Here is a 57671-nt window from a genome sequence, read left to right as displayed (position 1 = left end):
CGCACCCCACGCCCCAGCGACTTGACAAATCACCTTACCTGGATTTCCCACATTCTGGGAAAACTCGGTTTTAATGTTTTCTGTATTTGCCCGCGCACAAAAACCTTGCAACATTTCCAAACCTTCTTCTTTATAGGCTTCCAATTTCTTCAAATAAATTCCCATGCTTTCATCAGTCCAAGCTGGATAGTAATCAATCTGAGAAAACATCATGGTATCCGGAATGCCATCTTCCTCTGGTGATAGGACATGTATTAGCATTAACTCAGCCGATGTCAATTTTGCTAAGTTGAGTGCTTGTTGAAATACTTCCTCACCTGTGCTAGAAAGGTCTAACCCCACCAAAATTTTACTAAGCATTGATGTCTCCTTTATAACTTATCAACCATTACAAAGTACCTCTTTATGTCATTCCAGTTCCTATTTGTAAGAAGATGTAGGTTTCCTTTATAATTCTTAGCATTTATCTTTACAATTCGTTAATTTTTAACTCCTAGCTTGGGATCTAGGTCTACACTTATGGTTGTAGCTAAAGAATGTGAGGAACTTGTGAGGAAATTATGGTTAAGGGAATAAACATTTTAACTATCCATGACTGTCCATGACTGTAAATGTTCCAAGACCTAGATCAAGCCATTTGGTGATGATTCTACCTTTTCTGTACTTCTTAGTTATTATGCCCATTTTTAGTCAGTTTGCTCTATATCTAAAAGTTGATATCTTTCCTTTATTTCTTGTCCAGCTTTAATAATTAAGTTAAGAATTTTCACATGTTTAACTCTATAGCTATACATAGCTTAAAATTTTGTACTGAATTTTGACTATTAACTCTGTCGTAGGTAAATTTATTCTGATTATTTCTAATTACAATGTTTAAAGGAGGTTTTTAACATGAAGATTTTAGTAGTTGAGGATGATGAACTAATTGCATATACCCTGACTAATTTTCTCACAGAACAGAATTATGCTGTAGAATTAGCAAATGATGGTAAGACTGCTTGGGATTTAGTAGAAACTTATGAGTATGACCTGATACTACTAGACATTGTTTTACCAAAACTCGATGGAATTAGCTTATGTAAAAAAATTCGTTCTAGTGGTCGGCGAGTGCCAATTTTATTATTGACAGGGCGTGATAGTTCTCACGATAAAGCTATTGGTTTAGATGCTGGTGCGGATGATTATGTAGTCAAACCCTGTGATGAAGAAGAATTGGTAGCTCGTGTAAGAGCATTATTAAGACGTGGCGGTGTTAATTCCCAGCCTGTATTAGAGTGGAGAGGTTTGCGATTAGACCCTAGTAGTTGTGAAGTTACATATCAACAAGACCAACTTTCACTCACCCCAAAAGAATATGCTCTACTAGAACTTCTGATGCGAAATAATCGTCGAGTATTTAGCTGTGGAATGATTTTAGATCATCTTTGGTCTTATGAAGACACACCGGGGGAAGACGCTGTGCGGACTCATATTAAGGGTTTAAGAATGAAGTTAAAAGCAGTGGGCGCACCTCATGATTTAGTAGAAACAGTTTATGGTATTGGATATCGTCTAAAGCCACAAGAAAATGACCATAATCACCATGAGGAACTAAAAGAAAGTAGATCCAACCATGAATTAAATCATCAATCAAAAAATGAGCGGACAATTGAGAAACTTGAAGAAATTTGGCAACGATTTCGCGGTAGGATAGAAGAGCAAATTTCCCTTATAGAAACAGCTGCACAAAATATTGCCCGTACCCAAGGAACTTTTAATTTAGAGCTATTAATACGAGCAACTAGAGAAGCACACACTTTAGCAGGTTCTCTGGGTACATTTGGCTTACCTTATGCTTCAGAATTGGCAAAAAAAATTGAGAATTTCTTCCAATCTTCTGCTAATTTAACAGTAGCAGAAATGATTAATCTACAACCTAAATTACAAAGTTGGGTCAAATCACTAAGGCGAGAAATTGATAAGAAAAATCAGCAAATTACCGCTCCTGATAATAGTCAAAAACAACCGGAATTATTCCCTGAAAGAAACATCGATAATGAAATCACACCAACAGTGAACAAAACTAAAATATTAGTGGTAGATGATGATTTAAAAACTTTAGATTTATTACAGTTACTGTTGACTCCTTGGGGACTAGAAATAATTACCCTTAATCATCCTGGAAAGTTTTGGGAAACTTGGGAAAAAATTCAGCCTGACATGTTAATATTAGACATTGAAATGCCTAGTATGAGCGGTATTGAATTATGTAAAATGATTCGCAATCATGATCAAGGTAGGGAAGTACCGATTTTGTTTTTGACAGTTCATAGCGATGCAGAAATTGTCAATCAGGTATTTAGTGTAGGAGCTGATGATTTTGTTAATAAACCAATTATTGTGTCCGAGCTAGTCAATCGTATTCTGAATCGCTTGGAAAGAGTGAGATTGCTGAAAATTATGGAGTGTAATCGATATGAAAAGACCAATCAAATTAACGAGAATAACAAATTTATTGTTGAAACCTATCATAACTTAGTAGAAGTTTATCCAGAGGCAATTCTCATTGTTAGTCAAGATGACTTAGTTTTCGTTAACAGTGCTGCAGTGAGACTACTGCGAGTTAATTCAGTAGAGGAACTATTAGGTAAGAAATTTCTAGAATTTGTCCATCCACAACACAGGGAAGAAATTGAAGAAAATCTCAAATCTCTGAAAACAAGTCAAACATTGATTCCCTTGCATGAAGTTAAATTTTTACAAGCGGATGGGAAAATAATTTACGTAGAAATGGTTGGTGCATTTCTCAACTACCAAAATCAACCAGCAGCACAAATTGTCGCCCGTGATATTACCAGACGTAAGCAGACAGAATTAGCATTGCACAAAACTAAAGATGAACTAGAACTGAGGGTTAATGAACGTACAGCTGAGTTAATTAATGTCAATCGCCAATTGCAATCACAACTGGATGAACAAAAACGTACTCAAGACGCTTTGAGGATTTCAGAAAATCGGTTTGAAGCCATTTTAAGTATTGCCGATGATGCAATTATTTCCATTGATAGTAATCAACAGATTACCTTATTTAATCAAGGTGCAGAAAAAATTTTTGGTTACTCTGCTGGGGAAGTTTTAGGACAAAAACTAGATTTATTATTACCCACACGCTTTGCTCAGGAACATCATAATCACGTATATAAATTTGGCAAATCTTCTGCTCACGCTCGCAGAATGGGAGAAAGACAAGAAATATTTGGTTGTCGTAAAGATGGGTCAGAATTTCCTGCAGAAGCTTCAATTTCTAAATTAGATCTTGGTCAAGAATCTGTGTACACCGTCATCTTGCGAGATATAACTGAGCGCAAGCAGGTGGAAAAAATGAAGGATGAATTTGTCTCTGTTGTGAGTCATGAGTTGCGGACTCCTTTGACATCTATTCATGGTTCTTTAGGAATGTTGACCAGTGGGTTACTCTCTACTACTTCAGAACAGGGTAAACGGTTGCTGCAAATTGCCACCGATAGTACGGAGCGATTAGTTAGATTAATTAATGATATTCTGGATATTGAACGCATTGAGTCGGGTAAGGTCAAAATGGAACGGGAAAATTGTGATTTGCGAGATTTGATCAACTCAGCTATCAATATCATGCAACCTTTAGCGGATAAAGCAGGTGTAAGTTTATCTATTCATAACTCTAATAGTTCATCTAATATTTCATCTATTCAATTATGGGCAGATCCAGATCGGATAATTCAAACTTTAACTAATTTGTTCAGTAATGCCATTAAGTTTTCAGAACCAGGATCCACGGTTTATTTGATGACCGAATTACAAAAAGACCAGGTGTTGGTAACTGTGCAAGATACTGGAAGAGGTATACCAGAAGATAAATTAGAAAGTATTTTTGAGCGGTTTCAACAGGTGGACTCTTCTGATTCTCGCAATCATGATGGTACTGGCTTGGGTCTGGCAATTTGTAAGAGTATTGTTCAACAACATGGGGGCAAAATTTGGGTCAAAAGTGTTTTGGGCGAAGGTAGCAGTTTTTATTTTACTCTACCAATTTTAACTGTTTATGATAGAGCTAATTTACAGGGTTTGGTCACCGATCAATTAGACTATGAAACATCCATAATTACTGATGCTAATTCTCCTTTAGTCTTGGTTTGTGATGATGATGCAATCACTCGCCAGGAATTAGAAAATCTCCTACTACAAGGGGGATATCGGGTACTTACAGTAGCTAGTGGTGACCAGGCGATCGCTCAAGCAGTTATTCAACATCCAGATGTGATTTTACTAGATTTAGTTATGCCAGGAATGAATGGTTGGGAAACCATGGCTGGATTGAAAAAGTGTTCGGACACTAAAGATATACCAATTGTCATTTGTAGTGTTTATAAATCGAGTCAAAATAATTCCAACTATCAACAAGATAGTAATTCAGAAGGTGTCAAGTTTGCTGATTGGTTAAGTAAACCAGTGGAAGAAACTGACCTGTTCAACTCTTTAAGGAAAGTTGTATTTGAACCCTCAAGAAAGCTGAAGATATTAATTATTGAAGATGATCATGACCTCGCAGATCTTTTGGCAACCTTGTTCGGTAGACATGACATTGAAACCTTCATTGCCAAAACTGGTAGGGAAGCAATTCATCTGAGTCAAAAGGTTAATCCTGACCTACTAATTCTGGATTTGATCCTCCCGGAAGCTGATGGTTTTACGGTTGTTGATTGGTTGAAACAACATGATCAACTGTTTAGTGTCCCCGTGGTTGTCTATTCTGCAAAAGACCTGGACGATTCAGAACGTCATCGGTTAAAATTGGGACATACGGAGTTTTTTACCAAGGGGAGGGTCACCACTCAGGAGTTTGAGCAAAGAGTTATGGACCTGTTACAGAGAATTACAACTAAGCAATAACCAGGGTTAGGTCATAGATTATGAAAAGGCGCATCTTAGTGGTTGATAATGAGCAGTATATTCAAGAAGTGGCTAAGATTTGTTTAGAAACCGTTGCAGGTTGGGAGGTGCTAACAGCTAGTTCGGGTAAGGAGGGAATCTTGCAAGCTGAGAATCATCAACCAGATGCAATTCTATTAGATGTGATGATGCCTGATATGGACGGATTATCTGCTTTTAAAAAATTACAAGCCAATCCAGCAACCCAAACAATTCCGGTCATTTTGTTAACCGCAAAAATCCAAGCTGCTGATCGTCGTCGTTATTCCCAGTTAGGTATTAAAAGTGCGATCGCTAAACCCTTTAATCCTTTAGAATTAGCTCACCAAGTTGCAGCGGAGTTAGACTGGAATTTGGAATGTAACAAGACTAAATGAATTGTGAGGACTACTAATGGGGACTATTAAGTATGATTGCTAATCGTAACACTTATATTACTTCAGAATCATATCTAAAACTAGAAGAACATAGTCAGGTTAAACATGAGTATATTGATGGAAACATTTACGCCATGGCGGGTGCCCTAGATGTTCATGTTACCATTGCTCTTAATCTTGCATCTATTCTTCGAAATCATCTTAGGGGTTCTGGTTGTCGAGTATATATTACGGATATGAAAGCTAGAATCGAATCGTTAAACAGATTTTACTATCCTGATATTATGGTGACTTGCGATTCTCGTGACCAAGAAACAGCAGCTTATAAAAGATTCCCATGTTTAATTATTGAAGTTTTATCTGACTCTACGGAATTATTTGATAGAGGTGACAAATTTGCTGACTATCAAACTTTACCCACTTTACAAGAATACATTTTAATTAGTTCTAAAAAACCGCGAGTTGAGTGTTTCCGCAGGAATGATCAAGGACTTTGGACTTTACAATACTATACAGGTGAAGAAACATCATTTTTCTTCCCTACTATTCAATTCCAGGCAAAAATGACTGAACTTTATGAAGATGTCAACTTTCAGTAAAACTATAAAAAACTATAATTAGGGGAGCTATTAATTATGATTGCTAATCGTAACACTTATATTACTCCAGAAGCATATCTAAAACTAGAAGAAAATAGTCAGGTTAAACATGAGTATATTAATGGAAATATTTACGTTATGGCCGGTGCCCTGGATGTTCATGTAACCATAGCTGGAAATATATTCATTCTGCTGCGTAATCATCTTAGGGGTTCTGGTTGTCGAGTATATATTACGGATATGAAAGCTAGAATCGAATCGTTAAACAGATTTTACTATCCTGATATTATGGTGACTTGCGATTCTCGTGACCAAGAAACAGCAGCTTATAAAAGATTCCCATGTTTAATTATTGAAGTTTTATCTGACTCTACGGAATTATTTGATAGAGGTGACAAATTTGCCGACTATCAAACTTTACCCACTTTACAAGAATACATTTTAATTAGTCCTAAAAAACCGCGAGTTGAGTGTTTCCGCAGGAATGATCAAGGACTTTGGACTTTACAATACTATACAGGTGAAGAAACATCATTTTTCTTCCCTACTATTCAATTCCAGGCAAAAATGACTGAACTTTATGAAGATGTCAACTTTCATTAAGTAGGGAGGTACAATTATTTGTAGAATGGATTAACCCATGGGGGTGTTGGGTTTCATACTTCAACCCAACCTACGTTGATCTTAATATTTAATTCCACTCACCCACTTAATCTAAATATAATAGCCTAAAATTTCACAAACTTCCTGGTCACTAGTTTGAGAAAAATCCTCATACCACAATCCAATTGCTGAAAAAAACTCAGGAGTCTGTAAACACACTACCTCATCTACCTCCGACTCCAATTCCCTATAGGTACTTGCTGATGCTACAGGAATTGCTACCACAATTTTGCTGGGCTTTTGCTGTTTGAGAACAGCAATAGCTGCTCTTATAGTCGCACCGGTAGCAATACCATCATCTACTAAAATGACTGTTTTGTTTTCAACCTTAATTGGTGGAGCATTTCCTCGATAGGTTTGTTCCCGTCGCTTTAGCTCTTCCAACTCCTGAGACACAACCTTTTCAATCACATCTCTATCTATCCCCAAGGTAGCAATTATATCATGATTGAATACCCTAACCCCCCCAGCACCAATAGCACCCATAGCTAATTCTTTTTGTCCGGGCACACCAATCTTTCTGACGATACAAACATCTAGGGGAGCATTCACAGCTTTGGCAATTTCCCAACCTACGGGCACACCACCACGGGGTAGTGCTAATACTAGTAGATTTTCGTGGTTGGCGTAATCTATTAGACTTTCCCCTAACATCTTTCCAGCTTGAATACGATTATGAAATTTCATCAGCATCAACTCCTACTACTAGGTATATCTGGGGGGTATATCTGGGAGTCTATGTGGGTCTGACAATTTCCCACCCTTGAAAGTTGTGGAAAGTTGTTGTTTCCCTCAAAAATGATTAGTATGGCTAATATATCTCTAACCTTCTCACATAAAAACCACAGGGAGTGTAGATTTTAGATCTATCCCAAGGAGTAATTACTATGTTGCATAAAATTTTAGTTGCTTTAGAAAATCCGGATCAAAGCCAAAATATATTTGAGCAAGCTCTATTTTTGGCTCAAGTGAGCAGTTCTGAAATCATGCTACTTCATGTTCTGTCTCCCCTAGAAGATCCCTACCTCAACCCCATATTTCTTCAACCGGAAACCATCTACCCCTCCCTGTATGGAGAAACTATGAACAAGTATATGCAGGCCTGGGATGAACATAAGCAAGAACGACTAAAATGGATCCAATCCCTAATGGAAACTGCTATTAGTAGGGGGGTAAAGGCTGAAATGCTCCAAACCGTTGGGGATCCAGGTCGTGTCATCTGTGAACAAGCTATAAGCTGGTCTGCTGACCTAATTATTGTGGGACGTAGGGGAAGAAGGGGAATCAGTGAGGTGGTTTTGGGTAGTGTGAGCAACTATGTTCTACATCATGCTCCCTGCTCAGTCCTCACTATCCAAGGTGCAATTCCCGGTTAATTTTTTGACTCTCCTATTTTTTTAATTTTTTTTTAATTTTTCCCACCCCATCAATGTGATAAGTGAACAATTGGGCCATATCTACTGGGGAGGAAAATTTTATAAAAACTTTAGTTAAAGTAAGCAACAAAAATTAGCCTAAAGGTTTGGTTTGGATAATATTGAAATAAAGACCCCCCTGATTTATGAGTGCTAACTACCAAAATATCACATAACAAACTACCAAACATCCCAATTTAAAACTAGAGGTATCAATGAGTTTCGCAAATAACAAAAAAACAAACGAATATAAGGAATTAAAAGAAAAACCACATTGGCAAGGGACAACGGTCACACCAGCTACAAAAACTACCACCAGGGTTAGGGATACTAAATCCCAGGAAACATCTCAGGGAGCAGACATGAGTGATGATCTCAATCGTGGTAGGGTGGCTATTTTTATCGACGGTCTCAATCTATTTCATGCTGCTCTTCAAATAGGCATTGAAATCGACTATGTTAAATTATTATGTCGTTTAACTCAAACTTCTAGACTATTAAGAGCTTTCTTTTATACTGGAGTTGATACTAGCAAGGAGAAACAACAAGGTTTTCTGTTGTGGATGCGTCGTAATGGTTATCGAGTGGTAACTAAGGATATAATTGCACTTACGGAAAGTGGTAAAAAACCCAATCTCAATGTGGAAATTGCTGTGGATATGATTACCTTAGCTCCTTATTATGATACTGCTGTACTAGTTAGTGGGGATGGGGATTTAGCCTACGCTGTTAATGCTGTCACCAGTTTAGGATCGCGGGTAGAAGTTATAGGTCTGCAAACTATGACTAGCGATAGTCTCATTGATGTGGCAGATTATTTTATTGATTTTGATAGCATTAAACAATACATCCAGAAAGACTCCCAATTTGGTTACAATTATCGTTCTTCGCCCACTTCTCATCTTTGATGGAGATTTCAACACCCGATATTAGTCCAGGTCTCTTGACTGTGTCCAAATATAGTGTATAATATTGTAGGTGGGCTTATATGTTCGCGACTTTAGTAAACTAGGCGTGGAGCGGTGCATAAAAGCTATAGCCACCTGCAGCAACCTGGCCTTTTACCCATTAAACCTGTGTTTACAACGTTTTGGCTCAAGCTATATAAGTACAATACATGGAGACTGTGATACACGACTTGACCAATCAATTACAATTAACATTAGTAATTACCTACACCCTAATGGGTGGCTATTTTTTTGCCAATTGGTTTACATTCTCTCACCGTCACCCCGCATCAACTCCGGAAGAGAAGTTCTTATCACTAATTATATCCTTAGTGACCACTGTTTTCTGGCCTATGATTATTCCCATATCTTGTGTAAAAATTTTCAAAACCCGTCAACTGCGATCAGATACGGTTATTCCTCTACTTTTAGTACTGTTGGGTTTGACGATCTCTTATATCAGTTGTCAGTTGTTGAAATTAATATATTTACCTACTTAGCGCCGGATCGGTAAGCAACAGACTAAACTACTCCACAAATAAATCCGTAGAGTAGTTTGTTGATCTATTGCATGCCAGTGGGAAAAATTCCCGGTTTGACTGCAATATTGATAGTTTGTCCATTACGACGCAAGTCCAGACGTAAATTTCCTCCCACTTGGGCCACTTCTACAGCTTTCTGTACAGCAGAGCTGTCGGTGATCACTTCACCATTTAGCCTAACAATAACATCTCCAATGCGTATTCCAGCTTTCGCTGCAGGTGAATTGGGAACAACCCTAATGATTAATACTCCCTGATTTTCACTCACGGTCAACCCGCTATTAGGATCGGAATTGATTCTTTGTCTTAAATCTGGGGTGATGGAAACCATCTGAATTCCTAAATAGGGATGTTGAGCTTTACCTGTGGTTATTATTTGATTAGAAATACGTTGTGCCGTATTAATGGGAATTGAAAATCCTAATCCTTGTGCACCCTGAATAATAGCCGTGTTTATACCAATCACTTCTCCTCGGGCGTTTAGCAACGGACCACCGGAATTACCTGGATTAATTGCAGCGTCAGTTTGAATAAATTCGACCCGCTTATCGGGAACCCCCACTTGATTACTGGATCTACCAGTGGCACTAATAATACCTGTTGTTACCGTGTTATCTAGTCCTAAAGGATTACCAATGGCGATCGCCCATTGTCCTGGTTGTAACTGTTCCGAGTTACCTAGAGTAACTGTTGGTAGATTTTTAGCCTCGATTTTCACCACCGCCACATCCGTGAGTTGGTCTGCTCCCAATACTCTACCTTCAAAGGTTCTTCCATCTTTGAGGGTGACAGTTACCCTATCTGCACCCTCTACCACATGAGCATTAGTGAGAATACGACCATCATTACTAATGATAAAACCTGAACCAGCGCCCCGTTCTACCCTATTTTCCCTGCGTGGTATTCTGGAACCGAAAAAGCGTCGTAGATCCTCAAATTCGTCTGGTGCTTGAGTTCTCACCGTGCGAGAAGAGTTAATTCTGACTACGGAGGGACCAACCTTCCGAACCACCTCAGTCACAAAATTACTGTCCGTATTTCCTGGTAGTGGTGCAGCATGAACACTCTCCACCCCAAGCTTAGATGCACTCTTGGTCAAAGCTTCCTGATTATTTGTTAGATAACCACCTGTAACAGTAATCCCCGAACCTAATAATATTAGGGATAGGGAGGTCAACCCTTGTTTCCAATATTTCCGGGGTGAATTATTGCTGTTTATAGTTAAAGTATTATCTGCTTGTTGTTTTCCCTTAGACATTTTCCGATCTCAAAAAATATAGGCCGTTACTACTAATGTAGATATTTTTGGCTGGATTTTGTTCCCATATCCAGCCAACATCCACCAGAGAATGTAAATTTTTGATAAATTTTTAGAAAATCTGTTAAGATAGTAGCCATCTTATGATTTATAGTAACTTTACCTAGGGGGGTTTTTGAAAAGACTAATTCTGTTGGTTTTAGCAGTAGCCACCGTCAGTGGAGGAGTTGCGACCTATACTTTCAATCATTCTATCAAGGCCAGTAGTGCTACCACTGGGGAAGTGGAGGAAACTTTACCTACTCCCACTTTGGTAACAGCATTGGGGAGATTGGAACCGGAAACACCAGTGATTAAATTATCTCCACCCCTAGCATTAGATGGGGACAGGGTGGAAAAAATCCTCCTTCAAGAGGGTGATGCGGTTAAAGCAGGTCAGATAATTGCCATATTAGATTCCCGGGATAAATTACAAAGTGCTGTTGAAAGGGCGCAAAAACAAGTAAAGGTTGCTCAAGCTAAATTAGAGCAGATTAAATCTGGTGCTAAACCGGGAGAGATTCAATCACAAAAAGCGAATGTAGAAAAGTTAAAGGCAGAGTATGAAGGCAACAAAAATGCTTACATACAAACTATTGCTAGGATAGAAGCTCAATGGCAAGGTGATAGAACTGCTCAGGAGGCAAATATTCGACAATTGGCTGCGGAACTGAAAAATGCTAAATCGGAATATCAACGTTATCAACAGTTATATTCCCAAGGAGCAGTTTCTAATTCTTTAATTGACAGTAAACGGTTAAATGTGGAGACCAGCGAACAAAAATTAACCGAAGCTAGGGCGATTTTGGAACGGATTAATACTACTGCTAGTAAACAACTGGCGGAAGCTAGGGTACAACTAAATAGAATTAGTACCACTAGTGCGAAACAAATTAGGGCAGCTGAGGAAACACTAAATAGTATTGCCGAGGTTCGTGCTGTAGATGTGAACTTAGCCAGAACAGAACTTGAAAGTGCTGTTTCAGTTCTTGACAGTGCCAACACAGATCTGGAATCAGCTTTTATTCGCGCTCCCATGAGTGGTAGAATTCTGAAAATTCATACTCGTGCGGGTGAGAAAATTACCGCGTCAGGTATTGCGGATTTTGCCCAGACGGAGAAAATGTCAGTGGTAGCAGAAGTTTACCAAACTGATATCAGTCGAGTCAAAATTGGGCAAAAAGCCAAGATTATGAGTCCTACATTATCAGAGAAATTAGAAGGTAATGTGATTCAAATTGGTTTACAAGTCAATCGTCAAAATGTGTTTAGTAACCAACCTGGTGAAAATCTAGACAGTCGAGTGGTTGAGGTGAAAATTCGCCTCACCCCCCAGGATAGCAAAAAGGTTGCTGGACTAACTAACTTACAAGTGCAAACGGCAATTGAACTGTAATTTGTTTCTACCTAGTTCATCCGTTTCTATACTCTATTAAATTATGCCATTTCACTTAAATATGTGTAGCGTCCATGATATCAAAACTTTTTCTTAAAACCCCTTTGGCGTGGCGACAGCTCATGAAAGAAAGAACCCGATTGGCAGTTGCTGTGGCGGGTATTACCTTTGCTGATATGTTGATATTTATCCAGATGGGATTTGAAAGTGCTTTATTTGATGCAGCAATTCAACCCCATCGCAAATTGCTGGGAGATTTAGTGTTAATTAATCCTCAATTTAATAGCTTGTTTTCCACGAAAAGTTTTTCTAGAGATAAACTATATCAAGCACTAGGTTATGAGGGGGTAGCATCGGTTAATTCCATTTACATTGGTACGGCACAATGGCGTAATCCTCAAACACGAATTGATCGACCAATTTTGGTTTGGGGAGTTGATCCCTATCAACCTGGATTGAGATTTCCCGAAGTAGAAAAAAATAAAGATACTCTCAAATCACTCAATCATATTATGTTTGACCAAGCTGGTCGTCCCGAATATGGTGAGGTTGGTAAAATTTTTCAAAAAACCGGTAACTTTCAAACGGAACTGAATAATAATTTGGTCAGCGTGAGGGGTTTATTTAGTAATGGTGCTTCCTTTGCAGCTGATGGCAATGTGGTGGCTAGTGACTCCACATTTTTACGATTATTTCCCCAACGCAAACCCGATCAAATTGAAGTGGGACTAATTAATTTAAAACCCGGTACAGATATCCAGAAATTAAAGGCACAACTGAAAATTGGGTTGAACCCCGATCCTAATAGCCCGTTTGTGGAAGTGGGCACAACAGAGGATTTTGCCCAAAAAGAAAAGAATTACTGGGCCACTAGCACAGGGATTGGTTTCATTTTTGGTTTGGGTGTAGGGGTGGGTTTTATTGTTGGTATTGTCATTGTCTATCAGATCCTTTATTCTGACGTTTCTGACCATCTTCCCGAATATGCCACCCTCAAGGCTATGGGTTACACTGATTGGTATCTTTTAGGAGTTTTGATCCAGGAATCTTTATTTTTGGCTATTCTGGGTTATTTACCTTCATTATTCCTCTCTTTGGGATTATATCAACTAACTTTTGTCGCTACCATGTTACCCATAACTATGAAAGCTGAACGGGCAATTAATGTGTTTATTTTAACGGTAATTATGTGTAGTATTTCTGGAGCGATCGCCCTAGGGAAACTTCGTTCTGCTGACCCGGCAGATATTTTTTAGATATTTCTTAAACAAGGAGAATGTCATGTTAGGAATTACCTACGATGCAAAAATAGCAACTCAGACAGTAATTGAAGTTTCTCAACTCAATCATTATTTTGGTGAAGGTGCTTTAAAAAAACAAGTTCTATTTGATATTAATTTACAGATTAAATCTGGAGAGATTGTAATTATGACAGGTCCTTCTGGTTCAGGTAAAACCACTCTCTTATCCTTAATGGGTGGTTTACGTTCTGCACAAGAAGGCAGATTGCAAATACTCAACCAAGAGGTTTGTGGTGCTAGTAAGAGAGTCTTAACCAAAATGCGCAGACAAATAGGCTACATTTTCCAGGCTCATAATTTAATGAGCTTTTTAACTGCAAAAGAGAATGTAAAAATGTCCTTAGAACTGCACCCTGAGTATTTAAATCAAGACATTAATACTAAAGCCATAGCAATGTTAGAGCAAGTTGGACTAGGCGATCGAGTCAACTACTATCCAGAAAGTTTATCAGGAGGACAAAAGCAAAGAGTTGCGATCGCTCGTGCATTAGTCAGTCATCCCAAAATAGTACTAGCGGATGAACCAACTGCTTCCTTAGATAAACAATCAGGAAGGGATGTGGTGGAACTAATGCAAAAGTTGGCTAAAGAACAGGGTTGCACGATTTTACTAGTTACCCATGACAATCGGATTTTAGATATAGCAGATCGAATCATTTATATGGAAGATGGTCAACTGCGTTGATGAGGAGATAAAGTATATATCCATTACCAACAAACTGCTGTACCATATATAGTGTAGGGCTTAAAAAAATTTCATCAATAAATAGGGGAGGTATTTATGAAAATTTGGGTGAATGAGCAGATCGATCCCTCGGGGATGATTCATGCTTGTATAGCTTGTTGTGATGAAGACCAGGCTAAAGAATGTCATAACTCCTTTAGCCATAGCTTAACGGAAGGACAAAAAGCTGCTGGTTGGATAGCAAAGTTGCGCACGGTAGAAACCTGGGACGAAGTACCAGTTAATGCTTTAAAACTGAATTAGGTGCAGTTGAGATAGTTTTGCCTGAACTTGATGATGATTATGGGAAAGTTGATTTTTGAGCAGTCTTCAGAGTTATGATCATAGACAATTAAAAAACAAAATTGCAAAAACTGATTAAATGTGGTCAACTCTCTAAGTGTTCGCACTTCCGATCCCAGCTATCCTATTAATTTAGTTGGCAAAACAGGACAAGCTGTGTACATTTCCATTCATAACCCCAGTCAATATATCTGTGCCAACTGCGAACAGATATTGCCAGATTGGAAACAACAACAATTCTTATGGGTGATAGTTGTATTACAACAATCAAAATATCCACTGGTAGAAATGACTGGGGAAATAGAAACAGAAAAAGAAAAATTGCGGGAAAAGTTTATCAGGTTCGGTTGTGACGTGGCTTTCAATTTACGAGATCAAGGTTATACTACCGATTTAATTGATCCCCGCACGGGTTATCCCTTACTTTCCCATCCGGGTCTGATTCCCCATGATGACACTGCAGTTGCTAAAGCATTGCTAAATTATCCCGTAATTAAAAATAAATGCTGTGTCTTAGTTCATCCCCAGTGGGGTACCGCTGTTTATCCCAGCGTTTTACTTTCTAGTGCGCCACCAGAAGTAATCCTATCGGCCATTAAATCTATTGCTCCCTTACATGGTTGGATGGAAGTTGATAATGAACTACCTCACCTCTAAATACCCCTAAATATGTTTTGGACGTCTTAACTCTCGGGAATTCATCGGAGCTAAAACTTGGTTTAAACCCCGTAATTGTTCCGCCGTACCCATACAAATCAGGGTATCTCCGGATATTAATATTGTATCCCCCGTCGGTCCCCCAATCAAGTTTCCATCACTCCGCCGAATTGCTAATACTAAAGCACCAGTTTGCGATCGCAATTTTGCCTTTTGTAGAGTCTGTCCCAGGAATGGACAATCACCGTCCAGTAAAAATTCTTCCATGTATAACTGTCTATCCGTCCCCGAAAGTATACCATCAACAAAATCTAGTACCTGGGGTCTTAACGCCGCTGCTGCCATTCTTTTACCCCCAGTGATGTATGGTGAAATTACCGTGTCAGCTCCCCCACGCTGTAGTTTTTGTAAAGACTCCTCCGTACTCGCTCGGGCGATCGCCCTAATTTGAGGGTTGAGGGTTTTTGCTGATAATACGGTATATAAATTTTCAGCATCAGAGGGTAAGGCTGCCACAATACAAACAGCACGTTGTATACCCACCTTCGACAAGGTATCATCCAGGGTAGCATCACCTTGATAGACCATATAACCCTGGGACTCCGCCTGCTGTACGGATTCCATATCAGAATCAACTACCACAAAGGACACGGACTCGGCCTGAAATTCTTTAGCAATTTGTCTACCTGTACGACTAAAACCACAGATAATGTAGTGATCTACTAGTGATTCCATTAAACGCCTCCGTTGTCGAAGTTTAATGCCTTGTTGAAAGTAACCTTCAATTATTGCCTGTGTAAACCTATTAACTATGTAACCAATATTAATTACACCCATTAATATCAAGGCAATAGTAAATAAACGCCCCCGACTACCTAAAGGATTGGTTTCTCCATATCCCACAGTGGCCAAGGTAATTACGGTCATATAAGCAGCATCCTCCCACGACCACCCTTCCACTAAACAATACCAACAAGTACCAACAAAAAACACCAGAACCAGAGCTAAAGCACCAACCATTAGCTCTTGCTGAATCTGTTTATATTTATCTTCCAGTGTGGAGTACACAGTTAATCAGAAATTAAAGACCAAAATGTCAGAAAAACTAAAAATTTAAAAGTTAATGAAACTTTTATCGACCCTTTACAATAATATAGAGAATAATGGATAATTTTGAAATCTTCCGGAAAAACTGGCAAAGTATTTAGGACTAAAAATTTATTGGAGGTGCGGTAGTGAGTATCCAAAGTTTAGTTGAACAGCCAATAATCCCCTCAAATATATCAGGTATGAATGTATTTAGTGTGGATAATTTTAACCAAGTAGTGATGTCCACCTACGGACGTTTTCCCATCGCTCTGGAAAGGGGTGCTGGTTGTAGGGTTTGGGATACCCAGGGTAAAGAATATCTTGACTTTGTTGCTGGTATAGCTACTTGTACTTTAGGACACGCCCACCCGGCTATGGTAGAAGCGGTAACCTACCAGATTCAAAAGCTACATCATGTTTCCAATCTCTACTATATTCCAGAACAGGGGGCACTGGCTAAATGGATAGTAGAAAACTCCTGTGCTGACCGGGTGTTTTTCTGCAATTCTGGAGCGGAAGCTAATGAAGCGGCGATTAAACTTGCCCGGAAATATGCTCACAAAGTTCTAGACATTGCCCACCCCATTATTTTAACTGCTCATGCTAGTTTTCATGGTCGAACCCTAGCCACCGTCACAGCTACCGGACAACCCAAATATCAGAAAAACTTTGATCCCCTAGTTCCTGGGTTCCATTATATTAACTACAATGATATCAAAGAAGTAGAAGCAGCAGTGAGTGAGTTAGATGAAGGTAACTATCGAGTTTGTGCAATTTTAATTGAGCCATTACAAGGGGAGGGAGGAGTTCGTCCTGGTGACAAGCAGTATTTCCAACGCTTACGGGAAATTTGTGATGAAACTGGCATTTTATTAATTTTCGATGAAGTCCAAGTAGGAATGGGACGCAGTGGTAAATTATGGGGTTACGAACATTTAGGTGTGGAACCGGATATTTTCACCAGTGCCAAGGGGTTAGGTGGAGGTATTCCCATTGGGGCCATGATGAGCAAAAAGTTCTGTGACATTTTTGAACCCGGGGAACATGCGAGCACATTTGGTGGCAATCCTTTTGCTTGCGGTGTAGCTTTGACAGTGTGCCAGACCTTGGAAAGGGAAAATATTTTAGAGAATGTTCAGGAGCAGGGAGCCCATTTACGGGAAGGACTAAAAATGATTGTCCGTAAATATCCTCGCCATATTTCCCAGGTACGCGGTTGGGGACTAATTAATGGTATGGAAATTAGGGAAGATAGTCCCTTAACCGCATCGGATGTAGTCAGAGCTGCTATGGAAGAGGGGTTGTTGCTGGTACCAGCAGGTCCCAAGGTAGTTCGGTTTGTACCTCCCCTAATTGTTACAGATACTGATATCAATCAGGCATTACAGTGCGTAGAAAGGGCCCTGGCAAGAATCAGCAACAATTAAATTTATCCAACCTATGGGTGGGTGGGTACTTAACATTCAGTCCCCCTCTCCTCCCTTCCACACAATATCCTTACTCGGATTGGGATTTGGTAACTTTAAGGAAACTAAACCAGCTCCCAACACAAAAATCATTGATGTCCACAAACAACCCACTAACCCAAATAACTGATAGACTAATCCGGATAATACTGTTCCCGCTAGACGACCACCGGAATTGGCCATGTAATAAAAACCAACGTTTAAAGCTACTTTATCATCATCGGTAAATGCCAAAACTAAGTAGGAGTGAACCGCAGAATTAAAGGCGAATACCACACCAAACAACATTAGTCCACTAATCATAACTATATTAGCAGGCAACCCGCTTTGAAGAGCTAATGCTATGACACAAGGAACAGCTGTTAAGGCAAATGTCCAAAATTGAATATTTTTGGCTGTTGGTGCCCGACCAGAACCAAATTTCTTCATTAAATTGGGAGCAAAAAATTGTACAATTCCATAGCCAATCACCCAGGTTGCTAAAAATCCCCCTACTTGATAAAAAGACCAACCCAAAACTTCACGTAAAAACACTGGTAAACCAACTACAAACCAAACATCACGGGAGCCAAACAAAAAGAATCTAGCTGCGGATAAAATGTTGATCTCTTCACTTTTAGAAAATAGCTGACTGAATTTAACTTTCTTTTTAATTTTCCCCATTCCTTTGGGTAATAATAATCCTGTGAACATAATCAAAAATAGCGCGCCTGCCATAATTAAGAGAGCATTGACAAAGCCAAATAATGATAACAAAGCACTACCAACAAAAAAACCAATTCCTTTTAAGGCATTTTTAGAACCGGTTAAAATTGCCACCCATTTGAATAGGGAAGATTGAGCATCTTGAGGAACCACTAAACGAATAGCACTTTTGGAGCTCATCTTAGTTAAATCCTTAGCAATGCCAGAAAACGCCTGGGCTACCATCACATAAAGAACTGCTAACCACTGCACCCAATCTGTATTTAACCAAGACAACATGAACAAAGAAAAAACTTGTAAACCTATACCACTATAAAGAGTAACTTTCAGACCTAATTGGGATCCCACCCATCCACCTAAAAAATTAGTAACGATGCCAAATATCTCATAAAACAGAAATAAAAAGGCAATTTGTAAGGGTGTATAACCAATTTGATTAAAGTACAACAAAACTAGCATTCTCAATGCGCCATCTGTAATGGTAAAACCCCAATAAGCTAGGGTAACTACAGCATAATTTCTCAAATTTGCACCTGAATCAGCAGTATGGTTCATATATTTTTGTTGTGTTACTGATGCCAACTTAAAGCTACTTTCCGAGTTAATTCAGCCATCCGATTAGCGTAACCCCATTCATTGTCATACCAAGCCAGGATTTTGACTTGGGTTTCATTGACAACCATTGTGGAAAGTGCATCAATAATTGAAGAGCGAGGATCATCCTTATAATCAATGGAAACTAGAGGACGTTCCTCATAACCCAAAATTCCTTTTAATGGTTCCTCCTCAGAAGCTGCTTTTAATAAAGCATTAATTTCTTCTATGGTGGTTGGTCGCACTACCTCAAATACACAATCCGTGAGGGAAGCGTTTAATAAAGGTACACGCACAGCTAAACCATTTAACTTGCCATTTAATTCGGGATAAATTAGTCCAATCGCTGTAGCTGAACCGGTGGAAGTGGGAATCAATGACATACCTGTAGCTCTAGCACGACGCAAATCTTTATGGGGTGCGTCAACTATGGTTTGGGTGTTAGTGTGATCATGAATTGTGGTGATAATTCCATGCTTAATTCCTATACCTTCATGAATAACTTTTACCACTGGTGCTAAACAGTTGGTGGTACAAGAAGCAGCTGTTAAAATATGATCCTCTTGGGGTTTATAAAGCTGATCATTTACTCCCATCACAATATTTAAAGCTCCCCCTTTTACGGGTGCAGCAACAATTACTTTACCTACTCCTCTTTGAAAGTAGGGACTGAGAGTTTCTAGGGTCCTAAATTTTCCTGAGCATTCTAAAACAATGTCCACGGCAAATTCTTCCCACGGAACTTCCCCCGGTTGGGAATATTCACTAAAGGTGAGGGATTTGTCACCAATAAGGATTCGGTCTTTTCCCGTTCCTACCTCATTTTGCCAACGTCCATGTACGGAATCAAATTTCAGTAAATGAGCTGCTGCTTCCACACCACCTTTGAGTTCATTTATATGCACAAATTCTATTTCTGACCAATCCCACCCAGCACGCAATACCAAACGTCCTATGCGCCCAAACCCATTAATTCCTACTCTCACTGTCATCTTAAAATTCCTTCTGCTTGCGCAATAATTGCCCAATAGTTAAATCGAATTCTGACTTACCCCCAAATACCGTCCCAGCTTTACCGTTATGTAAGTGTACATAGCCAATTTTGTATGCTTCCTCCGGTAAAGGTACGGAGCCAACGGAATTAACTATTGCTGGTGCCTTTTTTAAGTAAAAGTCCACAAACTGATAAATTTTCGATCGCTTTTCACCTGACCACAAATTCACATAAATAAATAGGGGTCTGGATAAGGGTTGATACCTGGATTTCCCTACTGTTTCCTGGGATGGTAAAACCGGTCCCTTTTTGTTATCAATGGCTACCAGTTTTAATTTGTCTTGATTTTTCTCGTAGTAGGCATAGCCAAAATAGCCTAAAGCATTAATATCTTTATTAACTCCTTCAACTAACACATTGTCGTCTTCACTGGCTGTGTAATCATTACGACTGGCCTTTTCTCTGCCAATAATGGCCTCGACAAAATAATCATAAGTGCCAGAATCCCTACCTGGTCCGTATAATTTTAATGGACGATCCGGCCAGGAAGCACGTATTTGATTCCACTTGGTAATTTTTCCCTGGGATTGGGGTTCCCATGTCTTTTTCAATTCATCAACTGTCATATCCTCAACCCAGTTATTTTGGGGATTCACTACAACAGTTAAAGCATCAAATGCAATAGGTATTTCTATATATCTGACACCATTCTTATTACACTCTGCCATTTCCTTGGCGGAAATCGGTCGGGAAGCATTATTTATGTCCGTTTCATTACTACAGAATTTTTTAAACCCTCCCCCCGTACCAGAAACACTTACTTCTACTGAACTGGAATTTTTCCCATCCTTAGTAAACTCTTTAACTATAGCCTGGGTAATCGGATATACAGTGCTGGATCCGTCTATTTTGATTTTACGTGCTATCTGAGAGTTAACATCTTTTGTTGCTTCTACTGAACTGTTTTTGTTCACATCAGCGGTGCAACTGGTGGCCAATGTTAACATTCCCACTGTGATCAATAATCTTACTGCGGTTGCTTTCACTGGTTTATCCTAAATATGGTTCTACTGGATAGTATGTATTCATCATTTCAAAAAAAATTGATATGTCAATTATGTAAAGGGAAAAATATACAAAAATTAACCATAACAATTTAATATTCCCCATTTCCCTTTCAGGTTAAGATGTCAAATCCTCCAGTTCAGGCAAATCATTAGGCGCACCACATGCGGAAATGTTACCAGTAAAGTTTACATCTGCCATCAATTCGGGATGCTCTTGTTTACGCTGGGCTATTTGTTCACGGGTAAGAATTTTGGACTGGTCAAATCCTAGTTCAATTTCGGTGCTTAAACCTTTATATTTGACCCGTTTGAGATTGTAAAAACGTTTGTTTAGGGTGGTTTTTACAAAAGCTCCTAAACAGCCTAAAAGATATTTACGCTTAAAGGAATCCTTCACAAACCAATATTCAAAGGTCTTGCGGAGGTAAAAGCGGGCATAGTTCTTAAGCACTCCTTTGAGAACATCTTCTCGCTCCATAGCATCCGGTTTCATGATGGGAGTGACGAAGTTATATTGGGAATAATCTCGAACTTCCACACGGTCTCCCAAATCCTGAAATAATTCAGAAAATGGCCAGGGGGTAAACATGTTCCAGTTTACCATGTCAGCTTTCCAGTCCAAAGCCATTTTATAGGTTTCTTCAATGGTTTCTGGGGTTTCGTTTTCCAGTCCCATAATAAACTGGGCTTCAGCAACCATGCCATTTTGCTGTAATAATTGAATTGCCCGTTTATTTTGTTCAATTGTGGTTTCTTTGCGGAACAGATTTAACTTTAATTGTGCAGCAGCTTCCGTACCCAAGGAAACATGAACTAAGCCAGCTTGACGGTAAAGAGGTAAATCTGCTTCGTCTCTCAATATGTCTGTAACTCTGGTGTTGATTCCCCAGTGCACACCTAAATTTCTGGCTATTAACTCATGACATAAATCTAGAAATTTTGGTTTGTTAATGGTTGGTTCTTCATCGGCTAAAATGAAAAATCCTACCTGATATTTTTTTACCAAAAGTTCAATTTGGTCCACGAATTTTTTAGGACTACTAGAACGATATTTCCGCCAGAATGCCCACTGGGAACAAAAACGGCAAGTAAATGGACAACCTCTGGCATAGTTGGGAACAGCTACTCGCACGTTCAAAGGAGTGTAGATATATTTACTCCAATCTAATAAGTCCCAATCTGGGGTCAGGGTATCTAAATCACTAATGGGTGGATGTGCTGGAGTGGCTACTACCTCCCCATTTTCTAAAAAGGCAATTCCTAAGATATGACGACGGTCTTTTTCATCACTACCTTGAGCGATCGCCTGTACTAAATTAACTGTAATTTCTTCTCCTTCTCCACGGATAATATAATCTACCCAGGGAGCTTCCTGGAGAACTTCGTTGTACATATAGGTGGGGTGAACTCCACCCATAATTGTTTTGGCTTGAGGAAGGATTTGTTTAACAATTTGTAGGGTAGTTTGTGACTGGTAAATCATGGGTGTAATGGCTGTTGCCAATACAATATCTGGCTGATAATCTCGAATGATTTGTGCTAGAGCATCATCAGTGATATAGTCGGTCATGGCATCCACAAACTGAATGTTAGTAAACCCGGCATTTTTTAATGCTCCTCCTACATAGGGAACCCAACTAGGTGGCCAATTACCCGCAATTTCCGCACCACCAGAATGGTAATTGGGTTGAATCATCATGATCCGCATAATTTACCTCTTAATCTTTCTCGATTTGAAGACAGGATTTACGCATCATCCACGGAAAATTTCGCTATTTCAGACCCAATATAGGGTGGCTATATTCGACTTTTAATTATTTTTTAAAAACTTTGTTCTGGGAATTTGCTTGTAGGGCACAAAATCAAAAAATGTTATGGTTTATGGTTAAAGGTGATGTTTGGGAGGCGCTCTGGTTCATCCCCTATCATAAGTCTACACCTAGAAACTTTCCTCTATGAATAAACTTTGCTAAGATTTAATGTTCAATTTACTTTTTTCTGGGAACGGTTCATGCTTAATTAATGCTAATGCTAAGCAAAACCTATAAGTATCGTCTATTTATTTACTCATTTACTCACAAAAGGAGGTAAGGGGTAAAACGGGGGAGTTGACCCGAATATCTTGTAAATACTGCTCTAGAATCTGAAATTGGTACAAATTTAAACTGTAGTATATCCAGCGTCCTTCTTGGCGATTTACAACCAGACCTGTCTGTTTAAGAATCTTTAGATGAAAAGAAAGTTTAGACTGACTAATACCTAAAGCATTAGACAAGTCACACACACAAAGTTCTCGATGGCGCAACAGCTCTATTACACTAATCCTAATAGGATCGGATAAAGCATGAAAAGTCTGGGCCATGAGATAAGGGGTTGTGTGCAAAGAGGTGGGCATGGATTTCTCCAATATTCAAATCCTCATGCTAGCATCTTTAAGCTAGTATTTCATCGTCAACAGAAAAGTCTATTTCCCCTTGAGCTGCACCACCGGTTAAATAGTCATTTTGAAAGGAATCTTGCAAACCGGAAATTAAATCATACTGGGGTTGCCAATTTAATTCTGTAATCGCTCTATTCACAGATGCAAAAAAGTGTTGTGCCCGCATGGGAAAAGCCTTACGCTTACCAAAATCAAACTTTTTAGGGTCGTAATGGACAATTTTTACACTGTCAGCAGACTTACCAGCAGCAATAGCACAAGCGCGAGCTAAACCATCAAAAGTCACAAAGCGATCGCCTGAAACATTATAAATCTTACCAATGGCTGTTTCGTTACCAATTACCTGTAACATTGCCTGAGCTAAATCTTGAACATGACCTAATTGGGTAATATGTAACCCGTTACCTGGAATGGGAATAGGGCGATCGCGCACTATGCGGTCAAAGAACCAACTTTCCAGGGGATTATAATTTTTCGGTCCGTAAATATAAGTGGGACGAATGGAAGTAAAAGGAATTCCTAACTGTTGCAAGAAGGACTCAGTTTCATGTTTACCACGATGACGACTTTTAGGATCAATAGTATCCCCTTCTACATGGGGCAATTGATCGGATTTAAGATACACTCCAGCTGAACTCATATAAACAAACTGTTTAACCCTTCCCTGGAACATTTTTGCCAAAGGTTCAGTATCAGTAAGTTCTCGACCATTATTGTCAAAAATGACATCAAAACTCTCCTGGGATAGCTTAGACAACTGACTAGGATCCGTGCGATCGCCAATAATTTGACCCACACCGTCCGGTGCAGGATGATTGCCACGATTAAACAATACTACTTCGTGTCCAGCCTTAATGAGCAATTGAGTTAAATAGACACCAATGAACCGAGTTCCACCAATAACCAGAATACGCATAAAATCACCATATCTGACAAACTTGAGGAGAAAAAATCGCCTGTAAATTGAGAGTATCACAGAGAATGACCCAAGGGGAATGCAGTTATGGTTCAATAATGTTATTCGTAATGGGGCTAATCACTGTGTCCACAACTAAAAAATATGCTATGGTTCACGAGTGGCTAACACCCAAAGCTACTGGGGGTTCAGAACTAGTAGTCCGGGAAATATTAAATCTAGTGGATGCTGATTTATATGCCTTAATAGATTTTGAATCAAGTAATCCTGAAAGCTATCTTTATAAGCGTCGAGTTGGCACGACTTTTTTACAACGCTTGCCATTTGCTTATCAAGGTGTACAAAAGTATTTGCCTTTATTACCACTAGCTATAGAGCAACTAGACTTGCGAGAATATGAAATTATTTTGTCATCATCCCATGCAGTAGCTAAAGGGATTCTAACCACTCCTAACCAGTTACACGTTTGTTATTGTCATAGTCCAATGCGTTATGCTTGGGATCTAACCTTTGATTACCTAGCTCAGAGCAAAGTCGGTAAAGGAGTTTTGGGATGGGTAACTAAATATCTACTACATGGATTGAGACAGTGGGACGTGGTCAGTGCTAACCGAGTGGATTACTTCATTGCCAACTCTCAACACACTGCCAAAAGGATTTGGCGGTGCTATCGTCGTCAAGCCAAAGTCATCTATCCACCAGTTAACACTGAAAATTGCCCCTTTAGTTCCCAAAAAGAAGATTTCTACCTCATAGTTAGCCGATTAGTTAGCTATAAACAAGTATCTTTAATTGTTCAGGCCTTTAATCAACTACAACGCCCACTAGTCGTCATTGGCAATGGTCCCCAAAAGGAACATCTACAGGCGATCGCCCGTCCCCATATTCAGATCTTGGGATGGCAATCGGAAACAGTAGTGAAATCATACATGGCACGTGCAAAAGCTTTTGTATATGCAGCTTGTGAGGATTTTGGTATTGCTTTAGTTGAGGCCCAAGCTTGTGGTACTCCAGTAATTGCATACGGTGCAGGGGGAGCTTTGGAAACAGTTAGGGATATTCGTACTTGTATTAAAACCGGAACAGGTATATTCTTTAAACAGCAAACCATAGCGTCTTTAGTGGAGGCCGTGCAAAACTTTGAAACCTATGAGGACCTGTTCAAACATGAGTATCTGAGATCCCACGCGGAAGGATTTTCTTCCCAGGTTTTTGCTAATGATTATCTAGATTTTCTAGATTCTTGTCAAAAGCAACACCACTCATAAAATCATATCCGCAACTCGTACAGTTATTTTTCCAATTTTCAAGAATGTTTTTGAGAATTGTCTCGGAAATAAGTGTCTTTTAGCTTTAAGATCGGGACTGTGTGTGGTGTGGATTATTAAGGAGTATAATGACTGCCCAGAGCTCACTCCTCTCCGATAAGCGTTACCCGCGTAAAGATGCCAGTACTTCGACGCATACTTCCAAAAAACGCGGTCAAAAACCTCAACCTCCCAGGATTAAACCTAGGGGCTTGAACTTTGAGGGTTTAAACGGAGAGCTTACCAAACGATTGTTTGATATCACTTTTTCACTATTGGTTTTGATCCTGTTTTTCCCTGTCTATATAGTTCTGGCTTTACTGATTGCTCTCAGTTCTGAAGGCCCTATATTCTACCTTCAAGAACGAGTTGGAAAAAATTATCGTGTCTTTAATTGCATCAAGTTTCGTACTATGGTGACAAATGCAGATGAAATACTGGCACAGATGATGGAAACTTGTCCAGAAATGCGTGATGAGTTTAACAGCACTTTTAAACTTAAAGATGATCCTCGTATTACCAAAGTTGGTCATTTCTTGAGAATTACTAGTCTGGATGAATTTCCTCAATTTTGGAACGTATTAAAGGGAGATATGAGCGTAGTTGGTCCCCGTCCCCTAGTAGTTAAGGAACTGCAAAAATACGGGTCTCACATTGATCAGGTTTTAACTATCCGTCCGGGAATAACCGGATTGTGGCAAGTCTCCGGGCGTAATGACATACCTTATCCTAAAAGAGTACAAATAGATCTACACTATGTTAGATCTAGGAGCTTTTTACTGGATCTATGGATTATTCTCAAAACTATTAATATAGTCATTATTCCCAAGAACAACGGAGCATACTAAGAAACTTTCGGTTATTTAACCTGATTCAGTGGGTTTTTTCCCACTTACTAATCAGGTTGAACTAGTTGAAATGGTAAGAAACTAACCACCTACATGGTATTCTGGCTAATACTATAACTTTAAAAGGAAAAGTTTGGCGTGAATCGAATCAAAAAAGCTTTAATCACTGGTATTACTGGTCAAGACGGTTCATACTTGAGTGAATTTTTGTTAGAAAAAGGTTATGAAGTTCATGGCATAATTCGTCGCACCTCCACATTTAACACGGATCGTATTGATCACATTTACGAAGATCCCCATCAACAAGGTGCAAGGTTCTTCTTGCACTATGGTGATCTTACCGATGGTACTACCCTACGTCGAATTTTAGAAGAGGTAAAACCAGTTGAAATCTATAATTTGGGTGCCCAGTCCCATGTGAGGGTTAGCTTTGATTCCCCAGAATATACGGTTGATTCCGTAGCTATGGGAACCCTACGTCTCTTAGAAGCTGTTCGTGACTACCAAAATCGCACAGGGATTCAAGTTCGTTTCTATCAAGCTGGTTCTTCAGAAATGTATGGTCTAGTACAGGCTGTGCCTCAAAGTGAAACTACACCCTTTTATCCCCGTAGTCCCTACGCCTGCGCTAAAGTTTATGCCCACTGGCAAACTATCAACTATCGAGAATCCTATGGCTTATTTGCCTGTAATGGTATTTTATTTAATCACGAATCTCCCAGACGTGGGGAAACCTTTGTAACTCGCAAAATTACTAGAGCTGTATCCCGTATTGTAGCTGGTAAGCAAAACAAATTATATATGGGCAATTTAGATGCCAAACGGGATTGGGGATATGCTAAAGATTATGTGCGAGCTATGTGGTTAATGTTACAAAAAGAACAGCCAGATGATTATGTAATTGCTACTGGTGAAACCCACTCAGTGAGGGAATTTTTAGATTTGGCATTTAGTTATGTGAATCTCAAGTGGGAGGATTATGTTGAATTTGATCAACGGTATTTAAGACCAGCAGAAGTAGACCTATTAATTGGTGATTCCACCAAAGCTAGACAAAAATTGTCTTGGCAACCCTCAGTTACCTTTGAGCAGTTGGTAGCTTTGATGGTAGAAGCAGATCTACAGGCATTAGGGCTAAACTCCCCCCATAGCAGTAGTTTGCAAATTCCCTGGGATATGGCAATTATTCGTCATGAGATAGGTGCTCTACATTTTTAAGGGGTGGAAAGATGAATGAATTAGAATTAGAAAGCAAACGTATTCTGGTAACAGGTGGAGCGGGTTTTCTAGGTCGCCAGGTAGTAGCTCAATTATGTCAAGCTGGAGCTAATCCAGAAAAAATCACAGTCACACGCTCCCGTGATTGTGATCTAAGAGTTTGGGAAAATTGTCAGCGCGCAGCTAATCAACAGGATATTATCATTCACCTAGCTGCTCATGTGGGGGGAATTGGTTTGAATCAAGAAAAACCAGCTGAGTTATTTTATGACAACTTAATCATGGGAACCCAGTTGATCCATGCAGCTTATCAAGCAGGTGTGGAAAAGTTTGTCTGTGTGGGAACTATTTGCGCTTACCCTAAATTTACCCCCGTTCCATTTCAAGAGGAAGATCTTTGGAATGGTTATCCTGAAGAAACTAATGCTCCCTACGGGATTGCTAAAAAAGCTCTTTTGGTTCAGCTCCAGTCCTATCGTCAGCAATATGGTTTTAATGGTATTTACTTACTACCCGTAAATCTCTATGGACCTGAAGACAATTTTGACCCCAAAAGTTCTCATGTGATTCCCGCTTTGATTCGCAAGGTTTACGAAGCCCAAATTAATGGAGAAAAACAACTTCTGGTCTGGGGTGATGGTTCCCCTACCCGGGAATTTCTCTACTCCACAGATGCAGCACTAGGTATTGTTATGGGAACTCGGTTTTATCATGAATCTGCTCCCATTAATTTGGGTACGGGTTATGAAATCTCTATTAAGGACTTAATCACTCTTATTTGTCAATTAATGGAATATGACGGAGAAATAGTCTGGCAAACAGATAAACCCAATGGACAACCAAGACGCTGTTTAGATACTCAAAAAGCTAGGGCGGCTTTTGGTTTTACCGCTCAAGTGACCTTTGAGCAAGGATTGAAAAATACCATCCAATGGTATAGGCAAAATGCAAACTAAGGTCAGCAAGAAACAACTGCGTTACCAAATATTGGCAACTCGTCAATCCATGACCTTACAAGAATGGCAACTCAAGAGCGATCGCATTTGTAGTATAATACAATCCTCACCTTTATTTACCCGAGCCAAAACAATTCTCGCCTACTTGAGTTTTCGTCAGGAACCGGATCTGAGTTCACTGTTTAGTCGGTCTATGAATTCCCAACGTCGTTGGGGTTTCCCCCGCTGTGTTGGCAAATCTCTTGTTTGGCATTTATGGCAACCAGACACCATTCTAACCATCAGCAATTATGGCATTGCTGAACCAGATCCCTGTTCTCCTACCATAGACTCGACGGAAGCTGACCTCATCCTGGTTCCCAGTGTGGCCTGCGATCGCCAAGGATACCGTTTAGGTTATGGTGGTGGTTACTATGACCGATTTTTGAGTTCTCCCACCATATCCCACATACCCACTAGAGGGGTAGTTTTTGATTTTGCCTACTTACCAGAAATACCCTGGATTGATCCTTGGGACCAACCATTGGGAGGGGTTTTTACTGATCACCAGGGTTCTTAAAGAAACTGGAATCGGAGCGGCGGGATTCGAACCCACGACCTCCACTACCCCAAAGTGGCGCGCTACCAAGCTGCGCTACGCCCCGTTAACTAAATTAAATCACTTTCCTTAATATATCAAAGGTGAGAAAAAAAAGCAAGGGGTTTTCAAAAAACTTTCAGAGTTGCCACGGCCTTGACTAACTCTTGGACAGCATGGTCACTCAAGTATCCTTGAACCGATCTTCCATTAGTCAGGATAAATCGCATGCTATACAGATGAGCATCTCCTTCTACTTCCATCCACACTAGATCGGATTCAGCTTCACAGGTAATTTTTTCTTCATCCATGAGTTCCGATGTCAAAACCCTGATGGTCTCCACTAGTTGGGTTAGTAAACGGCAAAAATGTTCCAGCTCTAGTTGGGTTAGTTCGACGGCCCAATCGTCACTTCCTACCAGACCATTAAATTGGGTAGAGTCTGGTTTCCAACCTATTTGCCAACCAGTTCCCCGTTTAACTACCTTTTCCATTTTCCGTAGTATTACAGCCAATCACTAGGTAACTCACCAATAATTTCTGGCTGAGTTAACTCATCAGACATTTCAATGATTGCTCTAAGCACCGGTTTCATAATGCTATCTTCGTTATTCTCAAAGTCTTCATAACGGCGACGTTTAGCACGATTAGCCACCTGCACAGTGATTCTATAACGATTTGATGCGGCGTTAATCAAATCCTCTGAGCGCTGCATAACTTGAGATTGGGTGGTCTCGAACCTGGAACGTTTGAGCATAGTTGTTTTGGGTTGAATTTTTGACGTTCGATTCACTTACTCACCAAATACTAGCACAATTATCAAAAAACGACTAAACCCACAAGATAATTGTTGGATAATTTTAATGAATTTTTTGAACACTTGTGATACCCTATTTGTGTTACAATCCTTACTTGAACCTAGGAAAAGATCATGAACGAGCTAACAAAGTCCGATCTCAGGGAACGCTTAGGCAACATAGATCAGATCCGCGATATACTAATTGGACCTCATTTGAGAGAGTATAATAACCGTCTAGAACAGCTGGAACGTGGTTTGGCATCGGTTCAGTATGAATTGCGCAATCGAGGTGAGGAAACTCGTCAAACAATCTTAGTGGAGTTAAACGCTACTGCTGATCTATTAGAAAAAAAGATTCGCAATCTAATTATTAAGGATGAGGAGGAGAAATTTAACCTCAATCAGCAAATAGATAATATTAACAAGCGCATTCTCACGGCCACCCAGGAACTACAAGATTCCGTAACAGCTGAATTAGACGAACTAGCGGAAAATGCCGATAAGCGGTTTAAATCAATACAGACAAAAGACGAGGAGGAAAAGCTAGAAATTCGTCAGCAGATTGAGCTAGTGAACAAAAGGCTAGGGGGTAACATTGAAACGGTGAAGGAAACATTTCAACAGCAGACGAAGACCTTGCAGGAAAATTTGCAGGCCACTCGGAGTAAGTTGCAGGATGAAATCACCGAGCTACGTGCCCAAACCATTGAGGAGTTGGAAAGGTACTCCTCCATATTAACTCAAGAGAAGGTTTCTAAGGATGATATGGCGGAATTGCTGTTCGAGCTAGGTCTAAGACTCCAAGGAAAGGAATTTGTTCCCGAGCTCCAGCAGGTTGCCAATTTCACAGAAGAGCTGCAAACAATTATAACTGAGTCCCCAGACCAATCTGCAACGGACTTGATACCTGAAAATCCCCCAGAAGTAACGTCAGAATCAAAACCCACGGTTTCTAGTTCTTCCCCACGCCCTAAGGTAGAAGGTTCTACTCCCCGTCGGACTAGAACCAGTCGTCTTAAGGGAGGTAATTAGCTAGGTGGGTGGTGAGAATTCGGCTAGCATCAGAGATTGTTTAGCCAGTTTTCATTTTTAAAAACAATTCCTCGTACTGGTTTATACTTTCTAAGGATAAGGGTTTTAAGAACTCGCATTTTTCTAGTAATTCCTGCTCAATTAGGAGTAAGTTTTGTATGGAATCACTTATACCCTGAACCTTAGAAGTATTGATAAAAGGAGGGGTGTTGGTTTTACCCAACATCACAATTTGTCCAGCAATGTCTGGTTGCCAACAAAAGTCAATCCATTGTGATATTAAATTATCTGTTTCCTCAGTCATTAGTGTATTTGCTGGTTGCACCCATAAATCTGCCCAAATTGCTGTTCCTGACTGGGGTATAACTGCTCTCAATTGGGGATAACGACTTAAAATAGGGATAATGTCATTTGACCAACCTACTGCTAACCATGTGTCTCCAGTAATTAGGGGTTCTAGATAGTTAGTGGAGTCATAGAATTTCACCTGCTGATTTAAACTCTCCAGTTCTATGTTTAAGTTGGGAATTTCTAGTAGATTTACTGTGTTGTAAGATCTGCCCAGTTTCTTTAAAACCAATCCAATCACCTCTCTGGGGTGATTGGGTAAAGAAATTCGAGAGCGCAAATCACTTCGCCATAAGTCACTCCAATCTCGTGGTTGCCAATTAAGGGTCTGTAACTGTTTCTGATTATATACAAGCACCGTATTTCCCCAACGATAAGGTGCGCCCCATACTTTACCTTGAGAATCCCAATTACCCTGATCATCCCGTTTCACCAACTGCTGCCATTTTTCCTGTAAGGATGACCATTGTTTACTTTTTTTTATTGGTAAGGGTCGAATTAATTTCTGCTCAATAGCTGGTTTTAACCAATAGTCTCCCAAGGTTACTAGGTCACAATGGGGTGATTTTTTCTCTCCCGGACTTTTATCTCTTGTTTCTCGCCAAGTTTGTAACTGTTTAAACAAATCATATATCTGATTTTTTGGTACGAAACTTAGTTTGACATGGGGGAGTGTTTTATCTGATTGTAATCTTTTGTTAAATTGATTGACCACATAGCCTGGTATAGAATCCTTTAAAAGCAATACCTGGAATTCTGATTGATTTTTCCCGTTACATCCTATGAGTGTTTGACCAAGCAGAATTCCACCCACATTAAATAGAAAATTCCTTCGTTTCATTTTGTTTCCCCAATTCCTGTCCCCATTTTTGCATACCAATACCAATATGATATCAGCAGTTGAATTGTTGAATAATTGTGTCAGCAAATTCAGAGCATTTTAGTGGTTCCACTGGAGGTTCCATTAGCCGTGCTAGGTCATAAGTGACTTTACCATCAGCTATGGAAGCACCTAGCCCTCTTTTGATTAAATCCGCTGCTTCCTGCCATCCCATGTATTCTAGCATCATCACTCCTGAGAGGATAACAGAACCAGGATTAATTTTGTCTAATCCTGCATGTTTTGGTGCTGTGCCATGGGTAGCTTCAAAAATGGCACAGGAGTCTCCAATGTTTGCTCCTGGACCCATTCCTAAACCACCGACAATGGCCGCAGCAGCATCGGATAAATAATCTCCGTTTAAGTTCATCGTGGCTAAAATAGAATACTCATCTGGCCGTGTCTGAATCTGCTGAAAAATGCTGTCAGCAATCCGATCATTTACCATGACTTTATCTTTCCATTGTCCATCCCCGTGGGTAGACCATATTGAATTGATTACTGTTTCTACTTCTTTGACAATTTGTGCTTTTTTCTCTGGTGTCAAATTGTCAAATCCCGGGTCAATCATTCTGGCATTTTCTTCCAGGGAAATTTGGGGATTTTTCTCCTTATTGCCTAAAATCCATGATTCCCTTTCTGTAACACACTCTGCGCGAAATTCCTGGGTCGCTAACTCATAACCCCAATCTCTAAACGCTCCCTCGGTGTATTTCATTATATTCCCTTTATGCACCAAGGTTACCTGTTGTTTTTCTTTGGGTAGTTGTAAAGCATGCTTTAGGGCACGTCTCACCAGTCTTTGGGAACCACTCCTACTAATCGGTTTGATTCCTATTCCCGCATCCAGGGGAATCTGTTTTTTGCCATGCTCTGGTGTCGCTGGTATGAGATCTTTGTTCAGGATGTTGATCAATCGCTCTCCTATTTCACTACCTTGCTTCCATTCTATCCCCAAGTAAATATCTTCCGTATTTTCCCTATAAACAATTACATCTAGTTTATCTGGACTTTTATGGGGAGAAGGAGTTCCCGCATAGTAACGACAGGGACGCACACAGGCATATAAATCAAATATTTGACGCAATGCCACGTTCAACGAACGAATTCCACCACCTATGGGGGTAGTGAGTGGACCTTTAATGGCAATACCATATTCCTTAATAGCTGTAAGAGTATCCTGAGGTAAGTACTGGTAGGTTCCATATAAATCGCATGCTTCATCTCCAGCATAGACCTTGAACCAACTAATCTTTCTTTTGCCATTGTAAGCCTTAGCCACTGCTGCATCTAGCACTTTCTCCGTAGCTGGCCAAATATCTATACCTGTTCCATCACCGCGAATAAAAGGGACAATGGGATTATCCGGAACTATGGGTTCCCCGTTCTGGAAGGTGATTTTTTCGCCGGTCGGGGGAGGGGTAATTTTTTCGTACATGGTTAACACATTCCAAAATAAAGTGAAGCTAATTTAACGCAGGAACCCATTTGTTTTGGTAATTTCATGATAGCATGAATCCATCAACGGTAAACCTTAAAAGTATGGAGTCCCAAGGAATTCTACCCCTCAAATCGGCCTGTGGTATTAGTTATGATTCTTTGGCGCAGTTGCTCGTCAAGCAAGATTTTCAGGCTGCTGACCTATTGACAATTCAACAAATGTGTGAAGTGGCGGGAACCCAAGCAGTGCGCAGAAAATGGTTATATTTCACTGAAGTGGAAAATTTTCCCATCCAGGATCTGCAAACTATTAATAGTCTTTGGTTGGCTCACTCCCAAGGCAAATTTGGTTTTTCTGTGCAGCGGGAACTTTGGTTGGGAGTAGGTAGAAATTGGGATAGGTTATGGCCTAAAATCGGCTGGAAGCAGGGTGAAAAATGGACTCGCTATCCCCATGAGTTTACCTGGGATTTGACCGCCCCTAGGGGTCATTTACCCCTATCTAACCAACTACGGGGGGTGCGAGTTATGGCCTCTCTCCTATCTCACCCCGCATGGACTTCTTCTTAGTTTTCTCCAACTGTCCACCAAGCTAGGGCGTAGTCTTGTTTTGATCGGTTAACTTGGTTTTTAAAATCTACGCGTACCTTATACTTACCACCTTCACGGATGCTGCAAAAAATATGCTCCACGTTGTCAATTTGACTTGTGGAAGAGCAATTGGAAATTTTTATGTTCTTTTCATCGTCTTTTAAGAGGTAAATATCTAAGTTATTTATTCCTTTGTCTATAAATGTTTCGTCCGTATCATATAATTGGTTTTGGTTGGTATCCTCTAGTTCTACTAGTCTGTCCCAGGTCAAGGTAATAGCTACAAAACTATCTTTTTTTAAGGGTTTTCCCAGGCTATAGTCTATTGATGAGTTGGCACTAATCCTATGATAATCCCAACCAATGGTTGGTACTTCATTACCGGGCCCCCATTGTCCCCACATAAATTGTTGGTAAGCACGAAAAACATTTAAATGACCTGAACCCATTTGGGGATCCAAGGGAATTCCCGGATTTTGATAGGCCTGGGAAACTAGCCAATCTCTATTTTGTTTATCTACTAATGTCCTGGTCATTCCCAGTCTTAGTCCATTACCATTATCTAGGATTTTCTCCGCTGAGTTTAATAGTACGGCTTTCATGACTTGATGTCTCCTGGCATCAATTCTCCAATTTACAGCCTGCTTTCTTATTTGTCTATCAGCAAATTCTTGTAACAGACCTATGGCAGCCGTTACCTGGGGCGCTGCAAAACTTGAACCAGTAGATTTATTTAATTTACCATCCGGGTTAATTAACGGAATATTTGTCCCGGGCGCTACTAAACCTACAGAACTACGCCCATCAATGTTAAATTCCTTCCCTAATAGGCGATCGCTCACTTCTTGGTTATTTCCTGCTAAATTAGAAACATGGAGTTTATCAAAAATTCCTCTCCTTGCTGATGAAAAGGCCACGTTAATGGCGTTAAAATTGTCCGTAGGAATAGAAATTCCTCCTTTACCCTGATTTCCAGCAATTACATAGGTTACATCATGCACTCGACTTGACCAGTCAACACACAAAGTTAGTAGAGCTTTACCATCTAACACCGGTTCTGGTCTAGGATCGCGATTAAGGGGTTCGCCAAAACTAAAATTAATGGCTCGTACATCCCCACCATTTTGAAGGGCAACATGTTGTGCTGACAAGCACTCCTCTGATTGACCTAAGTTACGGCTAAATCCAACAGCAGAGGAGTATAATCTTGCTTGAGGTGCCACTCCTGGAAGAGACTTGTCTTGACTAGTCATCACTCCAGCTACATTGTAGGCATGAGTATCAACACCAAAATTAGACTGAGCGGGTGCATTCAGTGAAAATACGGCAGTTGGGGTAACGGCGCGGTTTTTAGATACGGCTTTATCCAAGCCAAATAAACCGGGACGGCCGATTTCTACCTGACCCAGGGCAATTTTACGACCGGTTAATTTATAGGGTGGTTGGTGTAAAATCAGAGCATTAATACCATTAGTTCCCAGAAAACTGCTAGATTGGAAAGATGCAAGTGCTGGTATACCTAGTGAGTAAATACCCAACACGCATACAATCAAAGTTTTCTTCATAGCTTTCAATAACCCATAATCGTGTTCACACTTACACACTACAGTAGGAATGAAGAAGTTCTACTTTTCGCCAAGGAAAAAATTCCCAATTTGTAATTGAAAGGAATTGCACCATATTTCTGTTACCATACTTACAGACGAAGACGATAAAAAACCCACTAGCCATGACTCAAAACCGATCTCAAAAGCCCATAGTTATTGCTCCATCCATCCTATCAGCAAACTTTAGTCGTTTAGGCGAAGACATTCGTGCGGTAGATGCAGCAGGAGCAGATTGGATTCACGTTGATGTAATGGATGGACGTTTTGTTCCCAATATTACCATTGGTCCTCTGGTTGTGGAGGCGATTCGTCCAGTTACAACCAAACCCCTGGATGTCCACTTGATGATTGTGGAACCAGAAAAATATGTAGAAGGCTTTGCTAAAGCTGGTGCGGATATTATTTCCGTCCATGCTGAGCATAATGCTTCACCTCATCTGCATCGGACTTTAGGACAAATCAAGGAGCTAGGTAAACAAGCCGGGGTTGTGCTCAATCCTGGGACACCTTTACAACTAATCGAGTATGTACTAGAACTGTGTGATTTAGTGCTGATCATGAGTGTTAACCCTGGTTTTGGTGGACAAAGTTTTATTCCTAGCGTGGTGCCCAAAATTCGTCAATTGCGTCAGATGTGTGATGAAAAGGGTTTGGATCCTTGGATTGAGGTTGATGGTGGTTTAAAAGCTAATAATACTTGGCAGGTATTAGAAGCTGGAGCTAATGCCATTGTAGCAGGTTCAGCTGTATTTAATGTTCCTGACTATGCTCAAGCCATTGAAAATATTCGTCATAGCAAACGTCCTGTCAAGGAACTGGCCGTTTCTCTATAACGATTTGCCATCAAAGGGGATATGGTCAATTATCTAGTTGTGTCTGGTTGTAAATCAACGGCATACTGTTTGAATCTTTCTAAGTCTGCTTGGAGTGTTGATTCCACCACCCGACCTAAAAACAAATTGTCCATCAACTTACCAAGGATTCCTGGTATAGCGTAGGCGACCGTCATCTTGACAATACTACCCTCTTGATGGCGGTCATAAAAGCGAATAGCTCCCTGATTTGGTAGGCCATCAACCGATTCCCACTGAATAATTTGCTGGGAGGTAATTCGGAGGATGCGGGATTTCCAGGTGAATTCCAGACCGCCCGTGCTCAGTTTCCAAAGGGAGATGGTGGGGTCATCGGTGGAGATATTCACCGAATCAATCCATTTCATCCATTTGGGCATTTGTTGTAAATCAGACCACAATTCCCATACTAGTTCTATGGGAACTGGAACTTCTATCTGTACACTATGCTCTAACCAGTCAGCCATGGGATTTGAGTTTTGTTTGAGACTTTACATCTTAAATTTTAGACTGCCCAGATGCTAAAATTGCCTTAGCTGCTCGTTTACCGGAAATAGTCGCCCCCTCCATACTATCAATATAGTCTTGTTGCGTATAACTACCAGCTAGGAAAAAATTGCCCACAGGTGTTTTCTGATCCGGACGGTATGGATCCATCCCTGGTGCTTCTCTGTAGAGAGATTGGGCCAACTTAACTACACTGTACCAGGTCATGTTTAACTCCCTAGAAGAAGGAAACAACTCATGAACTTGCTTGAGTACATGGTGAGCGATCGCCTCATTGCTTTGTTTAATGAAGGGATCACCAGGTGTGAGAACCAGCTGCATGAGGGAACCTTGTCCGGGGCGATAATAATCTGCGGGACTGGTTAGGGCCAAATCAGCAAAACAGGAGAAGTCAGCATCAGCGGTATATAATAAATTATCTATACCGACAGCTTGATGGAGCTGGTGACGTTTTTGAGAGTCTTGTAGTTCTGTGACCCATCCATCGAACCGGAGTTGCACAGTAGCAACGGGTACTGCGTCTAATTTGTAAATATTGTCAAATTCTGACCACTTGCGCCAGGATGGGGGAAGTACGCGCTGAATTCCTGGCACATCACAAGCAAAAACATAAGCATCTGCTGTGATTAGTTCTTCCTGCTCACCCTGAGCGACCAATATACCCGTAACCTCAGATTGGGAGTCAGACTCGGTAAATTTAATTTCTCGCACTTGACGACGGGTGTGAATTTTGGTTCCCCTATCCGTCAAATAATTAACAATAGGTTGATGTAAATATTCTTGAGGTGAACCTTCCAGCATGCGTAGAATAGAGGCTTCGGTTTTAGCTGCAAAGAACTGGAAAATTGTCAACATGCAACGGGCAGAAATATGGTCACAATCGATAAAACCCAAAGCATAAGCAATAGGATTCCACATCCGTTTGATGCTCCCTTTACTCCCTCCATGACTGTAAAACCACTCAGAAAAGCTAATCTTATCCAGATTGCGGATATCCTTCATAGCTCCTTCAAAGTCAATTAGACCTCGAACGATAGGACTAGTGCCCAGAGCAAGAGCATTTTGTAACTTATCTTGTAATGAAAGTTGGGAAGTGGTAAAAAATGCCTTTAATCCATTAAAAGGCGCACCAGTAATAAATCGAAAGTCCAAAGCTCCCGTATTTCCACCCTTATTGACAAATACGTGAGTATGTTCCTTGAGACGTAAATTATTGCCTGCTCCCACCTTTGCCATCAGCTCAAATAGATTGTAGTAGCATCCAAAAAACACATGCAGTCCCATTTCTATGTGATTGCCATCAGCATCCACCCAACTGCTGACCTTACCACCGACAAACGGGCGAGCTTCAAAAATTTCCACCTCCCAACCCGCATCAGCTAAATCTACAGCAGTAGCTAATCCAGCCAATCCTGCTCCTACAATTACAACACGCATTCCCAAAAAATTCCTTTATTGCTTAGACCCAGTTATCAGTTTCCTTTATTTACAAATTGTAACTTGAATTGAGGTCAAAAATTTGCGAAGCTATAGCAAGCACTGCATCTAAGAATTTTTATTCTAAAATAAAGTTGTTAGGTCTATTCAGACAAATTTTTTTCATGTTTTGCCACTTACGGGAACAAGCTAAAACTCATTTAAACCTAACATATTTAAACTCACTAATCTAATACTGAAATAATTTTATGACCGGTTTTAGTCCATCCACTATTCGTAGATTAAAGAAGTTGACCCAAGTACCCTGTGTATGGGAAGGAGATCGCCGTACACTTTTGTCACCAGTGGTCAGTGAAGAATTTGAATTACCAGCTGGGGAGTGCATTCTCTGGGTGGATGGTTCGGAGGGAGTGATTAGAAGTATGGAGGTAATAGGCTCAGTACAAGGAAGGGAAGCCATGGTACGTACTCTAATACAGGCGATGGAACATCCGCAAGGTGGAGATAAACGTGCCAGACCGCAAAAAATCCTCGTACGGGACAGAGAAGTTCAATTTTACCTGCGGGGGATTTTACAGGATTTGGACATTACAGTTGATTATTCACCGGAACTACCACTGATTGATCAAATTTTCCAGTCCTTTGGCGAAGCGATGGAAAGTTATGTGCCCCCTTTACCCCCAAAATACGCAGAAGACCTTACAAAGAAGGCTTACAAAATTTGGGAAATGGCCCCATGGGAATTCGTTCATCCAAATAAGATTATTTCCATAGAAATTAATAAATGGGATATAGAAAAACTCTATGTCTCAATTATGGGAGGTGCTAATTATACTTTATTGTTCTACCGTTCTGCGGAATCTCTGACAAGATTCTGGACGGATTTTTACCAGTCCTATGAAGAATCTGAGGACGATTCTTTGGAATCGGCTTTTCTCCAGCAGGATTGCCTATTTCTTACTTTTGATTCCATAGATGAGGATGATGAAGACTTGGACACAGAAGATGAAGATGATATAGATATAGGGTATTTACCATCCTCAGAAATTGAGCCCAATTTTGGCACCATCCATCCTCTGGAAGGATTAAGCCCCATTCTATACGAAGAAGAAGCGCAGATTATGTATGTTGCACTCGAAAGCGTCATCCGTTTTCTGCGTGACCATAAACGTCCCCTGTCCCAAAAGGATTTCCCAGTAATTACCCGACGCTATCGCATTTCTGTACCTGATTGTGATCAAGGCAATCAAAATGTATCTGTCAATATTTGTACTATGCCAGAAATATATTCACAGTTACATGGGATTGAAGATGCCAATTTAGTGGAAGGTGATTTCGAGCAGATAGATCAATTGCGGGATGACTTAATACCGAACGGTTGTTTACTGTCTATCGGAACCATAACCTGGAACAGCTTAACTTCCCTACCTCCTACCATTAGACATTTAGGAGGTCACCAAATTAAGACTAAATGTGACACGATACCTGTTGTCTTAGTACAAACTTCTCGTGCAAAAGCAAACACTATCATTAAAAATATTCGCGATGCAGGGGATATTACAGGGATTTGCTTTATTACTGTAGATAGTCACCAAGATGGAAAAAAATTTGACTTGAGTATCCTCCAAACACAAAATGAGGACCTGTTCTTAATTACGGAATTTTCACGCGACGATGAAAGTTATATTGCATCCCGAAAAAGATGGAACAGAGCATGTCGCCTAAATGGTGGCCATTGTGGATTAGTCATTACCAAGGGACTCTCCACCACCCGTGCTAATCCCGGAACCAATGATATTATGGCCTTCTTTGATGGAAAATGTATTACCCCTGAAGAATTAGGCATCGATTTTTCGGAAATATAAGTATTAGTTATTACTCAATACTACTGAGTCCAACAATTTTTATCCTAATCTGTGGTTTTCCGTAGTGCAGTTAGGCAACAATTGTTGTATGATTATGGTTTGGACAGTTTAACTTCATACAACCTTTATCTCCAAACTTCCAGGCGATAAAACCCGGAATTATGCAACTTTTTTGGGTATCATTTTCTACTCTTAACAAGCGGGAATTTGTGTCTGATGACTAACAAAAAATGGGCTGTTAAACGCATAACCGTCAATCTGGCAACACAAGAAGCCGAAAAACTGGAAAAATATTGTCAACAAACCGGAAGACCAGCTACAGATGTGATTCGTGAACTCATTAGGAGCTTACCCAATAATGATGAGTATAAGTCCTTAGCAATCGAAGGTCTATCCAGCTCTCACTTTTAGCCAGGTTTTGAGCAAAACAACCAAAATAATGGTACAGTTACATCAGAACTAGTTTAATTCTCAAAAAGGTCTATTTAGCTAAGGAGTTTAAATCAGATATGACACCAGTAGCTCAAACTCAACAACGCGGAATTATTCTCAGTGAAGCCGCATTACGTCAAGTAAAATCCCTCCAAGCTCAACAAGGCCAGGATCTATGCCTGAGGGTGGGAGTTCGTCAAGGCGGTTGTTCTGGAATGTCCTACATGATGGATTTTGAAGACCTCTCTAAAATTACCCCCCAGGATGACGTTTTTGATTACGATGGCTTTAAAATTGTTTGCGATCGCAAGAGTTTGTTATATCTATATGGATTAATGCTAGACTACAGCAGTGCTATGATTGGTGGAGGTTTCCAATTTACCAATCCCAATGCTTCCCAAACCTGTGGTTGTGGCAAATCCTTTGGGGTATAATACGGAAACTAAATTAATTCAACTAATTAATTCAACACCATGACCGTCACAGTTGAGGAACTATTTGATACGGGGTTACAGCGATATAAAGACGGTGAGTCTGCTGCAGATCTCATCCCTGTTTTTAAAGAGGTGTGCGATCGCTCACCGAAATCAGGTTCCGCATGGATATGTTTAGCCTGGTTGTATCTTTTAGAAGAGAAAGGGCAACTAGCCTACAAAGCGGCGAGTAAAGCCGTCAAGATCAACCCCCAAGATCCCCAAGGTAGGGTGAATTTAGCCCTAGCCATGTTAGAGACAGGTCAAAAGGGTTTAAGAGAACACATAATAGCTGCCCAGCAATTGATTTTCGTCAATAAAGAATGGGAAGAAGACCTGAGAAATAGTATTGAGGATGGTTTAGCTAGAAAGCCCAATTGGAACAATTTAGCTAAAGTGAAAACATGGTTATTTGACATCAGTTAAAGCATAATTCGATGAAAGAAAAAATATTAAACTGGGTCAACATAATACTAGTAGCCGACTTTTTCCTAGTGATTTTAGGATTTGGCTGGTTTACCATAGCCATTGTGGGTAATGCTTCAGGGGTGAACTTAGGATTAGACCTTTGGCACAGACTATGGATCCCCCTATTTAATCCAGCCATTGGCTTGCTAATGGGGGGAGCATTACTCAGTGGAATTAGCAGTTGGGTGAGTAAGAAATTTAGCAATTAGGGAATCAGGTCAAGATTTGCCGTAACGCGGAGGGAAGAAGGGGGTACTGATACTCAAAACCCAATGCTTGAGTACGTTGAGGTAGAACCCGTTGTCCTTCCAGAACCACCATGGCGCCCTCCCCCAAAAGTGCTTCCAGGGCGATTTCGGGTACTGGTAGCCAAGCAGGACGGTTCATGACCTGTGCCATTGTATTGCTAAGGTCTTTCATTTGCACAGGATGGGGAGCAGTGGCATTGTACACACCTTGTGCATTTGGATCAACCAAGGACTGAATGATTAGATTTACAATATCGTTGAGATGAATCCAAGAGAACCACTGATTACCACTACCAATGGGACCGCCCGCAAAAAGTTTGAAGGGAGTAATCATTTTACCTAAAGCACCACCATTACCCAGGACAATACCAAAGCGCAAAATGACCAACCGCACATCATAATTCTTCACCATTTGTGCTTGTTCTTCCCACTGTTGACAGACCTGAGCGAGAAAATCTGTACCTGTGGGGCTATTTTCATCAAAAGTAGCGGTTTGACTAGTGCCATAAAAACCAATAGCTGAAGCATTGATTAACACAGACGGTTTAGGGTTGGCTTCAGCTATCGCCTCGACAATTTTTTGGGTGCCCAACTTGCGACTATTAAGAATCTCCAGCTTGTGTTCTGGAGTCCAGCGTTGTTGTGCGATAGGTTCCCCTGCTAGGTTTACCACAGCATCACAACCAGCAATTCTATTTTGCCAGACTCCGGATACACCAGGTGTGTAAGCCAAAATTTCCACGTTGGGAAAAACCTCGGAAGGAAAAGTCCTAGCAGCGGATCTAGGATTACGACTCAACACTAATATTTGTTCACCTCTGTCATGTAGACATTGGACTAGACGACTACCGACAAATCCAGTTGCTCCAGTAACTGCTACTTTCATATAGTTTATTTTTCACATACCGATGGTGTTTTGGTTACTAATTGATTCCCATTCTACCACAATTACCTCCTCTTAATTAGCCAAACCAATTAGATGGTTCACAACCAGGATGAACTGGTTCATTCAAAATATGACTAATTACATCAGCTTTAGCTTGGATAATAGCAAAAACTCCCTGGTGGACTAAATTTTGCAGATGTAGTTGCTGCTCTAAAGAGTTACCTGATAAATGTCTATTAAATAATCTATTGTCACTATCTTCCTCTTCATTACCTACCGGCAAAATTTGGTCTTGATTAATCGTAGGATTAATACCTGGGAGATGATTCATCACGAAAACAATCAATTCCTGACGTAAATCACTAATTTGGAAAACTTGCTGATAGGGACTGTATGGGTACGTGCGCAAAATGCTTTCAATTTCCCCAATTACCAGTTCCTGTGTTAACTTAATCACAGTCTTCATAACTTTTGCACTCCATTTTATTAAAACGCCAAATTATCTATATTTATAATTATTTGTCATTTCACAAGAATATGCTAAGAAACTACACAAAACTAAGTATAAACATTAGGGATCAATTTTATAAAGGAAAAATAGGCAATAGGGGGGAGGGAATGGGCAGTTGATAGACAAACTTTTCGAGATATGTTACTATTGGTACAATCCGGTGGAAATCCATCAAGGAAGTAGAATATCAAAAAACCAAGTTAAACATGGGATAAGGAGGAAAAAAAATTGGATGAACTGAGGACAGTTCTGGAGTTGGCGACCCACGAAGAACTGCAAGACATCACCGCAATTCTGTTCAGTCGTAAATTTAACCCCTTAGATTACGTTCATACCCCGGAACCTGTTATGGTACAAAGCCAAAATCGTCAGGCCTGGTTAGATACTTTAGAGAGTAGATTTCGATTTTTAGCAGCTGATGGAATCACAGTATTGCGTAAGCGTACTGACAAAGTAACATATAGGCAAGCCCTAATCCAAGTTTGTAGACATTTAAAAATATCCTATTATGAAGAATTATCAACCGTTGATTTAGAAGCAGAAGTATTTTTGCATCTTCTAGGAAAAGTTTGGAGAAAATTACCACGACAACAACGGCAAAAAATCTCCTCTCGGATACAATCCCAACTACTAACATCAGATTTACCCAATTCGGTGTTACAATTGTTGCCTACAGATTCTCTAGGATTGATTTTCAAAGCTGGTAGTGCAGTAGCGGTTACTTCCGTGATTCAACCATATTTACTCAAACAAATTGCTTGTCAGTTTGCCACCCATTTAGCCACCTATCAGGTAGCCAAGCAAGCTACCATTGTTGGCACAGAAATGGCCAGTCAACAAATTAAAAACTATGTTACCGCCCAAATGGCCCGACGGGGAATGACCCTCAGTGCTGCTCGTTATGGTGCGGTACGCACGGTTTTTTCCATCGTAGGACCTGTAATGTGGGCCTGGTTTCTAGCAGACTTGGGTTGGCGGACAATTTCTACTAACTATGGTCGTATTATTCCCACTATTTTCACCCTTGCTCAAATTCGTCTCACTCGCACAGAATGTTGGCAGCCAACTTAAAACAAATTCAACAGTTTTTTGTCCATCCCCATTCTAGTCTACAACTACCATGGAATAGTTTGTTGCTGGGGTTACTGATTCTCCCCATTAATCCATTTTTTGGGGCCATAGCCATTTGTTGGGCATCCTATAAGACCTGGAGCAAAAAATACTCCAGTATTAAACACAAAACCTTGAATCATTTATTGGTAATTTTAAGTTTTTGGTTTTTAATTACTACGGGATTTACAGTATTTGCTAAGGATCAACCAGATACTCTTTTAGGATTATTCAATTTCTTGCCATATTTTGTGGTGTTCGCTGGATTAACTCCTTTAATCACCAGGGTTAGTGAATTACGTCAATTAACTTGGATTATTGTATGTAGTTCTTTACCTGTGGTGATGATTGGTTTCGCACAACTGTTTTTAGGTTGGCATGCAAGATGGCAATTTCTATCAGTGGTGATTAATTTGACAATTTACCCTGGGGGAGAACCCTTGGGAAGAATGTCCTCCGTATTCATGCACGCCAATACTCTAGCAGCTTATCTGATTACCGTATTGATTCTGGGCTTGGGTTTATGGTTAGAAAATTATCAAAAGATCCGCAAAAAAGCAGATCCCCTAGGGTTTATATTTTTAAGTGTAGTGATCATTGCTAACTTTTTAGCTTTGATTTTAACCAGCTCTCGCAATGGGTGGGGAATAGCAGTTGTGGCTTGTATTGCCTATTCTCTTTATAAACGTTGGCGACTAATTGTAGCTGGAATAACGGGGGTAACTGCCAGTATTATGTTAGCAGCCTTTGCAACTGAGAGAATCGCTTCCGTTTTTCGTAGTTTCATTCCCTATTTCATCTGGGCGCGATTAAATGATCAAATGTATCCTGACAGACCCCTGGCATTAATGCGTAAAACCCAGTGGCAGTTTGCTTGGGATTTGACCCTACAACAACCCTTAACCGGTTGGGGTCTACGCAGTTTTCCTCACCTTTATGAGCAAAAAATGGGTGTTGGTATTAACCATCCTCACAATCTGTTTTTAATGCTATCAGCAGAAACTGGTTTAATTACTACCTGCTTGTTTTTTGTCTTTTTGGCTTGGATACTAATTTCTGCTATTAAAATTTGGTATAAGTCCTCTTTACCAAAAGAAAATAGATTGGTCTTTTTGAGTTACCTATTAGCTTTTATAGGCTGGATAATTTTTAACATGGTAGATGTGACTACTTTTGACCTGATATTAAGTGCCCTATTCTGGGTAATTTTAGCAGCTTTATATGGTGTAGCTCATCGCTATGAAGGTTCCCATCATTAACTCCAACATGGAATTTTTGCGTAAATTCCAGATTTTATCCTATTCTATGGGATATCAGCAATTACAATTTTATGTTTAGTTTATGCCCACTACAGCAGACTTTCTTCAATACTCTCAATGGTCGGGAATCACGACCATAGCACTTGCAGCACTGACAATTTTAGCTCTTCTGTTTAAATGGGGGTTACGTTTTCGCTTGGTAGGTGCAACTGGTTTTATGCTTGTGCTTACAGCAGGACTCTTTTCACTATCCCTAGTTCCCCTGAGTCGTACAGTAATTCCTGGTGCTGCTAGATATACTTTAGTTTATGACAATGGTTCCAATCAGGCTGTAATTGCTACCAGTCCAGATATTACTCCTACCCAGCTGGAAGCAACCTTACGCCAAGCAGCCAGTAATCTATACTCCTACGGGCGCATGGGAGCTGGAGGTAACAACAGTTTGACAATTCGCGCTCGGACAGTTCTCCACCCAGAAACAGGTATATCAACACCTGTCTACTTGGGCAAAGTGGAAAGAACACTAGTTACCCGCGAAGACCCACAAATGTTGGTGGAAGTCTTCTTAGACAAATTTCGCCAGTTACCACCATCCTGAAATCATTTAGGTTTTGACCCATATAGTACATATTTATTATTAATATTTGTGATGGTTTTTGCCATACTATATCTATTATGTCTATCGTGTCTATCATGGCTAGTCTATTATCCACCCCCACCACTAGTTCTTTCTTGACATTAACTGTTGCTCCAGCAAAAGTAATCCGAGGTGCTGGTGTTCTCAGGTCAGCTGCTATTTCAGAAATTTCTACCTTAGGGAATCGTCCCCTAATTGTGACAGGAAAACATACTCTCAATATTTATCAGGAGAGTTTACAGACCATCTTCCAAAGTGGGGATTTGAATGCTTTTGCTACTTCCTATAGCCCAGATTGCTGTGAAGTCAGTTTGAAAGCGTTACGGAAAGCAGTTAAGGAACATAGAGCAGATGTGATTATTGGACTAGGTGGCGGCAAATCCATAGACACAGCTAAATTATTAGGACATCAATTACAGTTACCAGTAGTAACAATTCCTACATCTGCTGCTACCTGTGCAGCATGGACAGCTTTATCTAATGTGTATTCTGAATCGGGGGCATTTTTATATGATGTTCCCTTGTGTCGGTGTCCGGATTTGCTGATTTTAGATTATGATTTGATTAAAACCGCACCCCGGGAAACTCTGGTAGCTGGAATTGGAGATGGGATTGCCAAATGGTATGAAGCATCTGTTAGTAGTGGTAATATGCAGGATACACTGATTATTGCCGCAGTCCAACAAGCTAGAGTTTTACGCGATATACTATTACAAAAGTCCGCAGCAGCTTTAGACTCTCCTGGTAGTCAAATTTGGCAAGAGGTGGTAGATTGCAGTGTGATGTTAGCAGGTGTGATTGGTGGTTTAGGGGGAGCCCGCTGTCGTACAGTTGCTGCCCATGCAGTACATAATGGGTTAACTCACATTTGTGGACATGGTAGCATTCATGGAGAAAAGGTGGCATACGGAATTTTAGTGCAATTGCGATTAGAAGAAATGCTTCAGGGCAATCAATTAGCGGAAACCGCTAGACAGCAGTTATTAAAATTCTATACAGAAATTGGACTGCCACAAAAATTGGCGGATTTGGGACTGGGAAATATTTCTTTGACTCAATTGCAAACAGCAGCAGAAATAGCCCTAGCACCTAATTCTGATATCCATCGGTTACCCTTTTCCCTATCCTCGGAACAGTTAATGGCGGCGATGATTTCTACTACCGCTCCGGTTCTAAGACAAAGGGACTCATCATCGTTAACTACCCAAACGATTAGTTGACAATTGGCCATCATTAAAAATGCTTACAAAGAGTGACGAATTATTCCGAGGTTGAAGAATGAGTTTAAGTTGGATTACCCCCGCAGATAGGATAAAGAAACTACCACCCTATGTTTTTGCTAGATTGGATGAATTAAAGGCCAAGGCTAGAGAGCAAGGACTGGACTTAATTGATTTAGGAATGGGAAATCCTGATGGTGCAACTCCTCAACCAATTATAGAAGCAGCCAAAACAGCTTTGGCAAATCCTGCTAATCATGGTTATCCACCCTTTGAAGGTACTGCTAATTTTCGTAAGGCAATTACCGAATGGTATTATCGGCGCTATCATGTGCTGTTAGACCCTGACAGCGAAGCATTACCTCTATTAGGTTCTAAAGAAGGTTTGGCACATTTGGCGATCGCCTATATTAATCCGGGTGATATGGTTTTAGTGCCTTCTCCTTCCTACCCCGTGCATTTCCGAGGTCCAATTATTGCTGGGGGAGTAATTCATAATATCATTCTGCAGGAGAAGGATGATTGGTTAATTGATTTAGGGTCTATTTCCGATGAAGTAGCTCAAAAAGCAAAAATCCTCTATTTTAATTACCCTAGCAACCCCACAGGAGCAACTGCACCACGGGAGTTTTTTGAGGAAATAGTGGCTTTTGCTAAAAAGCATGAGATTCTACTGGTCCATGATTTGTGTTATGCTGAATTAGCTTTTGATGGTTATCAACCCACCAGTTTGCTAGAAATCCCCGGTGCCAAAGATATTGGTGTGGAATTTCATACCCTATCTAAAACCTATAATATGGCGGGTTGGCGAGTTGGTTTTGTAGTGGGTAATCGTCATGTTATCCAAGGTTTAAGAACTCTCAAAACCAATTTGGACTATGGGATTTTTTCCGCATTACAAACCGCCGCAGAAACTGCTTTACGCCTACCAGATTCTTACTTACATACAGTACAGCAACGTTATAGCATTAGGCGAGATTTTCTGATTGCTGGTTTAAGCAAGTTGGGTTGGAATATTAATCCTACTAAAGCAACCATGTATTTATGGGTTAAGTGCCCTCCAGGTATGGGTTCTACGGATTTTGCCCTCAACATCTTGCAAAAAACTGGTGTGGTGGTTACTCCTGGTAATGCTTTTGGGGTTGGTGGTGAAGGGTATGTGAGAATTAGTTTGATAGCAGATTGCGATCGCCTAGGTGAAGCTTTGGAGAGATTTAGGCAAGCGGGTATTTGTTATCAGTCGGATGTGGTTCCAGTATGTTTTTAAAAACTGGATAACACTCTTTCCAACCCCAAGAATTTTCCCCTTGGGGTTGACTAGTAGACTTGACCATGATATAATGAACTTTAAAATATGACCAAAATTAGTAAAAAAACCATATTAATTACAGGTGCAAGTAGTGGTATAGGTGCTGCTTGTGCGACAGTATTTGGGCGAGAACATTACAGACTAATTTTAGCTGCAAGAAGACTGGAAAATCTAGAATATCAAGCACACCAGCTATATGAATTATATAAAACAGAAACCCATTTGCTGCAATTAGATGTGAGAGATAGAGCAGCAGTAGAAGTGGCAATTAGTAGCTTACCTTCACCATGGTCGGAAGTGGATGTTTTGGTTAATAATGCTGGGCTGAGTAGGGGATTGGATAAGTTATATTTAGGCGATATTGAAGATTGGGAAGAAATGATTGATACTAATATAAAGGGGTTACTATACTTAACCCGTTATGTCTTACCGGGTATGGTAGACCGGGGTAGTGGTCATATTATAAATATTGGCTCGATCGCTGGTCATCAAACCTATCCTGGAGGGAATGTTTATTGTGGAAGCAAAGCAGCAGTAAAAGCTATTTCTGAGGGTTTAAAATTGGATTTATTAGGAACCCCTATAAGAGTAACCTCCATTGATCCTGGGATGGTGGAAACGGAATTTAGTCAGGTGCGATTTCATGGAGATCGGGAAAAAGCCAAGAAAGTTTATGAAGGAATAAAACCACTAACTGCTCAGGATGTAGCAGATGTAATATTTTTCTGTGCCACTAGACCTGCTCATGTTAATATTAACCAGGTGATATTAATGCCAGTAGATCAGGCCAGTGCAACTCTGGTAAATCGACAAAATTAGGGCTATTAAAACCTTTATCCCTTAAATATGTGTCAAAATCAAATCTAAAGTCTCAACTTGGAAACCTCTCACAATACCATGACAAACCTGACCCCTAATTCCAGTTTCAGTGTGACCCTACGTCTCAAAATTCCCAACCGGGTGGGAATGTTAGCATCTGTTACCCAGGCGATCGCTCTGACTGGTGGTAATATTGGACAAATAGATTTAATTGAACAAAATAGACATAACTCCATACGTGATATTACTGTAGATGCAGCAAGTGGTGAACATGGTGAAACTATTGTTAATTCAGTAAAAGAGCTGACGGATATTCAGGTGATTAATGTCTATGACCGAACTTTTAATTTACATGAAGGTGGAAAAATCAGCATTGCTAGTAGAATTCCCATCAAAACGGTCTCTGACTTGGCTATGGCCTACACTCCAGGAGTAGGAAGAATTTGTCAGGCGATCGCCCAAAAACCTGAGGAAGTTTACCGTTTGACTATTAAACAAAATACTGTTGCTATTGTCACCGATGGTAGTGCGGTTTTGGGGTTGGGTAATCTCGGTCCTGAAGCTGCTTTACCAGTAATGGAGGGTAAGGCAATGTTATTCAAGGAATTTGCCAATATAGATGCTTTCCCTATTTGTTTAGATACTCAAGACACTGAAGAAATTATCAGGGCTGTGAAAAATATTGCCCCCGTATTTGGCGGCGTCAATTTGGAAGACATCGCTGCACCTCGATGTTTTGAAATTGAACAGAGACTGCAATCGGAATTAGACATTCCTATTTTTCATGATGACCAAAATGGTACTGCTATTGTAACTCTGGCTGCTTTATTAAATGCCCTAAAACTAGTTAATAAGTCTATTAATCAAATTCGGATCGTGATTAATGGTGCTGGCGCTGCAGGAATAGCCGTGGCCCGCTTACTGCGCAAAGCTGGTGCAGAACAAATCTGGATGTGTGACTCTCAGGGAATCATATCTACTAATCGTACGGATTTGAACCCAGAAAAACTGGAATTCGCAGTTAAAGCTCAAGGAACCCTAGTTGGCGCTACCCAGGGTGCAGACGTGTTTATTGGTTTGAGTAAACCTGGGGTTTTAACACCGGAAATGGTCAAGTCCATGACCAAAGATGCTATCGTTTTTGCTATGGCTAATCCTATCCCGGAAATTCAACCGGAATTAGCGCCTAAAAACGTTGCGGTCATGGCCACAGGACGCAGTGATTATCCTAATCAAATTAATAATGTTCTAGCCTTTCCCGGAGTATTTCGTGGAGCTTTAGACTGTCGTTCTAAAGTTATTACTAGTAATATGTGCTTAGAAGCTGCTAAGGCGATCGCTTCTTTAGTGAATACCTCAGATTTAAACCGGGAATATATCATTCCCTCTGTGTTTGATAACCGCGTTGCTAGCGCTGTTGCTGCTGCTGTCAAACAAGCTGCACGAGCAGAGGGTAATGCCCAAGCTTAATCAAGACTTAACGTTTGTCCTTTTACATCCTTACAGGTTTTGTATAAACTACATTCAATCTTGATTAAGGAACTTGGAATATGCTGTACTTAACTCTTCCACAGCCAAATCATAAAACTGCTTGCCATGTTCAGGAGTAGCTAAGTCAGGATGGGAACCCATGCGACCATCAGGATAACGTAAACGAAAATCGTTAGGTCCGTAAATTCTGTGACCACTTGCAACATCTGGTGCAAGAAAAGACTGTTTAATTGCTTGGGGATAAATATATTGGGTTAGTGCTACCTCACTGGGAGTAGCATGGGAACCCTCCTTATCTCCATACAACTCCTGGGCCAGTTTGTACACAGAAGTACATGTAAACCAATTACCAAGTTGACACTGCACTTTTTGGAAGTTTTTTACTTGTATATCTTCCAAATAGGCATAGGTTTCGGAAAAAGCTGTTTTTAAAGTGGCAATATTACCGCCATGTCCATTAATAAAATAAAACTTGGTAAAACCCGCTTTTGCTAAACTACTTATATAATCTCTCAACACTAAAATTAGGGTGCTAGGTCGTAAACTGATAGTACCGGGAAAAGCACTATGATGTAATGCCATACCAACATTAATGGTAGGTCCCACCATAGCTTGTGTTGCTTCCCCCACGCCATGGGATATGAACTCGGCGCATACTGCGTCGGTGCCAATTAAACCCGTTGGTCCATGTTGCTCTGTAGATCCAATGGGAATAATAATCCCCGAGGAAATTTGTAGATATTTTTCAACTTCTAACCATGTGCTTAGATGTAATAGCATTAATTAATTTACCTACTTCCTCATACTTAGCAGTAAAACCTAATGTCTTCCCCGCATTCATCAGCCAAATAACACAAAGCACGAAACCGCAACCCCACAAACTGATCATACAGCGGATTGAGTTTGCACAGAGGTGGAATGTGGCCGATTTTGCGATTAAACAATTTAATGTCTCGCTCAAAAGGACATTGAGCAGGAATCAATTTAGCTATCAAACGTGCAACTTGAGAGTTTTTTATTTCTATATCATCTAGCCATTGACGTATGGGCTTAAGTAAATCAAACTTATGTCTTGATTGTTTACCATTTACTTTATGGTCAACCAAGGTGGCAAAAATGATAGGTTGAGTATCTGTCGTGGTCATAGTTTTATATCCTCTTCTCCTGGGAATAACACAATTTCTTTGATTTAGTACCATAGAAATCTTTAGGGAATATTGTTATGCTGCTCTGGTTATTCTAGATAAGATGCTTAAAAGTTGAATCTGTCCAAAATATCCCGTATAACAGCTTAGGAACCCCCTAACTAATTGCCATTGAAACTCACGGTATGTGGAATAACTGTCCCGCTAAATACAAAATAACAAAGAAATAATAAAAATGGTATTACCTCAGCTTATCAATTACTCATATCTCATATTACTATCTCATATATCGACTCTAAATACTTGACAAAAAGACTATTATATGAACCAAATTTATGGAACGAAATGTGCATCCCCCAACAGAACATAGAATTAATATTCAGTCCAGGTAGAAAGCAGGTCTGGGTAGGTATTGGTTGTCAAAAGGGGGTTTCCTGTCTCTTGATTGAGCTAGGACTCAACAAAGTGTGCCAAAAATACAGAATAGATCCCCAGACTATAGATCGGATAGCCACTATTGAAACTAAAGCGTCAGAGCCAGGACTAGTCGAATTTTGCTTAAAAAACAATTTCAGATTACAAACCTTTAGCTCAACCACCCTATCAAGTATCAGTGTTCCCAATCCCAGTCAAATAATTACCAAAATTATGGGAACACCAAGCATAGCAGAAGCAGCAGCTCTTCTTTGTGCTGCTCAAAACAATTCCAGAGCTCAGTTGTTAGTTCCCAAAGAAATTTTCCGTCTACCGAACCAAGGATCTATGACTATAGCTGTTGCTACAAGAGCTTGAAATTCTCTCCTGCTCCCCCATACTAAACGATTAATCGCATAAAGTAGTTAATTAATGTGGAAGCAATTGACAAAACAATAGACCCTAAAAAAGCAGGTACAAAACCATCAATCCGAAAACCAGAAGTAGCAGCTATCTTACTAGCTAACAAAAGACATAAAGCATTAATAACAAAACTGAATAGTCCAAAAGTGAGAAAGGTAACTGGGAATGCTAGAATATTCAAAATTGGACGAACAATAGCATTGACAAGCGCGATAATGACCGCCGCACTAAGCGCAGCTACCGGACTGGTAATCGTAAAGCCAGGAACAAATTTAGATGTGACTAACAGTGCCAAGGCAGTACCGATCCAAGTTAGTAAAAGGTGTTTCATGCTAGTTATTAGGTTGATGAGCGATCGCAACTTTCCAAATTCTACAACAAAAATCAAGGTAGTCTAGGTAATCGTTGGATAAAAACGTCCCAAGTCTGTCCACCTACTACACCATCTGCAGTCAAACCATAACGGAGTTGAGCTGCTTTAACTGCTCTCTCCAGAGTGACACTAAACTTACCATCTATGGGGGAAGGAAAAAATCCTAAAGCTCTGAGCAATCTTTGTAATTTTGTCACTTCTGCACCAGTATTACCCAAACGCAAAATGGCCCACCCAGATTGGGTATACTGAATTTTAGGATTTCGCTGACTAACAGGAGTAGGTTTAAAAACCATGATTGGTCGAGCAGGTGGCTGAGTAACAACTTGTTGAGGCTGAGTATTTTTCCTTATTATGTTGTTGTTACTGTTACCTTCTCTACCACTTCTTGTGGTAGGTTGTCTATTCTCAGGGTTATTACGGGGGGTAGTGATGCCAATATTTGGTACACTAGGAAAAAGTTTCTGCCAGGTTATGGTATCTACAATACCATCAGGAGCAAGACCAACTACTTGCTTGAACTGAGAAACTGCTTTGGCTGTGGAGTCTCGATAAACCCCATCCACGGGTCCTGAATAGAAACCCAAAAGTGCCAGTGTTGCTTGCAATTCTGATACCGATTCGCCTTGACTACCAATTTTTAGCATGGGACGGTTGATACTACCAACTCCAGTTACCTGGGCAATTGGCGTGTATGCTATGGATAGCATATTGCCACCCATTGGAACTAAAGGAGTTAAAATTAGTAATGGCCAGTGGTGAACCTTGGTGATGTGGGCGATCCAATTAGTCGAGTTGCTCAAGTTATATCGCATACAATTGATTGGGTTAGAAACTGATTCGGTAAAACTTACTAAAGGATTTAGCTCAAGAATTTGACATCACCATTTTATCTCATGCGGTAGTTAGGTCAATCGCCTCCCCAGGGCCAACCAAAGATAAGTAGGGTGTTTTTAAATAACTATTGGCTACTGTCATAGCTAATTCCGGACTGACCTGATTGATTAGCTGAGGAAACTCATGGTCGAATTCAATACCTAATCCCAAAATTTCATACCACCCATATATGTGGGCAATTTGTCCATTGGTTTGTTTCCCCAGGGCGTAGTGTCCTAAGATTTTATTTTTCGCGGTTTGTAATTCTTCCGGGGAAAGTTCAATCTGAGAAAGTCTTTCTACTTCTTGACCCAACTCTTTAATTGCCCTGCTAGTATTCTCTGGTGCAGTACCCATATACACTATAAATGATGCTGGATATGGTCTAGTAGAATAAATGGCTGAGATTTCGTAGGCTAAACCTCTTTTTTCTCGCAATTCTACAAATAGACGGCTAGAAAGTCCATTTCCTAGGTATGTGGATAACAATTTGAGGACGGGGTATGCGGGAGAATTTATGGAACTCCCCATATAACCCAGCATAATTATTGACTGTTGTGTATTTAAGGGTTGAAGACAAGATTTGGGAGCAATGGAAATTTTGGGTAAATCAAGTGCATGTCTTGCGGTGTTTGGTAGTGTCCAATCGCCAAAAACTTCTGTGACCATTTCTATGGCAGTTTTGGCTTTTGTCCTCCCAGCAATACTTATAACTATATTATCTGGACGAAAATGGTTTTGATGAAATTCAACCAAGTCTTTATAATTAATGCCATGTATGCTTGCTTCTGTACCCAGCACTGACCTACCATAGGGATGATTTTGGTACATTGCTTCGCGGATCTCTTTAAAAGCTAGGTTAAAGGGTTGTTCTTTCTGAGAACGAACATCCTGTATTGCTAATCGCTTTTCTAGTTCTATTTGTTTTTCAGGAAATGTGGGCGATTTTAACAATAAACCCGACAGAGCTAAAATTTCTGCAAAATCAGCACTGACTGTTTTTAAAGAGAGCAAAAAGTAATCTGTACTTGCATCCACGCTTAAATTTGCACCTACGGATTCAACTTTTTCAGCAATTTCTAGACTGGAAAAACCATCACAACCCTTGGTCATCACTGCTGATAATAAATTTGCCAACCCTGCTTTTTCTGGATTTTCATAACAGCTACCAGCACGAACAAAAATTTTGGCTGCTATAATATCCGCTATGGGGTTTTCAGCTATCAATAACACTATGCCATTTGCTAGTGTTGTACGATGGATGGAAAATTTACAATCATCTATATTGTTTCTGTTTTGCATTCTTACTCGTTAATACGGTTTCATTATAGTAACTGCATAATCTTGTAGCGAAAGATAATTTTGAGCCACTTTTTGCAGTTTTTTGGTATTGAAGGACTGAATCTGCTCCGGATAAGCAACAGACAATTGGGCTTTGGCAACTGTGTTATAGTAGCCATAAAGAGATGCTAGCTGATTTGGCGTTTCTGTGTTAAACGCATAGTCATTGCAAAGAGATCTTTGGGTTCGTTTAAGTTCTTGCTCGGTGACACCATGAATTTGCAACCTATGTAAATGTTCCAAAATCAGATTTTCTACTCTATCCAGATATTCAGGTTCTAAGTAGGCGGTAATTGTGAGCAAACTAGAGTCTTTTTGCACTGAAAAATTAGTGTAGATCTCCTGTACTAGTTGTTTCTCTTCCCTTAAATCATTGACTAAACGAGAAGTTCTTCCCTGTCCCAAAATGACTGATAGTATCTCTAAACCATTTGCTATGGCCAGTTCCTCCATTCCGGGCAAATTCCAAGCCATGATTAAACGCGCTTGCTCTATTCTAGGTAATATTAATTCTTGCCTTTTAACATCCCTAATTTGGGGTGGTGCTAGTTGATTAGATGTGGGAAAATCATCCTGGTTTTTAAAATTTTTAAATGTTTTATTGACAATTTCCCATGAAGTATCTCTTTCTATCCCTCCCACTATGACCACAGTCATATTTTCCGGTTGGTAATGACGACGATGAAAACATCGCATCGCTTCCGGTGAGTTTTCCATTAATTCCTTTTTTGTTCCCAAAATAGGTCTTCCGTAAGGGTGGTTCTCATAGACGGTTTTTAATAGTGCTTCAAATCCCATAGCATCAGGATCATCCGCACAACTACGAATTTCTTCCAAAACCACATCCCTTTCACGTATAAATTCATCTTCAAAAATAGCTGCATTGAGTAACAGTTCTCCCAAATGAGGAAGAGTATCTGCTAAATAGTGGTTAGCTGTGGCAAGATAGTAATGGGTATAGTCGTGGCTAGTAGCTGCATTGCTGATCCCACCCATACGCTCGATGTTATAGTCAAACTCCCCTGGACCCAAACTAGCTGTGCCCTTAAAAATCATGTGTTCTAAAAAGTGTGCCATGCCAAACAAGGGATCTGATTCCGAAGTTGCTCCTGCACGCACCCACACGTCCGCTACCACCACGGGGGTAGCTGCTATCTCCTGATGAATAAATGTCAAACCATTATCCAGTCGAAAAATCGAAGCTGGGAATAGGGTTTTGTTTTCGGTTATATGTGTTGTCAACTTTCCAGGGTTATATAACAATTTGACAGGTTTTTGTTATTTTAACTTTCAATTCCACCCGATTAGGAATCAAATAATACAGATTTAGTTTTTTATTCGCATTAATAGGTTTAATCGAATCCTTCTGCTCATCAATAAACACGGAATTTGCTGCTACTGTAGATGCGATCGCCATAACACTATTAACACTTCCTTCTTCAACCCAACCTACGTTAATCTTATATTTAATTCCACTGACCCACTTACTATCGTACCCGGTAACCTTAGGTGACTGGATTTTTTCAACGGTTAT

At 40.2% G+C, this 57671-nt stretch carries 59 protein-coding genes, 1 tRNA gene and 1 pseudogene (1 of these 61 running past the window's edge); 34 read left to right on the top strand and 27 right to left on the bottom strand.

Annotated features, from left to right (window positions below; translation table 11 throughout):
* A protein-coding gene (locus ASL19_RS09930; protein WP_057178208.1) for a universal stress protein crosses the window boundary here: on the bottom strand, positions 1-360 show its 5' portion. 132 nt of this gene lie to the left of the window's left edge; the window shows 360 of its 492 coding nt (coding positions 1-360); it begins with the start codon at positions 358-360; its stop codon lies off the left edge, out of view.
* Positions 361-891: 531 nt separating this feature from the next.
* Between ASL19_RS09930 and ASL19_RS09925 the strand changes: the two genes are divergently transcribed.
* The 4 genes from ASL19_RS09925 to ASL19_RS09910 are packed head-to-tail and all read left to right on the top strand — an operon-like array spanning position 892 to position 6526.
* On the top strand, positions 892-4908 hold the full coding sequence (locus ASL19_RS09925; protein ID WP_057178207.1) for a response regulator: 4017 nt from the start codon (positions 892-894) through the stop codon (positions 4906-4908).
* Between the two features lie 20 nt (positions 4909-4928).
* A complete protein-coding gene (locus ASL19_RS09920) occupies positions 4929-5324 on the top strand; it encodes a response regulator (RefSeq protein WP_057178206.1) in 396 nt (131 codons plus the stop codon).
* 32 nt (positions 5325-5356) lie between these two features.
* Positions 5357-5923, top strand: a complete 567-nt coding sequence (locus ASL19_RS09915) for a Uma2 family endonuclease (protein WP_057178205.1) — start codon at positions 5357-5359, stop codon at positions 5921-5923.
* Between the two features lie 36 nt (positions 5924-5959).
* Complete coding sequence (locus ASL19_RS09910) at positions 5960-6526, top strand: Uma2 family endonuclease (protein WP_057178204.1); 567 nt, start codon at positions 5960-5962, stop codon at positions 6524-6526.
* Between the two features lie 111 nt (positions 6527-6637).
* Here ASL19_RS09910 and ASL19_RS09905 read toward each other — a convergent pair whose 3' ends face one another.
* Complete coding sequence (locus tag ASL19_RS09905) at positions 6638-7279, bottom strand: phosphoribosyltransferase (protein WP_057178203.1); 642 nt, start codon at positions 7277-7279, stop codon at positions 6638-6640.
* Positions 7280-7473: 194 nt separating this feature from the next.
* On the opposite strand from ASL19_RS09905, the gene ASL19_RS09900 reads away from it, so the two are divergent.
* The 3 genes from ASL19_RS09900 (at position 7474) to ASL19_RS09890 (ending at position 9448) form a co-directional block, all read left to right on the top strand.
* Positions 7474-7962: a universal stress protein gene (locus ASL19_RS09900; protein ID WP_006276664.1), complete on the top strand. Its 489-nt coding sequence runs from the start codon at positions 7474-7476 to the stop codon at positions 7960-7962.
* Between the two features lie 254 nt (positions 7963-8216).
* Complete coding sequence (locus ASL19_RS09895; RefSeq protein ID WP_006276663.1) at positions 8217-8909, top strand: NYN domain-containing protein; 693 nt, start codon at positions 8217-8219, stop codon at positions 8907-8909.
* Positions 8910-9118: 209 nt separating this feature from the next.
* On the top strand, positions 9119-9448 hold the full coding sequence (locus tag ASL19_RS09890; RefSeq protein ID WP_057178202.1) for a hypothetical protein: 330 nt from the start codon (positions 9119-9121) through the stop codon (positions 9446-9448).
* Between the two features lie 64 nt (positions 9449-9512).
* Here the strand turns inward: ASL19_RS09890 and ASL19_RS09885 are convergent, their stop codons facing one another.
* Positions 9513-10748: an HhoA/HhoB/HtrA family serine endopeptidase gene (locus tag ASL19_RS09885; RefSeq protein ID WP_057178201.1), complete on the bottom strand. Its 1236-nt coding sequence runs from the start codon at positions 10746-10748 to the stop codon at positions 9513-9515.
* Between the two features lie 175 nt (positions 10749-10923).
* Between ASL19_RS09885 and ASL19_RS09880 the strand changes: the two genes are divergently transcribed.
* From ASL19_RS09880 to ASL19_RS09860, 5 genes are all read left to right on the top strand, one after another.
* Positions 10924-12183 (top strand): ABC exporter membrane fusion protein, encoded by a 1260-nt coding sequence (locus tag ASL19_RS09880; RefSeq protein WP_057178200.1) that lies wholly within the window; start codon positions 10924-10926, stop codon positions 12181-12183.
* Positions 12184-12257: 74 nt separating this feature from the next.
* On the top strand, positions 12258-13439 hold the full coding sequence (gene devC, locus ASL19_RS09875; RefSeq protein WP_072149120.1) for an ABC transporter permease DevC: 1182 nt from the start codon (positions 12258-12260) through the stop codon (positions 13437-13439).
* 25 nt (positions 13440-13464) lie between these two features.
* Positions 13465-14169 (top strand): DevA family ABC transporter ATP-binding protein, encoded by a 705-nt coding sequence (locus tag ASL19_RS09870; RefSeq protein WP_006276658.1) that lies wholly within the window; start codon positions 13465-13467, stop codon positions 14167-14169.
* Positions 14170-14265: 96 nt separating this feature from the next.
* Positions 14266-14472: a hypothetical protein gene (locus ASL19_RS09865; RefSeq protein WP_057178199.1), complete on the top strand. Its 207-nt coding sequence runs from the start codon at positions 14266-14268 to the stop codon at positions 14470-14472.
* Positions 14473-14592: 120 nt separating this feature from the next.
* Positions 14593-15168 carry a methylmalonic aciduria and homocystinuria type D protein gene (locus tag ASL19_RS09860; RefSeq protein ID WP_006276656.1) on the top strand — a complete coding sequence of 192 codons (576 nt, stop codon included), beginning with the start codon at positions 14593-14595 and terminating at the stop codon, positions 15166-15168.
* 6 nt (positions 15169-15174) lie between these two features.
* Here the strand turns inward: ASL19_RS09860 and ASL19_RS09855 are convergent, their stop codons facing one another.
* Positions 15175-16236: a TrkA family potassium uptake protein gene (locus ASL19_RS09855; protein WP_304437816.1), complete on the bottom strand. Its 1062-nt coding sequence runs from the start codon at positions 16234-16236 to the stop codon at positions 15175-15177.
* A 167-nt stretch (positions 16237-16403) separates the two neighbouring features.
* On the opposite strand from ASL19_RS09855, the gene ASL19_RS09850 reads away from it, so the two are divergent.
* Positions 16404-17684, top strand: coding sequence for an aspartate aminotransferase family protein (locus ASL19_RS09850; RefSeq protein WP_040008583.1), 1281 nt, complete (start codon positions 16404-16406; stop codon positions 17682-17684).
* A gap of 36 nt (positions 17685-17720) precedes the next feature.
* Here ASL19_RS09850 and arsJ read toward each other — a convergent pair whose 3' ends face one another.
* From arsJ to ASL19_RS09820, 6 genes are all read right to left on the bottom strand, one after another.
* On the bottom strand, positions 17721-18983 hold the full coding sequence (gene arsJ / locus ASL19_RS09845) for an organoarsenical effux MFS transporter ArsJ (protein ID WP_057178198.1): 1263 nt from the start codon (positions 18981-18983) through the stop codon (positions 17721-17723).
* Between the two features lie 14 nt (positions 18984-18997).
* Entirely contained in the window at positions 18998-20014 is a 1017-nt protein-coding gene (locus ASL19_RS09840) for an ArsJ-associated glyceraldehyde-3-phosphate dehydrogenase (protein WP_057178197.1), read from the bottom strand.
* A gap of 1 nt (position 20015) precedes the next feature.
* Positions 20016-21062: a PstS family phosphate ABC transporter substrate-binding protein gene (locus ASL19_RS09835; protein WP_057178196.1), complete on the bottom strand. Its 1047-nt coding sequence runs from the start codon at positions 21060-21062 to the stop codon at positions 20016-20018.
* A 136-nt stretch (positions 21063-21198) separates the two neighbouring features.
* Complete coding sequence (gene bchE / locus ASL19_RS09830; RefSeq protein WP_057178195.1) at positions 21199-22791, bottom strand: magnesium-protoporphyrin IX monomethyl ester anaerobic oxidative cyclase; 1593 nt, start codon at positions 22789-22791, stop codon at positions 21199-21201.
* A 363-nt stretch (positions 22792-23154) separates the two neighbouring features.
* Positions 23155-23478: a metalloregulator ArsR/SmtB family transcription factor gene (locus ASL19_RS09825; RefSeq protein WP_057178194.1), complete on the bottom strand. Its 324-nt coding sequence runs from the start codon at positions 23476-23478 to the stop codon at positions 23155-23157.
* 37 nt (positions 23479-23515) lie between these two features.
* On the bottom strand, positions 23516-24439 hold the full coding sequence (locus tag ASL19_RS09820; RefSeq protein WP_057178193.1) for an NAD-dependent epimerase/dehydratase family protein: 924 nt from the start codon (positions 24437-24439) through the stop codon (positions 23516-23518).
* A gap of 110 nt (positions 24440-24549) precedes the next feature.
* On the opposite strand from ASL19_RS09820, the gene ASL19_RS09815 reads away from it, so the two are divergent.
* The 5 genes from ASL19_RS09815 to ASL19_RS09795 all read left to right on the top strand — a co-directional run bounded on the left by ASL19_RS09815 (position 24550) and on the right by ASL19_RS09795 (position 29327).
* A complete protein-coding gene (locus ASL19_RS09815) occupies positions 24550-25707 on the top strand; it encodes a glycosyltransferase (protein ID WP_040008615.1) in 1158 nt (385 codons plus the stop codon).
* A 128-nt stretch (positions 25708-25835) separates the two neighbouring features.
* On the top strand, positions 25836-26594 hold the full coding sequence (locus ASL19_RS09810) for a sugar transferase (protein ID WP_057178192.1): 759 nt from the start codon (positions 25836-25838) through the stop codon (positions 26592-26594).
* Between the two features lie 138 nt (positions 26595-26732).
* Entirely contained in the window at positions 26733-27812 is a 1080-nt protein-coding gene (gmd, locus tag ASL19_RS09805; protein ID WP_057178191.1) for a GDP-mannose 4,6-dehydratase, read from the top strand.
* A gap of 11 nt (positions 27813-27823) precedes the next feature.
* A complete protein-coding gene (locus ASL19_RS09800; protein WP_057178190.1) occupies positions 27824-28768 on the top strand; it encodes a GDP-L-fucose synthase in 945 nt (314 codons plus the stop codon).
* Positions 28758-29327, top strand: coding sequence for a 5-formyltetrahydrofolate cyclo-ligase (locus tag ASL19_RS09795; protein WP_006276643.1), 570 nt, complete (start codon positions 28758-28760; stop codon positions 29325-29327). The genes ASL19_RS09800 and ASL19_RS09795 overlap by 11 nt, the downstream gene beginning before the upstream one ends.
* Positions 29328-29338: 11 nt before the next feature.
* Here the strand turns inward: ASL19_RS09795 and ASL19_RS09790 are convergent.
* The 3 genes from ASL19_RS09790 to ASL19_RS09780 form a co-directional block, all read right to left on the bottom strand.
* Positions 29339-29412, bottom strand: a tRNA-Pro gene (locus tag ASL19_RS09790).
* 61 nt (positions 29413-29473) lie between these two features.
* Positions 29474-29839, bottom strand: coding sequence for a DUF1818 family protein (locus ASL19_RS09785; protein WP_006276642.1), 366 nt, complete (start codon positions 29837-29839; stop codon positions 29474-29476).
* Between the two features lie 11 nt (positions 29840-29850).
* Positions 29851-30102, bottom strand: a complete 252-nt coding sequence (locus tag ASL19_RS09780) for a DNA-directed RNA polymerase subunit omega (RefSeq protein WP_040008574.1) — start codon at positions 30100-30102, stop codon at positions 29851-29853.
* A gap of 174 nt (positions 30103-30276) precedes the next feature.
* On the opposite strand from ASL19_RS09780, the gene ASL19_RS09775 reads away from it, so the two are divergent.
* Entirely contained in the window at positions 30277-31176 is a 900-nt protein-coding gene (locus ASL19_RS09775; RefSeq protein ID WP_057178189.1) for a hypothetical protein, read from the top strand.
* Between the two features lie 40 nt (positions 31177-31216).
* Here the strand turns inward: ASL19_RS09775 and ASL19_RS09770 are convergent, their stop codons facing one another.
* Together ASL19_RS09770 and ASL19_RS09765 are read right to left on the bottom strand one after the other, a co-directional pair.
* Positions 31217-32365, bottom strand: coding sequence for an extracellular solute-binding protein (locus ASL19_RS09770; protein ID WP_057178188.1), 1149 nt, complete (start codon positions 32363-32365; stop codon positions 31217-31219).
* Positions 32366-32417: 52 nt separating this feature from the next.
* Positions 32418-33842, bottom strand: a complete 1425-nt coding sequence (locus tag ASL19_RS09765; RefSeq protein WP_057178187.1) for an NADP-dependent isocitrate dehydrogenase — start codon at positions 33840-33842, stop codon at positions 32418-32420.
* Between the two features lie 113 nt (positions 33843-33955).
* On the opposite strand from ASL19_RS09765, the pseudogene ASL19_RS09760 reads away from it, so the two are divergent.
* A pseudogene (locus ASL19_RS09760) lies at positions 33956-34414 on the top strand (GUN4 domain-containing protein); the annotation flags it as partial.
* Here ASL19_RS09760 and ASL19_RS09755 read toward each other — a convergent pair.
* Complete coding sequence (locus tag ASL19_RS09755; RefSeq protein ID WP_057178186.1) at positions 34411-36000, bottom strand: S8 family serine peptidase; 1590 nt, start codon at positions 35998-36000, stop codon at positions 34411-34413. The pseudogene ASL19_RS09760 and the gene ASL19_RS09755 overlap by 4 nt on opposite strands.
* A gap of 164 nt (positions 36001-36164) precedes the next feature.
* Between ASL19_RS09755 and rpe the strand changes: the two genes are divergently transcribed.
* Positions 36165-36875, top strand: coding sequence for a ribulose-phosphate 3-epimerase (gene rpe, locus ASL19_RS09750; RefSeq protein ID WP_057178185.1), 711 nt, complete (start codon positions 36165-36167; stop codon positions 36873-36875).
* 29 nt (positions 36876-36904) lie between these two features.
* Here rpe and ASL19_RS09745 read toward each other — a convergent pair whose 3' ends face one another.
* Both ASL19_RS09745 and zds read right to left on the bottom strand, forming a co-directional pair.
* Positions 36905-37360 carry an SRPBCC family protein gene (locus ASL19_RS09745; protein ID WP_006276634.1) on the bottom strand — a complete coding sequence of 152 codons (456 nt, stop codon included), beginning with the start codon at positions 37358-37360 and terminating at the stop codon, positions 36905-36907.
* Positions 37361-37391: 31 nt separating this feature from the next.
* Positions 37392-38837: a 9,9'-di-cis-zeta-carotene desaturase gene (gene zds / locus ASL19_RS09740; RefSeq protein WP_057178184.1), complete on the bottom strand. Its 1446-nt coding sequence runs from the start codon at positions 38835-38837 to the stop codon at positions 37392-37394.
* Between the two features lie 248 nt (positions 38838-39085).
* Here zds and ASL19_RS09735 point away from each other — a divergent pair, with 248 nt between their 5' ends.
* The 5 genes from ASL19_RS09735 to ASL19_RS09715 all read left to right on the top strand — a co-directional run bounded on the left by ASL19_RS09735 (position 39086) and on the right by ASL19_RS09715 (position 42284).
* Entirely contained in the window at positions 39086-40702 is a 1617-nt protein-coding gene (locus ASL19_RS09735) for a hypothetical protein (RefSeq protein WP_057178183.1), read from the top strand.
* Positions 40703-40918: 216 nt separating this feature from the next.
* Positions 40919-41113: a CopG family transcriptional regulator gene (locus ASL19_RS09730; protein ID WP_006276631.1), complete on the top strand. Its 195-nt coding sequence runs from the start codon at positions 40919-40921 to the stop codon at positions 41111-41113.
* 98 nt (positions 41114-41211) lie between these two features.
* Positions 41212-41568: an iron-sulfur cluster assembly accessory protein gene (locus tag ASL19_RS09725; protein ID WP_006276630.1), complete on the top strand. Its 357-nt coding sequence runs from the start codon at positions 41212-41214 to the stop codon at positions 41566-41568.
* A gap of 39 nt (positions 41569-41607) precedes the next feature.
* Positions 41608-42033 carry a hypothetical protein gene (locus tag ASL19_RS09720; protein ID WP_057178182.1) on the top strand — a complete coding sequence of 142 codons (426 nt, stop codon included), beginning with the start codon at positions 41608-41610 and terminating at the stop codon, positions 42031-42033.
* Between the two features lie 11 nt (positions 42034-42044).
* Positions 42045-42284 (top strand): hypothetical protein, encoded by a 240-nt coding sequence (locus ASL19_RS09715; protein ID WP_057178181.1) that lies wholly within the window; start codon positions 42045-42047, stop codon positions 42282-42284.
* Between the two features lie 4 nt (positions 42285-42288).
* Here the strand turns inward: ASL19_RS09715 and ASL19_RS09710 are convergent, their stop codons facing one another.
* A complete protein-coding gene (locus tag ASL19_RS09710; RefSeq protein ID WP_057178180.1) occupies positions 42289-43209 on the bottom strand; it encodes a TIGR01777 family oxidoreductase in 921 nt (306 codons plus the stop codon).
* A 76-nt stretch (positions 43210-43285) separates the two neighbouring features.
* Positions 43286-43675, bottom strand: a complete 390-nt coding sequence (locus tag ASL19_RS09705) for a hypothetical protein (protein ID WP_006276626.1) — start codon at positions 43673-43675, stop codon at positions 43286-43288.
* A 273-nt stretch (positions 43676-43948) separates the two neighbouring features.
* Here ASL19_RS09705 and ASL19_RS09700 point away from each other — a divergent pair, with 273 nt between their 5' ends.
* The 7 genes from ASL19_RS09700 to ASL19_RS09670 all read left to right on the top strand — a co-directional run bounded on the left by ASL19_RS09700 (position 43949) and on the right by ASL19_RS09670 (position 51544).
* Positions 43949-44791 carry a YaaW family protein gene (locus ASL19_RS09700; protein ID WP_006276625.1) on the top strand — a complete coding sequence of 281 codons (843 nt, stop codon included), beginning with the start codon at positions 43949-43951 and terminating at the stop codon, positions 44789-44791.
* On the top strand, positions 44773-46089 hold the full coding sequence (locus tag ASL19_RS09695; protein ID WP_057178179.1) for an O-antigen ligase: 1317 nt from the start codon (positions 44773-44775) through the stop codon (positions 46087-46089). The genes ASL19_RS09700 and ASL19_RS09695 overlap by 19 nt, the downstream gene beginning before the upstream one ends.
* Before the next feature lie 82 nt (positions 46090-46171).
* Positions 46172-46687, top strand: a complete 516-nt coding sequence (locus ASL19_RS09690) for a Ycf51 family protein (protein ID WP_006276623.1) — start codon at positions 46172-46174, stop codon at positions 46685-46687.
* A gap of 95 nt (positions 46688-46782) precedes the next feature.
* A complete protein-coding gene (locus tag ASL19_RS09685) occupies positions 46783-47946 on the top strand; it encodes an iron-containing alcohol dehydrogenase family protein (protein ID WP_057178248.1) in 1164 nt (387 codons plus the stop codon).
* 58 nt (positions 47947-48004) lie between these two features.
* Positions 48005-49213: an aspartate aminotransferase gene (locus tag ASL19_RS09680; protein WP_057178178.1), complete on the top strand. Its 1209-nt coding sequence runs from the start codon at positions 48005-48007 to the stop codon at positions 49211-49213.
* Positions 49214-49300: 87 nt separating this feature from the next.
* The gene (locus ASL19_RS09675; RefSeq protein ID WP_057178177.1) at positions 49301-50074 is read left to right on the top strand and encodes an SDR family oxidoreductase; all 774 of its coding nucleotides are present in this window, start codon (positions 49301-49303) and stop codon (positions 50072-50074) included.
* 78 nt (positions 50075-50152) lie between these two features.
* Positions 50153-51544 carry a malic enzyme-like NAD(P)-binding protein gene (locus ASL19_RS09670; protein WP_057178176.1) on the top strand — a complete coding sequence of 464 codons (1392 nt, stop codon included), beginning with the start codon at positions 50153-50155 and terminating at the stop codon, positions 51542-51544.
* 54 nt (positions 51545-51598) lie between these two features.
* Here the strand turns inward: ASL19_RS09670 and ASL19_RS09665 are convergent, their stop codons facing one another.
* Together ASL19_RS09665 and ASL19_RS09660 are read right to left on the bottom strand one after the other, a co-directional pair.
* On the bottom strand, positions 51599-52345 hold the full coding sequence (locus ASL19_RS09665) for a creatininase family protein (protein WP_057178175.1): 747 nt from the start codon (positions 52343-52345) through the stop codon (positions 51599-51601).
* Between the two features lie 26 nt (positions 52346-52371).
* Complete coding sequence (locus tag ASL19_RS09660) at positions 52372-52710, bottom strand: Mo-dependent nitrogenase C-terminal domain-containing protein (RefSeq protein ID WP_057178174.1); 339 nt, start codon at positions 52708-52710, stop codon at positions 52372-52374.
* A gap of 345 nt (positions 52711-53055) precedes the next feature.
* On the opposite strand from ASL19_RS09660, the gene ASL19_RS09655 reads away from it, so the two are divergent.
* Positions 53056-53502 (top strand): cobalamin biosynthesis protein, encoded by a 447-nt coding sequence (locus ASL19_RS09655; RefSeq protein WP_006277492.1) that lies wholly within the window; start codon positions 53056-53058, stop codon positions 53500-53502.
* A 22-nt stretch (positions 53503-53524) separates the two neighbouring features.
* Here ASL19_RS09655 and ASL19_RS09650 read toward each other — a convergent pair whose 3' ends face one another.
* The 5 genes from ASL19_RS09650 to ASL19_RS17870 form a co-directional block, all read right to left on the bottom strand.
* A complete protein-coding gene (locus ASL19_RS09650; protein ID WP_057178173.1) occupies positions 53525-53878 on the bottom strand; it encodes a phage holin family protein in 354 nt (117 codons plus the stop codon).
* Positions 53879-53931: 53 nt separating this feature from the next.
* Positions 53932-54630 carry a peptidoglycan-binding protein gene (locus ASL19_RS09645; RefSeq protein WP_057178172.1) on the bottom strand — a complete coding sequence of 233 codons (699 nt, stop codon included), beginning with the start codon at positions 54628-54630 and terminating at the stop codon, positions 53932-53934.
* Between the two features lie 184 nt (positions 54631-54814).
* Positions 54815-56098 (bottom strand): pitrilysin family protein, encoded by a 1284-nt coding sequence (locus ASL19_RS09640; RefSeq protein WP_057178171.1) that lies wholly within the window; start codon positions 56096-56098, stop codon positions 54815-54817.
* A gap of 9 nt (positions 56099-56107) precedes the next feature.
* Entirely contained in the window at positions 56108-57379 is a 1272-nt protein-coding gene (locus ASL19_RS09635; protein ID WP_006277496.1) for a pitrilysin family protein, read from the bottom strand.
* Between the two features lie 10 nt (positions 57380-57389).
* Positions 57390-57671, bottom strand: a 282-nt coding sequence (locus ASL19_RS17870) for a hypothetical protein (RefSeq protein WP_200959843.1), incomplete at its 5' end; no start/stop codon positions are given.

The sequence above is a fragment of the Cylindrospermopsis sp. CR12 genome, assembly GCF_001432185.1.
Lineage (GTDB): Bacteria > Cyanobacteriota > Cyanobacteriia > Cyanobacteriales > Nostocaceae > Raphidiopsis > Raphidiopsis raciborskii.
Note: the sequence above shows the minus strand (reverse complement) of the source record. Positions and strands in the feature narration are given on the sequence as shown.

Coding starts and splice junctions, on each gene's coding strand:
- ASL19_RS09925 (WP_057178207.1), top strand. CDS start 892: ATGAAGATTTTAGTAGTTGAGGATGATGAACTAATTGCATATACCCTG.
- ASL19_RS09920 (WP_057178206.1), top strand. CDS start 4,929: ATGAAAAGGCGCATCTTAGTGGTTGATAATGAGCAGTATATTCAAGAA.
- ASL19_RS09915 (WP_057178205.1), top strand. CDS start 5,357: ATGATTGCTAATCGTAACACTTATATTACTTCAGAATCATATCTAAAA.
- ASL19_RS09910 (WP_057178204.1), top strand. CDS start 5,960: ATGATTGCTAATCGTAACACTTATATTACTCCAGAAGCATATCTAAAA.
- ASL19_RS09905 (WP_057178203.1), bottom strand. CDS start 7,279: ATGCTGATGAAATTTCATAATCGTATTCAAGCTGGAAAGATGTTAGGG.
- ASL19_RS09900 (WP_006276664.1), top strand. CDS start 7,474: ATGTTGCATAAAATTTTAGTTGCTTTAGAAAATCCGGATCAAAGCCAA.
- ASL19_RS09895 (WP_006276663.1), top strand. CDS start 8,217: ATGAGTTTCGCAAATAACAAAAAAACAAACGAATATAAGGAATTAAAA.
- ASL19_RS09890 (WP_057178202.1), top strand. CDS start 9,119: ATGGAGACTGTGATACACGACTTGACCAATCAATTACAATTAACATTA.
- ASL19_RS09885 (WP_057178201.1), bottom strand. CDS start 10,748: ATGTCTAAGGGAAAACAACAAGCAGATAATACTTTAACTATAAACAGC.
- devC (WP_072149120.1), top strand. CDS start 12,258: ATGATATCAAAACTTTTTCTTAAAACCCCTTTGGCGTGGCGACAGCTC.
- ASL19_RS09870 (WP_006276658.1), top strand. CDS start 13,465: ATGTTAGGAATTACCTACGATGCAAAAATAGCAACTCAGACAGTAATT.
- ASL19_RS09865 (WP_057178199.1), top strand. CDS start 14,266: ATGAAAATTTGGGTGAATGAGCAGATCGATCCCTCGGGGATGATTCAT.
- arsJ (WP_057178198.1), bottom strand. CDS start 18,983: ATGAACCATACTGCTGATTCAGGTGCAAATTTGAGAAATTATGCTGTA.
- ASL19_RS09840 (WP_057178197.1), bottom strand. CDS start 20,014: ATGACAGTGAGAGTAGGAATTAATGGGTTTGGGCGCATAGGACGTTTG.
- bchE (WP_057178195.1), bottom strand. CDS start 22,791: ATGCGGATCATGATGATTCAACCCAATTACCATTCTGGTGGTGCGGAA.
- ASL19_RS09825 (WP_057178194.1), bottom strand. CDS start 23,478: ATGCCCACCTCTTTGCACACAACCCCTTATCTCATGGCCCAGACTTTT.
- ASL19_RS09820 (WP_057178193.1), bottom strand. CDS start 24,439: ATGCGTATTCTGGTTATTGGTGGAACTCGGTTCATTGGTGTCTATTTA.
- ASL19_RS09815 (WP_040008615.1), top strand. CDS start 24,550: ATGGGGCTAATCACTGTGTCCACAACTAAAAAATATGCTATGGTTCAC.
- ASL19_RS09810 (WP_057178192.1), top strand. CDS start 25,836: ATGACTGCCCAGAGCTCACTCCTCTCCGATAAGCGTTACCCGCGTAAA.
- ASL19_RS09800 (WP_057178190.1), top strand. CDS start 27,824: ATGAATGAATTAGAATTAGAAAGCAAACGTATTCTGGTAACAGGTGGA.
- ASL19_RS09795 (WP_006276643.1), top strand. CDS start 28,758: ATGCAAACTAAGGTCAGCAAGAAACAACTGCGTTACCAAATATTGGCA.
- ASL19_RS09785 (WP_006276642.1), bottom strand. CDS start 29,839: ATGGAAAAGGTAGTTAAACGGGGAACTGGTTGGCAAATAGGTTGGAAA.
- ASL19_RS09780 (WP_040008574.1), bottom strand. CDS start 30,102: ATGCTCAAACGTTCCAGGTTCGAGACCACCCAATCTCAAGTTATGCAG.
- ASL19_RS09775 (WP_057178189.1), top strand. CDS start 30,277: ATGAACGAGCTAACAAAGTCCGATCTCAGGGAACGCTTAGGCAACATA.
- ASL19_RS09770 (WP_057178188.1), bottom strand. CDS start 32,365: ATGAAACGAAGGAATTTTCTATTTAATGTGGGTGGAATTCTGCTTGGT.
- ASL19_RS09765 (WP_057178187.1), bottom strand. CDS start 33,842: ATGTACGAAAAAATTACCCCTCCCCCGACCGGCGAAAAAATCACCTTC.
- ASL19_RS09755 (WP_057178186.1), bottom strand. CDS start 36,000: ATGAAGAAAACTTTGATTGTATGCGTGTTGGGTATTTACTCACTAGGT.
- rpe (WP_057178185.1), top strand. CDS start 36,165: ATGACTCAAAACCGATCTCAAAAGCCCATAGTTATTGCTCCATCCATC.
- ASL19_RS09745 (WP_006276634.1), bottom strand. CDS start 37,360: ATGGCTGACTGGTTAGAGCATAGTGTACAGATAGAAGTTCCAGTTCCC.
- zds (WP_057178184.1), bottom strand. CDS start 38,837: ATGCGTGTTGTAATTGTAGGAGCAGGATTGGCTGGATTAGCTACTGCT.
- ASL19_RS09735 (WP_057178183.1), top strand. CDS start 39,086: ATGACCGGTTTTAGTCCATCCACTATTCGTAGATTAAAGAAGTTGACC.
- ASL19_RS09730 (WP_006276631.1), top strand. CDS start 40,919: ATGACTAACAAAAAATGGGCTGTTAAACGCATAACCGTCAATCTGGCA.
- ASL19_RS09725 (WP_006276630.1), top strand. CDS start 41,212: ATGACACCAGTAGCTCAAACTCAACAACGCGGAATTATTCTCAGTGAA.
- ASL19_RS09720 (WP_057178182.1), top strand. CDS start 41,608: ATGACCGTCACAGTTGAGGAACTATTTGATACGGGGTTACAGCGATAT.
- ASL19_RS09715 (WP_057178181.1), top strand. CDS start 42,045: ATGAAAGAAAAAATATTAAACTGGGTCAACATAATACTAGTAGCCGAC.
- ASL19_RS09710 (WP_057178180.1), bottom strand. CDS start 43,209: ATGAAAGTAGCAGTTACTGGAGCAACTGGATTTGTCGGTAGTCGTCTA.
- ASL19_RS09705 (WP_006276626.1), bottom strand. CDS start 43,675: ATGAAGACTGTGATTAAGTTAACACAGGAACTGGTAATTGGGGAAATT.
- ASL19_RS09695 (WP_057178179.1), top strand. CDS start 44,773: ATGTTGGCAGCCAACTTAAAACAAATTCAACAGTTTTTTGTCCATCCC.
- ASL19_RS09690 (WP_006276623.1), top strand. CDS start 46,172: ATGCCCACTACAGCAGACTTTCTTCAATACTCTCAATGGTCGGGAATC.
- ASL19_RS09685 (WP_057178248.1), top strand. CDS start 46,783: ATGGCTAGTCTATTATCCACCCCCACCACTAGTTCTTTCTTGACATTA.
- ASL19_RS09680 (WP_057178178.1), top strand. CDS start 48,005: ATGAGTTTAAGTTGGATTACCCCCGCAGATAGGATAAAGAAACTACCA.
- ASL19_RS09675 (WP_057178177.1), top strand. CDS start 49,301: ATGACCAAAATTAGTAAAAAAACCATATTAATTACAGGTGCAAGTAGT.
- ASL19_RS09670 (WP_057178176.1), top strand. CDS start 50,153: ATGACAAACCTGACCCCTAATTCCAGTTTCAGTGTGACCCTACGTCTC.
- ASL19_RS09665 (WP_057178175.1), bottom strand. CDS start 52,345: ATGCTATTACATCTAAGCACATGGTTAGAAGTTGAAAAATATCTACAA.
- ASL19_RS09660 (WP_057178174.1), bottom strand. CDS start 52,710: ATGACCACGACAGATACTCAACCTATCATTTTTGCCACCTTGGTTGAC.
- ASL19_RS09655 (WP_006277492.1), top strand. CDS start 53,056: ATGTGCATCCCCCAACAGAACATAGAATTAATATTCAGTCCAGGTAGA.
- ASL19_RS09650 (WP_057178173.1), bottom strand. CDS start 53,878: ATGAAACACCTTTTACTAACTTGGATCGGTACTGCCTTGGCACTGTTA.
- ASL19_RS09645 (WP_057178172.1), bottom strand. CDS start 54,630: ATGCTATCCATAGCATACACGCCAATTGCCCAGGTAACTGGAGTTGGT.
- ASL19_RS09640 (WP_057178171.1), bottom strand. CDS start 56,098: ATGCAAAACAGAAACAATATAGATGATTGTAAATTTTCCATCCATCGT.